The sequence below is a fragment of the bacterium SCSIO 12741 genome (genome assembly GCA_024398055.1).
Taxonomy (GTDB): Bacteria; Bacteroidota; Bacteroidia; order Flavobacteriales_G; family Salibacteraceae; genus SCSIO-12741.
The window spans coordinates 1,960,832-2,018,502 of the sequence record CP073749.1 but is presented as its reverse complement, the minus strand read 5'-3'; the positions used below and the strand labels follow the sequence as shown (position 1 = coordinate 2,018,502).

Sequence of the window (57,671 nt, the reverse complement as noted above, 5' to 3'; positions counted from 1 at the left end):
GTTCCACGGATCAAATCTCGTTTATTTTCAGTGGGCTTACAAACAAAAAACCGTCACCTGTATGAGCAAGGACCAAGGGCAGAAGGCACTTCCTCTCAGGCGACGGTTCGACATCTGAAAGCGTTATGAATCGCTTATTTCAGGATGGAATATTTAATTCGGGTTTGCAGGTATACCATAACCGGTACAATAACCAGCGTTAGGAATGTTGCAAAACTCAATCCGAAGATGATTGTCCAACTCATAGGGCCCCAGAAGATTACGTTGTCACCCCCTACGAAGATCTGAGGATCCCAGTCACGTAGTAAGGAAACAAAGTTGATGTTCAATCCGGTAGCCAGTGGAATCAAACCTCCTACTGTAGTAATCGCAGTAAGGAGTACTGGACGAAGACGGGTTTTACCCCCTTCAGCCAGACACTTCACTACTTCTTCCATAGGAAGGCGCTCCCGCTTCTCAGGATCCAACCCAAGTTCTTCCATACGGCGAGCGATGAGCAAGTTGGTATAATCCACCAGTACGATCGCATTGTTTACCACAATACCCGCCAGTGAGATAATACCAATCATCGTCATGATAACTACGAAGTCCATCCGGAAGATCACCAATCCCAGGAACACTCCAATTAAGGAGAATACAACCGATGCAACGATTACAAAAGGAGTTCCAGTAGAATTAAATTGGGATACGATGATCAAGAAAATCAAGAATACAGCAATCAACAAGGCATTGCTCAAGAAGGCCATTTCTTTGGCTTGTTCTTCCTGCTGGCCAGTAAAGCTTACGGTATTCTGCTCCGGCAAATCATATTCTTCCATAGCCGATTTGATTTCAGCTACCACCTCATTTTCGTTGTAATCAACCAACACGTTAGATGAAATGGTAATCAATCGCTTCATATCCTTCCGCTTTACAGAACTGTAAGTAGAAGACTTGGAAGCTGAAGCCACCGATGAAATAGGAATTTGACGAACCTGTCCGTTGTTTTGATCCTTGAACGTAATCTTTTGATCGAGCAACAATTCAGGGTCGTAACGGTACTCATCATTCAATCGAATAACGATATCGTAGTCATCTTCACCATCCTTGTAAGTAGAAACTTCCTGACCAAACAAAGCGGTACGAAGCGTGCTACCGATCTGATTCGTGGAGACGTTAAAACGACGGGCCTTTTTACGATCAACAGTTACGATCATCTCAGGCTTTCCTAACTCCACATCCAGTTTCAATTCCTCAATACCAGGAATGTTTTTGTGATTGATAAAACTCTTGATTTCTTCCGCTTGCTCAATCAACTGATCGTAGTCATCACCAGTAATCTCAATGTTAATCGGCTTACCCACCGGAGGACCACTTTCATTCTTATCCACGCTGATCTGAATTCCTGGCACTCCTTTTACCACATCACGCACTTCGTTGAGTACGTCTGCAGTATTTACTCCTCGGCGATACATGTATTCCACAAAGGATACCGAGATCCGAGCCTTGTGCGGTGTATTCGCCATGGATGGGCCTTGAGATGGATCACTTGTTCCCTCTCCTACCTGAGCAATCACCGATTTTACGAGGAAGTTCTTGTACTCTGGTCCGTCATCACCAGGAATGGTATCCTGAAATTTGGTGATGTAGTTCAGAATTTTTCCTTCCAAATCTTGGGTAATGCGATCTGTTTCGTCAATATCCGTTCCGATCGGCGCCTCGATAAAGATGTTGAGGTACTGCGGTTCGTTAATTGGGAAGAAGATCACTTTCGGTGGAAACACCCCAAACATAGCCAAAGACATGACCAACATTCCAATGGTTCCAACAAAGAACCAAATAGGACGGGCGCCGCTCAATGCGAAGGTGATGAAGGAATTGTATATCCGCTCCAGGTAAGGAAGAATTTGATTTTGGAAAACTCGTGTAGCAGGTGAAAGGATGTAGTAGTTAACCAATCCCAAAAATCCGCCGATAATCAACAAGCTTCCAATAATTTTTAATCCACCCAATCGAAGAATCAAACCTAAAACGACCATACCCACCACAATTGCGATCAAGGTACGAGCCTTCATTGGCGTCTCTTCCACCTTCATAAAAACAGAGGTAAACACAGGGTTGATAACCAAGGCTACAAACAGAGACGATCCAAGAACGATCATCAAGGTGATGGGCAGGAATTTCATAAATTCACCCATCAATCCAGGCCAAATAGCCAATGGAATAAAGGCTGCAAGGGTAGTTGCAGTAGAAGCAATAATCGGCCAGGCTACCTCGCCTACCCCATACTTCGCTGCTTTACTTGCCGACATACCTTCATCCATGAGTCGATAGATGTTCTCCACTACCACAATTCCGTTATCCACGAGCATACCGAGGGCAAGAATCAAGGAGAAAAGCACCATCATGTTTAGCGTAACTCCCATGGCACCCAGAATAAAGAAGGCCATAAACATAGAAAGTGGAATCGCCACCCCTACGAATAGAGCGTTACGAATACCAAGGAAAAACAATAGCACTCCAATTACCAGGAGCATACCAAAAATGATACTGTTTTCCAGCTCACTTACCATGGTACGTGTCTGGTCACTCTGGTCATTTGTAATAGTGATGGTTACATCCTCCGGTATAACATTCTTACGAGCTTTATCCAAAATGGCGTTGATGGATTCCGACGCGTTGATCAGGTTCTCACCGGCACGCTTCTTCACATCCACCATTACCACGGGCTTTTCATATTCCCGGGCGTAGCTTGTTTTTTCAGCCTCTTCGAACACTACTGTAGCAATGTCGCGGAGGTAAACAATATCAAACTTCTCTTGCTTGATGGTTACATCCTCAACTTCTTCTACATCTTCAAACTCACCAATTACACGTACTGTACGACGCATATCGTCAGCGAGGATATCCCCCCTGAAATGGTTACGTTTTCTGAGCGAATAGCATTGGCAATATCATTGAAGCTGATGCTCATGGCCTCCATTTTGGCCAGATCTACGTTAATTTTTACCTCTTTTTCGTTTACACCGCGAATGTCAACTTCCGTAATTTCAGGAAGAACTTCAATCTCGTCCTCAAGGTATTCAGCGTATTCTTTCAGTTGCTCTACCGAATAATCTCCTGAAAGGTTCAGGTTCATAATCGGCATCATTTCCGACATGTTCATTTCGAAAATGTTCGGCTCTGCAGGTAAGTCCTGTGGAAAATCGGGATCCCCCTTAGCGATATCCACCTTATCCTTCACCTTTCTCAAGGCTTCTTCTGGGGTAACGCTAAAGTCAAATTCAATGAATACGGTAGAGTAACCTTGAACAGAAGTAGAGGTCAATTTATCGATTCCCGAGATGGACTTGATCTCTTTCTCCAACGGACGAGTAATCAACTTCTCAATATCCGCAGCGGAGTTTCCAGGGTATGGCGTTCCCACATAAATCTGAGGGATAACCACCTCAGGGAATGCCTCCCGGGGCATAGCCCGGTAAGAAACGACCCCGGCGATTGCGATAATCGCGGTCAGAACAAAAATCGTTGTTCTGTTTTTCAGAGAGAGTGTTGACAAGCCAAACGACTTCAACACACCCTTGTCTTTGTTATTCTCTGACATGTTTTGTCTGATTTAAGTGTGCCAATTATTATTGTTGCCATTCCACGAACTGACCATCACGAATGGCACGAGCTCCTTTGGATACAATCCACTCGTCACCGGTCAATCCTTTAGAAATTTCGGCCATTCCACGGTAGCTCTTAGCCACTTCAACCTGTCTTTTGACAGCGGTCACACCTTCGCTTCCTTTTTCCAGGGCAAATACATAACGACGACCTCCGGATCCTTCCAAAATCAATCGGGTAGGAAGAACAACTACAGAGTCCTTAGAGTAGTCCATTACATTGATACGAGCTACCATATTGGGCTTGTACAAACCATCGCTGTTATCCAAATTCACCTTAATCTGGAAGGTGCGGTTATTTGGATTGATGTACTCACCGGTACGAGCGATAGTAGATTCGTGCTCCACTCCGTAATTGGTAAACTCAACCATCACATGGTCACCTTGCTTCACTTTTCCGATGTAGCTTTCAGAGATATCAGCTGTAACGTACATGTTGCTCAAATTGATGATTCGCATCAAGGGTGCACCAGGCATTGCTGACTCTCCAACTTTAGGAACAATCTCGTCAATAACTCCTGAAAACGGCGCCTGTACAATGGCTTTTCCTTTTTGGGCTTTCAAGGCCTCCAAATTGGTTGCCAATGCATCGCGGTTGTTTTTGGCTTGCAAAAACTGCATTTCAGATCCGATGTTTTTGTCCCAAAGCTTCTTTTGCTTTTGGTAGGTAGTTTCGGCCAACTCCAAGCGAGTTTCTACCTCTTTGATTTGCTCATCCAAAATTTCGGTATCGATACGCAACAAGGCCTGACCTTTGTTTACGCGGTCACCTTCTTTAACCATAATGGCCAAAATGGTTCCACCGATTTCTGGAAAAATCTGAGTGTTTTGATCCGTTTCTACCTCACCATATACTTTGAAGTAGTGACGGAAATTTTGAATAGCAGGCTTTTCTGCTGTTACCAGGGTAAGCTTCTTTGTACTATCCAATTCTGCAATTTCACCTTCAATTACCGCCAAACGATCGGCAATTTCTCCTTTCACTTTTTTCAGCGAATCCCTTTCATGTTGCAACTGGGAAAGTTCTCCTTCTCCCGCTTGAGGTGCGCAACTGGCGATTAAAACGGCCATTACGGCTGTCCATACTAAATTTTTCATTTTTAATCGTTCTATTGTTTGGGTGTTTTGTGATGCTTATTTATTGTAATTCCCGAGAGCGTAGTCGAGGTCTGCTTTTGCTTCAATTACCTCGTAAACCACTCCCACGTAGTTCATTTGACTTTGTAAAAACTGATTTTCTGTTTGGGTTAGTTCTACACTGGAAGAAATCCCTTCGGAATACTTAACCCGGGTTTGGTCCTGAATTTTGCGAGCCAGGTCCAAATTTTTAGAAGCGTTTTCCAACTTGTTCATGGCTGCCTCATAACTGTTTCGCTTATTGGCCACGTCCAATTTCAAGTTCTCCTCGGTCTGTTCCATTTGCAAGTTAGCTTGCTCCAGCCCTACTTTGGCCTGTTGAATTTTCATGTGACGCTGACCTCCTGAAAAGATCGGTACTTTCAATTGCAAACCAACAATGGAAGATGGATACCATTTACCGCCGGAAAAGAAGTTAAAATCTGATCCAAAGGCTTGATAATCGTAATTCAAGAAACCATAAAGAGTAGGATAGTTGGCCACCTTTTCATTACTCAAGGTTAGCTCAGAGGCCTCCAGATTTACCAATGCTCTGCGAAAATCCACATGCTTCTCCATCATAAACTTGGATTGCAAATTGGCTTCCTTGTCCAAAAAAGGCTCTTTGATATCATCCAGATTATCAGTCAACTCCAGCGGTTCTGCGATGGGCTTACCCATAGCAAATTTGAGCATGTCTAAAGCAACTTTGCGTTGATTGTCCGTCTGGATAAGGATGTTCTCGTTCTGGAGTAAAAGAATTTTGATTTGATCTAAATCCTTCTCCTCCATAAATCCGGCTTCATACATAGCCGTATTTTCTTCTACCAACTGCTCCAGCTTCTTGGCGTTTTCTTGAACCAACTTATAGTTTTCTTCAGCGATCAGTACGAACCCGTAGGCCTTAGTTACATCACGTTGAATTTCTACATCGGTTTTGTCCTTACTGGCATAGGCCAATTCCCTGTAGGTTTTGGAAGCTTTTAAGCCAACTAAGTAAGAACCATCGAAAATAATCTGGTTTACAGAGACACCAGCTGTCATGTTTTGTTTGGTCCCAAATTCCAGCTCTACGAACTGGTCTGCAGGTGCGGTAGGGTCAAATGAATTGGCCGGAACCACACTTGTAGGGATCTCAATAAAATAGTTGTAATCCACTTTACCGTTAACCTGGGGCAAGCCGATTCCGGTAATTTCCTTTACCCGTTGTTCGGATTTTGTCACGTCCATCCGGGCACTTCGTGTGAAGTAAGAGTTTTCCACTGCAAAATCCTGAGCCTCTTTCAGACTAAAAGAAGACTTCGTCTCCTTTTCGGCCTGAGACCATCCGGTAACCGAGAGGGCCAGCCCAAGAGCCAGTGATAAATAGCGTTTCATTGCTTGTTATTAATTAGTGTTATTTTGAATTTTCTTTAGCCACTTTTTCCTTCAGGTATTCTACTCCTTTTTCAGAAGCAATTCCTCTAATGTGATAGCGGAACAACTCCAGGTAGATATCCAAAAAGGACAATTGTGGTGGATATAGATTACTGTGGAAAAAATCGTCCATCCGCTGGATGTAAACCACGGAGATAACATCAATGTTAAGGTCCTCCCGGTAGTATCCTTCTGCCATTCCACGCTTCAGGTTGTCTTTAACCCATCCCATAACTACATCCATTTTGTAGTCGTGAAATTGTTTCATGGCTTCGGGGTAGTACTTCTCAATGTCATACATGATGGATGGGTGAATATCCTTCACCTGATTAATCACCATTTGAGAGATTTCGAAATTCTCATCAATGGCATTTAATCCTCGCTTCACTATCCCCTCCATAGTCTGACACTCAAGATCCTGGTGCAATTCAAAAACCTTAGCAACCAAGTCATTCTTGTCTGTCACATATTTATAGAGAGTCTTCTTCGAAATGGATAGGTGGCGAGCTAAATCATCCATCGTTACACTGCGAATTCCATAACGCATGAAAATATCCATGGCGCCTTTCAGCAGTTGTACCAGTTTCTCGTCCATTTTTTCCATGGCGCAAATATAGACACAATTTCCACGATGGAAACGTTTTTCACAATTTTCGTTTCCTAAACTGTTAAAGTTTCCTATTGGACAGGATTCATTTTTTGCCCAAAATTTCTTCAAAACCCTACCTTTGCCGGCCTTAACAACGATTGACAGACGATGACACAATCCAGCATTGCCGAGTTGATAAAAGCCGAAAAAGTTGGCTTCACGACAACCATTAAAGGATGGGTAAAAACCTTTAGAAGCAATCGATTCATTGCTCTAAACGATGGTTCAACCATTAAAAACCTACAAGCTGTAGTCGATTTTGAAAATTTGGACGAGTCTCAATTGAAGCGTATCACAACGGGTGCCTGTTTATCCTTAACCGGACAAATTGTGGAGTCGCAAGGGCGCGGTCAAAAAATCGAAATGATCGTTGACGGTTTCGAAGTTTTGGGGGATTCTGATGCAGAAGAATTTCCGATTCAGCCCAAAAAGCACAGCCTGGAATTTCTTCGGGAAAAGGCTCACCTTCGTTTTAGAACAAATACTTTCAGTGCTGTATTTCGCATTCGCCATGCAGTGACTTATGCGATTCACACCTACTTTAATAACAACGGGTTTTACAACATCCATACTCCTATTATTACCGGGTCGGATGCGGAAGGAGCCGGTGAAATGTTCCGCGTTTCAGCATTGGATCCTAAAAACCCACCTCTAACAGAAGAAGGTGCAGTAGATTTTAGCCAGGACTTTTTCGGCAAGGAAACTAACCTTACGGTAAGTGGTCAGCTTGAAGCAGAATTGGCCGCCATGGCCCTTTCCAAAGTTTACACGTTTGGCCCTACTTTCCGAGCTGAAAACTCCAACACTTCCAGACACCTGGCCGAGTTTTGGATGATTGAGCCGGAGGTTGCCTTTAATGATCTTAAAGACAACATGGACCTGGCCGAGGACTTCCTCAAGTTTGTGATCCGCTATGTAATGGAACATTGCGATGACGATCTTGAATTTTTGGAAAACCGAATCATTCAGGAAGACAAAGGCAAGAAGGCAGAAGAACGTCAGCCATGGACACTTCGTGAAAAACTGAAGATGGTGGCTGAAAATGATTTTGAACGGGTCTCGTACACAGATGCCGTTCAGATTCTACGCAACTCCAAGCCCAACAAAAAGAAAAAATTCGAATACCTGGTTGACGAATGGGGCATTGACCTACAAAGCGAACACGAACGCTATTTGGTGGAAAAGCATTTCAAGAAGCCGGTTATCCTTTTTGATTACCCTAAGAATATCAAGGCATTCTACATGCGGATGAACGAGGATGACAAAACGGTGGCCGCCATGGATATCCTTTTCCCAGGAATTGGTGAAATCGTTGGAGGTTCTCAACGGGAAGAGCGTCATGATGTCTTGTTGAACAAGATTCATGAAATGAACATTCCTGAAGAAGAACTATGGTGGTACCTGGAAACTCGAAAATACGGAACCTGTGTACATAGTGGCTTTGGTTTAGGCTTCGAGCGAATGGTGTTGTTCATTACCGGAATGACCAATATTCGTGACGTAATACCTTTCCCACGTACTCCGAAAAACGCCGAATTTTAAGCCTGGGTTTTTAGCTTTTTTTTCGCCCGATGGCCCTTAAGGGTTAACCGGGATTATGTATTCTTGTAGTCGATCACAATCTTGGCTATCGCCCGTAATCATTCGGTTTTTTCCGTTTGAGATAAACGTGGCACGGTTTAGGTAAAATAGCTAATTTTAAACATCGATTAAACACCTTTAATGGCACTAAAGCAGCAACTCAAGCAAAAGCTGATGCAAAAGCTTTCCCCTCAGCAAATCCAGCTGATGAAACTTTTGCAGATCCCAACTGTGGCCATTGAGCAGCGCATCAAAGAAGAGCTCGAAAAAAACCCGGCTTTGGAAGAAGGTCGAGATGACCTTAGTGATGAATTTGACAATGGCGAGGACGGCTATTCTGATGTAAGTAACGAAGTATCTGAGGCAGAAAAGGAATTTGACTTTTCAGATTACCTGGACGATGGCCCCTCCTATAAATACAGTATCCGCAACAAGGGAATGGATGACGAGAACAAGGCCATTCCTGTCGCTTCAGGCTCCACTTTCAGAGAGCAGCTGGAGCAGCAACTGGATATGCAAGACTTGGAAGAGCAAGATTACCTGATTGCGGATCACCTGATCGGAAGCTTAGACGATTCCGGTTATTTGCGTAGAGATATTGCTTCGATTGTGGATGACCTGGCCTTTAGCCAAAACATTTTTACAGATGAAAAATCAGTGCTTTCTCTGCTTAAAATGATTCAGGGCTTTGATCCACCTGGAATCGGTGCCCGTGATTTAAAGGAGTGCCTACTTATCCAAATTCGAAGAAAACCAGAGCGTACGGTCGAAGGACTTACGGCAGAAGCTATTCTCGAAGAATACTTTGAAGCCTACACTAAGAAGCACTACACCAAGATTCTCGAAGGGCTCGAAATTGATGAGATTGCCTTAAAAGAAGCGGATGAGGAAATTAAAAAACTGAATCCTAAGCCAGGCAATTCCTCAGCAGATAGTCGAGCAAGCCAGGTTATTATTCCTGATTTTATCCTCGATGTTGAGGATGGTGAGTTGAGACTTTCACTAAACAACCGTAATGTTCCGGAATTAAAAGTGAGCGGTCGTTACTCCGGACTAATTCAGGACTACCAAAACAGCAAATCCAAACCCAATAGAGAACAACGGGAAGCCCTTTTGTTTGTCAAGCAAAAGTTGGATTCAGCAAAATGGTTTATCGATGCCATTCGACAGCGGCAACAGACCTTGCTCATGACCATGAATTCGATTCTTGATTTTCAGCGGGACTATTTTTTATCCGGTGATGAGACCAAATTGCGCCCCATGATTCTGAAGGACATCGCTCAGGAAATCGGGATGGACATATCCACCGTTTCTCGAGTAGCCAACAGCAAGTACATCCAAACTCCTTATGGCACCTTCTTATTGAAGTCCTTTTTCTCTGAATCGTTGACCAATAGCGAAGGTGAAGAAGTATCTACCCGAGAAGTCAAAAAGATTTTGGAAGATGCGGTGCTTGGCGAAAACAAGAAAAAGCCTTTGACCGATCAGAAACTCTCTGATCTGCTCAACAATAAAGGGTATAACATTGCCCGGAGAACCATTGCGAAATACAGGGAACAACTCAATATTCCAGTTGCTCGCCTTCGAAAAGAACTCTAATTTCGAAATGACCTCAACAAACCGATTTGCCTCGCTGGTGTCTCTTGCCCTGCATCCAGCTGTGATACCAACTTTGGGCCTCTACCTCATTCTGGAGCTGGATCTTTACCTGAAATACTCGATCAGTGAAGCCTATAAAACCACACTGTGTACGGTAGTGTTTGTCAATACCCTGGTATTTCCTGTGGTTTTGGTTTGGTTGCTCCGTGTTCGGAATATGATTTCGGATCTCACCCTTAGTAATCGAAATGAGCGGCATACGCCTTATGCTTTTACCGCTTTTCTATACCTATTTACTTGGTACCTCTTTAAGCGATTTGGAGTTTCCCCACTCATCTTATCGCTCATATTTGGATCTATGCTTTCTGCGGCTATTCTGTTTGTGCTCAACTTCAAATGGAAGATTAGCGCACACATGACGGGAATTAGCGGATTGCTGGGTGCCGTAGTAGCAATCAATCTAAAGTTTCAGGTCCCAATGACCTCCTTGATCATCCTGTTTGGACTTATCTGGGGTTTGGTAGGATACTCTCGAATCACCTTAGGCGCACACCGCCCCTATCAAGTATATGGAGGAGCAATACTCGGTTTTTTTACCGTAGGTTTAGCCGTTTGGATGGGCTGGGGATAGGTTAGGAAATTAAGTTCTGGCGCAATAGAAATTCCAGCTGTTTGTTTACCCGTTTCAACTTCTCGGTCAACAACTTGTTTTCTTCTCTCAACTGAAATAATTCGATCGCTGAATTTAAGGTTATTACCAGATGATCTTCATCCCAAGGCTTACTCAAATAGCGGTAAACTTCTCCTTTATTAATAGCGTCGATTACTGCATTGATATCCGCATAACCCGTAAGCAATATGCGTATAGGTTCTGGGAATTCATTTTTTATCTGTTGAAAGAATTCAATACCTGTTGTTTCAGGCATACGTTGATCTGATACGACTACTACAAAAGGGCCTTCGTTTCTCAAAATTTCAAGACCTTCAGCAGCGCTAATGGCTGTGAACACCTTAAATTTTCGACGCAATGCAGCTTTAAAAGCAATCAAGTTATGTTCTTCGTCGTCAACGTAGAGCACATTCGGTTTTTTATCCATATTCCTTAGCTCTTTTAGGCGTATCAAAAGCGAAAGTTAAAAATAAAATTCCACTATAACGATAGGCGGGTAACAGTTGGGGAGAGTAAATATTTAAGAAGTCCCGTTAACATTAAATACTGAGGTAATGACCTTTTTGTTACAATACAATCGAAACTTTTCTCAATTATTATTGATCACTAATTAACTGAAAGCCTTCCCCTTAGATAGTTAACAACCAAGTACTTCGAACAAATTTTGATTGGCTAGCGAAAAAAATGGAGCCCTTGTATATATTTGGAGCTACACGAAAGGATGTTTCAGAAGGCAATGGCCAAGGCTCATCAACCCAGTCTCAACTGACATTCTTTCTAAATCGCCCCAAAGAAGCGGTTACCTGGGGCAATTTTCCGAAAAGAGCGATTCCTTTCCAAGGCTAAGTCTTGGGTTGTACTGGCAATGTAGCCAGCACTGAAAAATTGGATAATTGAACGTTGCGGTTTTGACCTATAGACAGTTGAACGGATCGCGATTCGAAGTCGTATAATGGATACAGAGAACCTAATCAAGCGGACAGTTGCGAAGTCTGTCACAGCTTTTTACTCAATTCCGCAATAACGCTCATATGGAAAATCAAATTAAGGCACCGATAAGGATACGGGCCTTCAGAGCCGTGGACAATCCTGATGCATGTAAAAAATACATCGATGGCCACAGCCGTATCCTAAGCAGCGTTGGCGTGGAGCAAGTTACCTCCTCGACCAATGACTGGATGTTTAATCCTGCCTCCTACGTAATTATTTGCGAATCTGAGGAAGATGGTAAAGTGTTTGGCGGTGCCCGGGTACATGCCTTGGGCGGAAGTCAGGACCTGCCTTTAATCGGAGCTACCGAAGAAATGGAACCCAACATCCGCAAGCATGTGGACCAATATGCGCCTCAAGGCACCGGTGAACTCTGCGGCCTATGGAACTCTATAGAAGTTGCTGGAATGGGCATTGGAGCGATCTACCTAATCCGTTGCAGCATCGCCATTCTTCCTCAACTGGGACTCAAAACCCTGTGGGCCCTATGCTCCCCATACACCACACGAATTGCCAATCGCTACAGCTTTTTGAAATATGATCAGGTAGGCAATAAGGGAACTTTCTACTACCCCAAGATTGACCTACTGGCCACCATTGTACTCCTGGAAGACTCCGACAAACTGGAATTTGCCAACAAGGATGAGAAAGAGGCCATTATGTCTCTTCGGCAAGAGTGGAACCAATTCAGAATGGAGCAGAATAGACAATACAAGATACCTGTCAACTACCAATTGAAAATTGATACCGTGGATCGATCGGTTTTTCGATTCGGGTCAGATTCCTAATCGCCGGAAAAGAAATTCTTCACCACTGCTTGAAATATGAGTCAATTCGGAAATTTTCGGCCCATAATTTACTCGGTCCGAATATATTTGGCCTGTCATGTCTAAACTGTATGAGCGATACACTAATCGATGGCCTCTCCCTTTGAAGGGGGGCGATTATTGGACCTCTGCCCGAGAATACAACAAGATTTGAGGGTAGTCGGAGTCCAAATTTAGATTGGATGTTTTCCTTGTCTCATACCGCATCAACCCTAAAATTTAAAGAAGCCGAATGCGAAGCGGCTAACCCATTTAAAAGAAGAAAGTTCAGATGGACGACAAACATTACAATGCCACCTATCTTGAAGACACAGAAAAACTGCTGATTGGCTTGAAAAAAGCTTCTTACGGTTTTTTGCAGAACCTTGAGGCTGGTCCCATTTTAGAATTGGGCTGTGGTACGGGCTCGGATGCCTTGCAATTGGCTCAGTTTCTAGGAGATCAATACCACATGACCGGAGTCGACCATGACCCGAGTTTGCTCGCCCATGGTCGGGAAGCTGCCATTCAAGCGGGAATTCAGAATTTGGATTTTATGGAAGGCTCTGCGGAAAACCTGCCCTTTGAGGAGAATCATTTTCAGGGTATTCGAGCCGAACGCCTGATTCAACATTTGCCAAATCCGGCTCAGGTATTTAAGGAAATTCACCGAACGCTAAAAGAAGACGGAAAAGTGGTCTTGGTTGAAACCGATTGGAGTGGATTAACCGTATACAACTCCGATTTGAAAACCGAACGAAAATTTGTTGATTTCCTCACCCACAAACAAGTGAATTTTGGATTGGCCTCTCGTGAAATAGGGCTTCTACTTCACAATCAAGGGTTTCGGAATATACAATGGGTTGTTAAACCTTTTGTCATACACCAATTGGAAGCGGCTAATAAATACATTATGTTCGACAAAATGTTAATGAGTGCCACGAATGAGGGTTTCCTAACGGAAGATGAGCGCTCCAGGTACCTTGAGTTGTGTCAACAACTTGATAATAAGGATCTTTTTGCCTGTAGCATGAGTATGGTTACCTATCAGGCCGATAAATAAAAGGATGTTTAAGGAATGAGGTCACTACAACTTTTTTTCACCCTTCTACTGCTATCCTTCCAATCTTCAGCTCAAGTAGTTATTCAGTCTGCGGAAGTTTCTGTTCCCATAGGACTTGGCATGGAATACATGGAGGACGTGCATGGTCTTCCTTTTGAAGATGCCAGCCTGGTGGAAACCTGGACTCCCTGTGACAATGAAGTTCCTAACCTGGGCCTTTCTACCCACGGATTCTGGACTCGATTCACCTTGCGTAACGAAACCGATGAGCGGAATTTAAAGTTGCTATTGGCTTATCCAATGCTGGATGAAGTCGAGTTTTACGCTCCCGATTCTAACGGAAAATACACGGTTAAGAAAGTAGGCGAATCGCTACCCTTTGCACAGCGAGAAGTGGTTAGCCCCAACTTCATCTTTCAGCTCGATCTTCCAAAAAACCAAGAGAAGACCTACTACTTGCGGGTCAAAAGCTTGGAACAAATCATTCTGCCCATAAGGGTCACTTCCCAGGAACTATTGTGGACCGACTTGAATTGGGAAACCGCTATTAATGGACTTTACAGCGGCATCATTCTCATCATGGTGTTCTACAACTTGTTCGTTTACTTCTCGGTAAGAGATAAGAATTACATCTTCTATGTGCTCTATGTTTTATTTGTTGGCCTAACTCAACTCGGAATCAAAGGAGAACTGTATGGCGTGTTCTGGCCCAACTACCCGGAATTTCAATCCCGAAGTTTGATTCTATTCGGAAATTTTGGAGCCTTGTTTGGAGTCATTTTTGCCCGCGACTTTCTTCGAACCCGTCAGTTTTCTCGAATATTAGACAACACCTTTCTTGTACTCATCGCCATCTTCATATTCAGCCTTGGCTTTACCCTGATGGGGAATCTCAATGTAGGCTTTCAGCTCATGCAAAGTGGAACTGGATTTTCGGCGATCACGATTTTCATTGCTACCTTCCTTTCGATCAAAGCGGGAATGCGTTCAGCTCGCTTTTTCTTAGTTGCCTGGTCCATTCTATTGGTGGGATCCATTGTGTTTTTGCTTAAAGATTTTGGAATACTTCCTTATAACTCCCTGACCAACTATGCCATGCAAGCAGCATCGGCAATAGAAATGTCCTTACTGTCCTTTGCTCTGGCCGATAAGATCAACCAATTCCGAATTGAAAAAGAGGAATCGAGAGCCCGTGAGCTGGTTGCGCTCAAGGAAAATGAAAAGCTGATAAGAGAACAAAATATCGTACTTGAGAAAAAAGTAAGCGAGCGAACCCAAGAGCTACAAAGCACCAATGAAAACCTGGAAGTAGCCATGGACAATCTGAAAAGCGCTCAAGCACAATTGGTCAATCAGGAAAAGATGGCTTCTCTGGGTCAGCTTACCGCCGGAATTGCTCACGAAATCAATAATCCGATCAACTTCGTTTCTTCCAATGTAAAACCTTTGAAACGCGACATCGAAGACTTGCTGGAAGTAATCGAGAAGTACGACGAATTGGACGGCGCCGAAAGCGTTGAAGAACTCGTCAAAGAGATTAAGGAGTTTAAAGAGGAAATCGATTACGATTTTGTGGTGGAGGAAATCAATCAGCTTCTTAATGGAATTGGTGAAGGGGCCAGCCGTACGGCGGAAATCGTAAAAAGCTTGCGAAACTTCAGTCGATTAGACGAGGTGGAATCCAAAGTAGCGGATGTTCATGAGGGCTTAGACTCCACACTGGTCATTTTGAGCAGCATCATGGAAAAACACATCGATCTGGTGAAAAACTATGATCTTTCCATCGAACCCATTGAATGCCACCCTGGAAAGTTGAATCAGGTGTTCTCCAATATCCTGGTCAATGCGATTCAAGCCATGAATGAAATGGCCGAAGAAAATTCGCAAATCATCATTTCAACGAAAAACCTGGACGATAAGATAAGAATTAGCATAGCAGATACAGGACCGGGAATCCCTGATGAGGCAAAAGAGCATATCTTTGAACCGTTTTTCACAACCAAAGATGTGGGTGAAGGAACTGGACTTGGACTATCGATTGTTTTTTCCATTATTGAAGCCCACAACGGAACTATTGAACTGGGAACTGAAAGGGACAAGGGAGCAGAATTCGTCATCACCTTACCTAAGACCTTAACAAGTGATTAATGCCTGATATTGACCTGAAATTTAAACGTGTTATTTTCATCGATGACAACCCGAACAACCTTACTGCTTTTCGGGCTCTTCTTCGTGATCGGTATGAAATATATACGTCCACAGATGTGAGCGAAGCCCTCACCCTGGTCAAAGAAAAAAGGCCTTCGGTGGTGGTAGCCGACTACAAGATGCCGGAACTATCGGGAGTTGAATTTCTTCAAATGGTAAAGGAGATTGATCCGCTTGCTATTCGTATGATGCTCACTGGTCATGCCAACTTAAAAGCGGTTGTTCAAGCGATTAACCAAAGTGAAATTTTTCGGTTTATCGTTAAACCCTGGTCGGAAGAAGAACTGACCAAGGCACTGGACAACGCCATAGAACTCTACCACACCCGCTACATGCTGGATCAGAAAAATGAAGAGCTTAAAAAAGCTTTCCATGAAATGGATCGTCTGGTATTTAGCACCGCTCACGATATCACAGGGCCTCTGTCCAATATTTTGGGCTTGGTCAATTTAATTCGCATCGATAAGGATCGAACGGATGAGTACCTGGATTTGATCAATTCTATGGCCAAGAAGATGCAACTTCTGGCTAAGGATGTGTTAAGTTTTCACCGAAACAAAAGGACTGAACTTAATGTATCCAAAACTCCCCTAAGGAGAATGGTCAACTCTACGATCAAGGACTACGCTTTTCTCGAAAATGCGCAACGGCTGAATTATGAGGTAGAAATTGATCAAGATGTAGATTTCTACACCGATCGAACCCGCCTTCGCTTCATCTTAAACAACCTGTTATCTAATGCTATTAAATACCAGGACTTGTCGAAAGAGGAGAACCAGGTGAAGATTGTAGGCGAGGTGAATGAAAATGAACTGACCTTGAAAATATCAGACAACGGTATTGGTATTGAAAAAGAAACCCTGCCAAAGATTTTTGATATTTATTACCGAGCATCGGACAAAAGCACCGGCTCTGGGATTGGGCTTTACATCGTTTCCGAAGCCGTTGATTTTCTCGGTGGAAAAATTGATGTAGAATCACTTCCGGATTCAGGGACTACTTTTACGGTGAAACTTCCAAACCTGGCGAAATTGATCGCTGAGTAATCGGATGGAAAACCCAGCCTGGTTTAACGGCTAAATCCTAATTTTACCCTTCATTTAAAAACTACTTGGCAAAGACTCCTGAATACCTGAAAGAACTCGTTCGGAACTTACCGAATAAACCTGGCGTGTATCAATACTTTGATGACGAGGGTAAAATTCTTTACGTAGGAAAAGCCAAAAGTTTGAAGAACCGCGTGTCTTCCTACTTCACCAAAAATCGTTTTGAGAATAACAAAACCAGAATTTTGGTGAGAAAGATTCGGGATATAAAATACATCATTACCGATTCGGCCTATGATGCACTTTTGCTCGAGAATACCCTCATAAAAAAACACCAACCTCGGTACAATATCCAGCTGCGGGACGATAAAACCTACCCTTGGATCTGTATTAAAAAAGAGCGCTTTCCCCGGGTATTTTCTACCCGAAATGTCATCCGGGACGGGTCTGAATATTTTGGTCCCTACGCTTCGGTAAAGACCATGCACGCGATTTTGGATTTTGTGCGGAAGTTGCACAAGCTTCGTACCTGCAAATTCAACCTAAGCGAAGAAAACATTGAAGCCGGCAAATTTCGAGTTTGCCTGGAATACCACATTCAAAATTGCCTGGGTCCCTGTGTAGGCAAACAGAAAGAAGAAGAGTACAACCAGTCCATCGATCAGATTCGCCGTATTTTGAAAGGAAACATCTCCGAAGTAATCAAGGAGTTGAAGATTAAAATGAAGGAACATGCTGAGTTGCTCGAATTTGAGCAGGCCCAGGTTCACAAAGAACGAATCGACTTGCTGGAAAACTACCAAATGAAATCCACGGTAGTGAGCACCTCGATTAACGATGTGGACGTATTCACCTTAATCAGCGATGATCAATTTGGCTACGTCAACTTCATGAAAATTTCGAATGGCGCCATTATTCAGTCGCACACGTTGGAATTGAAAAAGCGGATGAATGAGGCTGATTCAGACATTCTCCTTACGGGAATTTCTGAACTCAGAGAACGCTTCAATAGCCAATCCAAACTAATTTACACCAGCCTCCCGCTGGAATTCTCCATTCCGGATGCACAAATTCACCAACCGCAACGCGGAGACAAAAAGAAATTGATTGACCTCTCTCTACGCAATGTTCGCTACTTCATGAGAGATCGACACTTGCAACAGGACAAACTGGATCCGGATCGAAGAAAAAACCGCATTTTGGGTCAGCTTCAATCCGACCTGAAAATGGAGAGCTTGCCCGAACACATAGAGTGTTTTGACAACTCCAACATTCAAGGAGCATTTCCAGTAGCCGCCTGTGTGGTTTTTAAAGACGCTAAACCCTCGAAAAAAGACTACCGCCATTTCAACATTAAAACCGTAGTGGGGCCAGACGACTTTGCTTCGATGCGAGAAGTAGTCTATCGCCGTTACAAACGATTGATTGATGAAGAGCAGCCTCTACCGCAACTCATCATTATTGATGGGGGAAAAGGACAACTAAGCGCTGCCGTGGAAAGTTTGCAAAAGCTCGAAATTTTTGGATTGGTCACCATCATCGGCATTGCCAAGCGGTTAGAAGAAATCTATTTCCCGGGAGATCAATACCCTTTATATATAGATAAGCGTTCTGAAAGCTTAAAGCTGATTCAGCAACTAAGAAACGAAGCGCACCGTTTTGGGATTACTCACCACCGCAATAAGCGCTCGAAGGGCAGTATAAAATCTTCCCTTTCCGATATACCAGGAATTGGCCCCAAGACTCAAGAAAAACTTTTACGTAAATTCAAGTCGATCAAACGGATTAAAGAAGCTCCTGAGGAAGAATTAAAAGCGCTCTTGACAGCTCCTGCATACAAGGCCTTACAGGAATTCCTAAAGTCACAATCCAACTAATCCTTTTTAATAAGGTTTAGCACCACACCTCCAACTACTAAAAAGATTCCCACGAAGGTGATCCATCCATGATCTACCTGAAAGAGAAAGATATCGAAGCCCAGGGCATAGACAATCCCCGTATACTTCATCGGAGTTATCACGTTGGCCTTTCCAAAATGAAGCGCCTTGGTCATGTATACCTGCCCAATTTGGGTAAAAATCCCCATCAGTATAATAATGATCCAATCTTGGGGATCGGGCCAGGTCCAGTTGGACAGCGAAAGAATGGTCATTATAGGAATGGCGACTAGGGGAAAATAGAGCACAATGACCACCGGCTTGTCCGTGTGTCGAACCACGCGAATGCAGTTGTAGGCCAATCCTGCAAAAATGGCCGAAGCTACTCCAGCCACGAGATAAATGGTTTTTAAGTTGGGGTCGAAGCCCTTGATCAGCGCAATACCGATAAATGCAATGAGAAAGAAGAGCCAACGCTGAGGGCGCATGGGTTCTTTAAGAATCCAAATCGCAAAAATGGCGGTAAAAACCGGGGACAAGTATTGGATAACCGAAGCCGTTGCAATGGGCAGATTTTGCAGGGTGTAGAAATACAACGTAAGCGCAATCGTGCCAAACAATCCTCGAAGGAAGAGAAACTTTTTATTGACCCCAAAGGGCGAAATCCCTGCCCTCCAAACTACGGTCAAACTAATGGCAATGGAAACAAAGGAGCGAAACAGCACCAGCTCCGTAGTGGGTAGGTGCATTAAGTATTTCACACACAACTGCATCAGGGCGAATCCCGCCACCGAAACCAGCATATATCTTATTCCCTTGTCCAATTTGGGGGCAAAAGTAGCCCGATTTTAACTTTCCAAAAGCCAGGCCCAATCCATTATATAAAGCCTCGCCCATAAAAATTCAAAATTCATCCGACAATAATCGGATTCAGAATTCATGGTCGACCGCCCATTATGCCTATTTTTGCCGCCACTTTTACGACAACTATGCTGGAAAAGGTTGAACATTATTTGGAAGAGCTCAAAGAGCTAAGGGCAAACACTGCTGAAGAAGCGGAAAACCTACGTATCAAATTCTTGGGTCAAAAGGGATTGATTAAAGGGTTGTTTGCTGAGTTTAAAAATGTGCCTGCAGAACAGCGTAAGGAGTTTGGGCAAAAACTGAACGAACTTAAGAATCAGGCTCAGGAAAAAATCCAGCAACTCAAAGATCGGGTAGCTGGCGATGAAGCCTCCTCGGCCGCTGCGGATATGGACTTGACTCTGCCTGGCAATGAGTTTGCTTTAGGAGCTCGTCATCCTATCTCTTTGGTTCGAAATGAAATTGTAGACATCTTCAGTCGCATTGGGTTTAACCTTTCTGAGGGGCCTGAGGTGGAAGATGACTGGCATAATTTCTCCGCACTAAACTTTCCTGAAGAGCACCCTGCCCGTGATATGCAGGACACCTTTTTTGTATCCTCACTGGATGGAGAAGAGTTGGCCTTGCGTACACATACCAGCTCGGTGCAAGTGCGGGTAATGGAAAATGAGAAACCACCTATTCGTACCATATCGCCAGGACGTGTTTTTAGAAACGAAGCCATTTCAGCTCGTGCCCATTGTGTTTTTCATCAAATTGAAGGCCTATATATAGATAAAGGAGTAAGCTTCGCAGACCTAAAACAAACCTTGCTGTATTTCGCTCGGGAGTTTTTCGGCGAAGATGCTCGCATTCGTTTACGCCCTTCCTATTTCCCTTTTACCGAACCATCTGCAGAAATGGATGTTTGGTGGGGATTGGAAACCGAGGCTGACAAACGCATCACCAAAGGCACCGGATGGTTGGAAATTTTGGGCTGCGGAATGGTCGATCCACAGGTATTGGAAAATTGCGGCATCGACAGCAGTGTATATTCCGGATTTGCCTTCGGAATGGGAATTGAACGGATTGCGATGAACCGGTATGGAATTAATGACCTTCGGATGTACTTTGAAAATGACATCCGTTTCCTTCGCCAATTTAAGGGAGCCCTTTAGCCCGTTGGGCCAGCCGCCTGAGGCCGTTCAAAAAAACATTGACATATTTTAAATAAATCTATTTCTTTGCACATAATTTAAAATCAAAACTGAATTAAAATGTCAGATATCAAGAACAACGTAATCTCCATCATTGTAGACAAGCTTGGAGTTGAGGAATCTGAAGTGACTATGGAAGCTAGCTTTACCAATGACCTTGGTGCAGACTCGCTTGACACTGTGGAGCTGATCATGGAGTTTGAAAAAGAATTCAACATTGCTATTCCTGACGATCACGCTGAAAATATTGCAACTGTAGGTGACGCAGTAAACTATATCACTGATAACGCGAAGTAATTCGCTTACAAAATCATTTTACTTTACCCACAACTTATTTATAAACCTCTCATCGTATGGAGTTAAAACGTGTCGTTGTTACCGGGCTCGGCGCCCTCACCCCCATCGGGAATACCGCAGACGAATTCTGGAATGGTCTTGTGAATGGTACAAGCGGAGCAGACTATGTGACACGATTTGACGCCTCTGAGTTCAAGACGACATTCGCCTGTGAAATAAAGGATTACGATCCGAGTAACTATTTTGATCGCAAACAAGCGAGAAAAATGGACGCATTTACCCAGTACGCTATGGTTGTCGCCAATGAAGCCATTGCAGATGCTGGAGTAAACAGCAACGATCAAAATCCTGACCGGATTGGAGTAATCTGGGGTTCTGGCATCGGGGGAATCCGAACTTTTGAATTGGAGATGAAAGGTTATCATGATGGCCCAGCACAGCATAAATTTAATCCGTTCTTCATCCCTAAGATGATTGCGGATATTGCCAGTGGCCAGATTTCAATACAACACGGCTTTCGCGGTCCGAATTTTTCGACTGTTTCCGCCTGTGCTTCTTCGACCCATGCGCTAATCGATTCCTTCAACTACATCCGGTTGGGTAAAGCGGATGTGATCGTAGCCGGGGGTTCTGAAGCGGCCGTTACTGGAGCGGGCATCGGAGGATTCAACGCGATGAAAGCCCTTTCTACCCGAAATGACTCTCCACAAACTGCCTCTCGTCCATTTGACAAAGACCGCGAAGGTTTTGTACTGGGCGAAGGAGCCGGAGCTGTTATTTTGGAAGAATACGAGCACGCCAAAGCTCGTGGAGCCAAAATTTATGCCGAGGTTATTGGTGGAGGTCTGTCCGCAGATGCTCACCACATCACAGCCCCTCATCCTGAAGGATTGGGAGCACTAAACGTGATGCGCAATACCATGGAGGATGCTCACTTGAATCCTGAGGACGTCAATTACATTAACGTTCACGGAACTTCTACTCCATTGGGTGATATTGCTGAATCCAAGGCTATTCAAAAGATTTTTGGTGAGAACGCCTATGATCTGAACATTAGCTCGACTAAGTCTATGACGGGTCACCTTTTGGGTGCTGCAGGTGCTATTGAAGCCATTGCATGTATTCAGAGTATTGTTCACGATGCAGTTCCCCCAACGATCAATCACTTTACTGATGATCCTGAACTTGATCCTAAATTGAACTTTACGTTTAATCAGGCTCAGGAGCGTAAAGTAAACGTGGCGCTCAGCAATACCTTCGGATTTGGCGGACACAACGCATCCGTCGTTTTCAAGAAATTTTCATAACAAAACGTGTTTTCCTTTTTCTCCTTTGGGAAAAAGAAGCAGTTTTCGGAAGAAGAAATCCGGGTAATGCGGTATGTAAAATCGCTAACCGGAAAAGCCCCTAACAAGCCCTTTTATTACCTCAAAGCACTGACCCATCGTTCCTGGTCGGAAATGCATCAGGTGCCTTATAACAATGAGCGATTGGAGTTTTTGGGTGATGCCGTTTTGGACAGTATCGTATCGGACTACCTCTTCCAGAAATTTCCGGATAAAAAAGAAGCCCCCTTACTGAAGTACGGTCGAGAATTGTAAATCGCAAAACGCTGAACAAACTGGGAACAGCTATCGGCTTGGAAAATGAGCTGAGGGCGGCTGTACACCGAATCAACGAAGGAACGGTTCTGGGAAATGCCCTAGAAGCCTTAATCGGGGCTATCTACCTGGACATGGGCTACACCACGGCCAAACAAGTAGTAATGGGCCTGCTGCAAAAGCACCTCAACTTTGAGGAACTCCTTCACCAGGAAGGCAACCACAAAAGCCGCTTGATCGAATGGTCGCAACGGGAGCAAAAGAAAATTTCTTTCGTGGTAAACGATCGCAAAAATCTGCCCGAAGAAGAACGCTTTGAAGCCCAGGTAATGATCGACGAAATAGCCTTCGGAAAAGGAATGGGCCGATCCAAAAAAATAGCTGAGCAAAAAGCCAGTCAAGCGACTTTCGAAATGCTAAATCTGGAAGCCTAACTCCAATTTTCAGTCTTCGCCCGATAATTATCGGAATCAACTTTCAGAATTCAAAAATCAAGCTCAAGTTTGACTTAGTTTTGCATACAGCTATGTCTACATCCAAGCTCGAGTTTGAATACGACTACGATTTCTTCTTAATTGGAATCTACTGCCATCACCGCGATTATCGCTTGGCCTGGTCGCTTAACAGACACTTGGGATTGGATTTAAAAAAAGATAATGACTATAAGTTGAAAAGCGGGGAAGAATTCCAGTACTTTCCGCTTTACACTTTTTTTGTGGAAAGTCAGGATCTGTATTACTACCTGGTCGGAAACCGAGGTGAAAACGGATGGCTTATTCCAGAAAAAAAAGATGTTGATTATTTTTTGATTGTTGAGGGCCTCTTTGAACGGTCCAAAAAGGAAATTTTGACCCAAGGCATTGCCAAATTAAAAGAAGTGCTGACCGCGGTTGAAATTGACCCGGAGAGTTTGAACTCCCGACAAAACCTATTGATGGAATGAAGTATTTAAAGAATAAAACCAAGATTGTAGCCACTATGGGGCCTTCCACGGCCAATCGAGCTACTATGAAACAAATGGTAGAAGCTGGACTGAATGTTTTCAGAATCAACTTCTCTCACGGTACTCATGAAGACCACCTTAAATCCATTAAACTGATTCGTGAAATTGACGATGAGCTCGGCCTCCATGCCGGTATCTTAGCCGACCTTCAAGGCCCTAAAATTCGAATTGGCGAAATTGAAGGCGGCAGTATGTCACTTGAACCAGGAGAAACACTCCAGTTCACGACCGAAAAATGCATCGGAACCAAAGAACAAATTTGGATTAACTACGGGGCTTTTCCGAAAGACGTAACACCAGGCGAGACTATCCTTTTGGATGATGGAAAAATCAAACTGGAAATCATCGAGACCGATGGTGAAAAAAGAGTCAAAGCCAAAGTGATCTTTGGAGATGTTCTTTCTTCTCGTAAAGGGGTGAATCTGCCAAACACAGCTTTGTCTCTCCCCTGCCTAACCGAAAAAGATAAGGTGGATCTGGAATTTGCCTTGAAGCACGAGGTGCCCTGGATTGGGTTGTCTTTCGTTAGAAGAGCTGAGGACATTATTGAATTAAGGGAGATTATTGAAAAAAGTGGCAAGTCATCCCGCATCATCGCCAAGATCGAGAAGCCCGAAGCGGTTGAGAACCTTGACGCCATTATCGCCGAAACAGACGGAGTAATGGTTGCCCGTGGAGATCTCGGCGTGGAGATTCCTCTCCAAGATGTACCCCTAGTACAAAAAGAAATTGTTAGAAAGGCTCGTAATGCGGGTAAACCGGCCATCATTGCCACGCAGATGATGGAGTCGATGATAGATAACTATGCTCCTACCCGGGCAGAGGTTAACGATGTGGCCAATGCCGTGCTCGACGGTGCCGACGCAGTAATGCTGAGTGGAGAAACATCGGTTGGAAAATATCCGGTAGAGGTGATTCGAACCATGTACAAAATCATTCTCCGGATGGAGAAATTTGATGGGATCTATTACCCAACGATTGAGTCAGAGCCCATGCCAGATCGTTTTGTATCTGATGTTATTTGTAAGAATGCGGCTGAATTGACCAAAGCCACTCAGGCCAAAGGAATTGTAACCATGACCTTTTCAGGTTATACGGCTTTTAAAGCCTCTTCCTTCCGCCCAAATGGTTACATATTCGTCTTTACGGCTAACCCAAAAATCCTGGAAATGCTTAGCTTGATCTGGGGTGTAAAAGGATTTTACTACAACAAGTTCGTGAGTACAGATCACACGATCGATGACGTAAAGGCCATTCTAAAGGAAAGAGAATACACCCAGCCTGGAGATTACATTATTCACATTGCCAGTATGCCCATTGCACGCAAGGGAATGTCGAATATGCTTCGGATATCACATATCAAGTAGAGAAGCAGGTTCCATAAACTTTTCAGGGAGAGTGTGAGATTAGGTTTTGCCTATTAACCTGAGGGCGAATAGGTGTGAAGGGATCTTAATTCTGCATGAGGTTCCGGATGTATCGGGTGCCTTTCTCGTTCTGAATACGTAATTTTGCATTCAAATAAATTGAGACGTCTATGTATCCACCAGAATTAGTTGCTCCAATGAAAGAAGACCTTACCTCAGTAGGGTTTGAAGAATTGACCACTCGTGAGAGTGTTGATGAGCTTTTGAATAAGGAATCGGGAACCGTATTGGTGATGGTGAATTCGGTATGCGGATGTGCTGCTGCAAATGCCCGCCCAGCTGTGAAAATGGCTGTGCAAAATGCGAAGAAGCCTGGTGTATTATCAACGGTTTTTGCCGGTGTTGATACCGAAGCTACTGATCAGGCACGTAAGCACATGTTGCCTTACCCTCCGTCGTCCCCTTCTATCGCTTTGTTTAAAGATGGTCGTTTGGTTCATTTTATCGAGCGTCACCATATCGAAGGAAGGCCGGCTGAAATGATCGCCGAAAACCTGGTTGCAGCTTTCAACGAATACTGCTAAGCAGTACTCAGAAAAAATAGAATGGATCCCCTCCTTTTTCCGTCCAACGGAATGAGTGAGGGGATTTTTTATTGGGCCATATACTCTTCGGCCATGATCAAAGCCTGATAGGCATCCACTAAACCACCTGTGCGAGACAATTCAGCAAATCGAACTTTCGATTTCTTATCGCTCTCTTCTGTGGGGCAAATCACCTTTCTTTTGGACTCTGAGCGCACAGAGCGTAACAGAATCTCTTTTAACTGAACAGCCGTCAGATCCGGATAATACGACCAAACCAAAGCCGCTACTCCAGCAACCACAGGACTGGCCAAACTGGTTCCATCGCTCACATCATACCGATTGTTGGGTGCTAGGGATACAATGTTGACCCCAGGAGCAAATAGATCCACTTGCTCAGTTCCATAATTGGAGAATGATCCAGGCAAATTTTTCTTGGCCTTGGAAGAGGAAGCTCCTACCGTAATCAGCGTTTTCGCGGGACTACCATCCAGGTAATGATTGACTGGATAGTGATTATTCTTATCAATGTTTTCTCCGTTATTGCCAGCCGCATGAACCAGCAATACGTTGTTTTCTTCGGCATACCGAATAGCCTCATCCACAAAGGATCGATTAGGGGAATAGTCCTTGCCAAAACTCATGTTGATCACCTGGGCTCCATTGTCTACTGCGTAGCGAATAGCTAAAGCCACATCCTTGTCGTACTCGTCACCTTTAGGAACGGTTCTCAACACCATTATCTCCACCGACTCGGCAATTCCATCTATTCCTACACCGTTGTTTCTAACCGCAGCAACTACCCCAGCTACTGAGGTGCCATGATCGGATCGGGGACCAGTTACGTCATTGTTCCCGTACTTGCGATCTTCCAAATCGTTAGGATCATCTCCAACCACTTTACGGGCATTCCAGTCCACATTCAGGTAATAATCCAGGTAAACGCTGTAATGATCGAGTACATCGTCCAATTCAGTTAGCGTTAAATTCTTCTCGAAGCAGTAGAGGCGAAAGGCTTTGGCCCTGGCCATATTGGACGTTCCAGGTGAAATCGATTCCACATCCCTTTTGGTGTAGCGATCGTTGCCAAAGTAGTTTCGCATGATCTCATCGGTATTCTCAAAGTTGGTTTTAAACGAAGTAATGTTTTTGTGCATTTCCTCATACTCTTTGAGCTCCTTTTCGAGGCGATCCTTACATTCTTGATACACCTTCATCTCCTGAGCTTCCAAATCGTCGAATCGCGCTCCGAGCTCACGTACCAGGCGGGTGTATTCTAAGTTCTCCTCATTGATGTTTTCTCCATTCGTATTTCCCAGGTAATTCCATCCATGAATATCGTCGATGTAACCGTTGTTATCATCGTCTTTCCCATTGCCCGGAATCTCGTCTTGATTGGTCCAGAATTTTCCCTGCAAATCTTGATGGGCGGTGTCCACACCACTGTCAATGATCGCTACTACAATTTTCTTTTTCGGCTTTTTGTCGGTTAGTAATTCGCTGTAGGCTCGATAGACGCTGGCTCCTTGAATTTTTCCATCCAGGGGGTCTCGGTTAAACCAATTCAGCCATTCGGTATTCAACGAATCAACCGTGGTGACTGGCCCGTTATCGGAATGAGCAAAACTTGGGCAAACAAAAAATAATGAAAGGGTCAGTAAAGGCAGATTTATACGCCGCATAGCACTAGCATTTTCACCACCGAAGTGGTTGGGGTTAAGAAAAGACTAAAATAGGATTTCTCCTGCAGCTGTGTAGGGGGATATTAATCCTCGCCCCAGTTCTCCAACTCTTCGGCCGACAAAAGGCCTGGGAAGAAAATTCGTCGCTGAAACTTAGGATGCAGGTACTTTTTCCAATCAGAGCCACCAGTGGCTTCCTTCACTTCCTCTTGGTTGTGCTCCAAGTATTTTTCGGCAGTGCGTAGGTGAACTTTTGGCCAATACACATTGAAAGTACGGTCAAACTTCTTCAATAGATCTTGTAACTCAGCTGTTTTCTCAGCCTCTGGCAAGGCCAGGTAGCGCTGCCAAACATTACGCGTTTGGTAATACTCGGCGGCCTGATTAAACTCATCCAGGTACTTTTCTTCAAACAAGCGCAGTGTCAACGATTTTTCACCCGTAGCTCGGTCAATTCCGGCTTCTTGCCAATAGATGTACTTGAAGAGTTTTTCGATATCCTTTTCCCCAACCAAATCCTTTTTTCTCGGATTGATTACCAAGTTCCAAAGATCGGTGCAGAAGATCTCACAAAGGCGGAACTGAGCAGACTGGAACCCACTCGCTGGAGTTAGAGTCATTCGATACTTGTTGTACTGTTCCGGATCCATTCCTTCACGCATCACGTCAAAGGATTGAACGGCTATCTGCACGTAGCGATTGGCACGCTTCATCTTTTCAAACATGAAAGCTCCGGTAAGGTCCTCAGAATGGGTAACCTGCTTGATTTCGTGATTGACTAATTTGAGCAGCAACTCCGTCACCTGATGATAAAGGATGAAAATCATTTCATCGGGCATATCTGTACGAGGCTTTTGCAGGCTCAACAGGGTATCTACTTCGATATAATCCCAATACGTTATCGGCTTGGCATGATAAAGGCCTTCGAGGTAAGTATCAAGGCTTTGGCCTTGAGATTCATATTTTTCTTCGAGTTTTTGAATCCAGTCGCTTGGGGTCATCGTTCAATAATTTTTCCAAAATTGCGGAAAGCATGCGGAATGATCTATGATAATTATCATAATTGAATCATTGAATTATTTTTGAAAAGATGAGATATTTTCTGGCCCTTGCCCTGATAATGAGCCTTTTGGCTTGTGAAAATGAACCCGTGTCCTTCAACTATAGAATAGAAGGTCCTATGCGTGCTACGCTTTTAGTCGATTCTAAGTCGGGTGAGCGACTCCCCTTTCTTCTCAAACCTGGCTCACAGATGGACTCCATTGCCGTGGTCAATGGGAAGGAACAGCTTTGGGTTCCACTGAAGCAAAAAGGAGATAGTCTTTTTATCACATTAACTCCCTATCCCTCTGAAATTAAGGCTCGGTGGAAGGGGAATTCTTTGGAAGGATATTGGTACAATTACAACAAGGGCCCAGATTACCGCATCCCTTTTGAAGCCACGCCGGTAGACCCTGAGTTGACCAAATCGAAAGACTACGGTTTTGATCTCGCTGAGCGTTATGAAGTATGGTTTGAAGATGAGGAAGATAAATGGCCTGCTATTGCTGAATTGGGCCAGGAGCAAAATCAAGTGTTTGGTACCTTTCGCACGGAAACGGGCGATTATCGTTACCTGGATGGACAACTGCATAAGGATGGGCAATTGACTTTGGCCTGTTTTGATGGGGCCCACGCCTTCCTGTTTAAAGCGGAGCTGAACAATTCGGGGCAATTGGCCAATGGCGTGTTCTATTCAGGCAACCACTATCAAGCCCAGTGGCAAGGGACTCCCAATGCATCCTTCCAACTCACCGATCCTGATAGCTTATCCGCCCTTCTTCCCGATTTCAGCGCTGCTGACTTTGAAATTCGCCTGCCCAATGGCAGAACCCTTTCCTATGGTGATTCACTTTTGCAAAATCAAGCTACACTCATTCAAATCTTAGGAACCTGGTGCCCTAATTGCAGAGATGAAACGGAGTATCTCAAAACAGTAAATGAACGGTATGCCAATCGCGGTTTGCGCATCCTGGCATTTTCATTTGAAGCGACCCGTGACACCGACCTGGCCGAAAAAAGAATTTCCGATTATCGGGAGCAAATGGAGGTCCCCTATCCGATGTTCCATGCTGGATTCGCCAATAAAAAGAAAGCTACAGAAGTATTTCCCATGCTCGATCGTTTCCTCTCCTACCCAACCCTTATTTACCTAGACCGTGAAATGAATGTCAGAAAAATCCACACGGGATTCAATGGACCTGCCACTTCAGAATACACCTCTTTTGTGAACCAATCTGACCAATTAATAGAACAACTGCTAATCGAATGATCATGAAACTTCTACTCCCAATTATCGGCGCACTTGCACTTAGCCTTAGTACGACATCCCTGTTTGCTCAATTTTATCAACCCGAACCCAATAAGGCCAGAGCAGCCATGGAAGACCGGGTATTGCTGGTGGAGGCTGAAGACTTCGAATGCATCGCTAATCTGGAAGAAGTATTCCCCAAATATTGGAAACTGCACGAAAAAATCTGGTTTAAAAGCGCCTCTGAGATTTCAGAGATCTTAAGGGTGAACGAACCCAATAAATTTATGGTTCTCACCGCTGACGATCGAGAAGAAGTCAAAGTCAGTCAGAAGAAATACCAATATGCCCAGGTTTTTGCCTTTGTGTTGTATCCTGGAGAACGGGCCAACCGCAGAAATGACAATGTGGTTGAGCGCGATTTTGTGGCCAAAATTTCCTTTCCTTCCTGCATTACAGGAGAACCCGAATTGAAATTTTTGAGCGAAAGCTTTCAAAAAGTCATTGAGGAAAGAGCCAAGGTGGAAGACACCGGAAAAAAGATGAAACGGGTGAAAGTAGACTACACCAGAACCCTCAAAGTAAAAGAACAAAAGCTACTCATTCCTAAAGAAGGTTTGTCGGTGCCCGAAGATCAAATCGCGACCTACTATCCCTATCCTTACGAAGTAGTTCCGGCGGCAGAGCTTTACGATCGCATTTTAAAGGGTGAGGCGGGCTCTCTTTACCCAGACATACTTTGGTCTGACTCACGATTTCGCTGGTCCATCATGCTCATCGATTTGGGTGACTATCAGGTTTCGATGGATGCCCGGATTCAGGGTTATAAGGAAAACATGCTCAAGAAAAACTACGACCCCAAAACAGAATACCTGGCTCTGCTACGAGGCAAAATCAAGATTGACATCACTACGCTGAAGTACTTGGCCAAGGAAGTGGTAAAAGCCGAGCAAAAGGCAGCTTCTGCACGTTAGGCCAAGTGGAATAATTATCTTCGAAAAAAACCGGAACATGGTCATCAGAATTTTCGCTCTTGTTGCCTTTATTTCCCTGGCTGGATCCACTTGGACTTTTGCCCAGGACACCATCACCACGCCAAGTGGTCTTAAGTATTACCGCATACAAGAAGGGAAGGGACCTGAAATAAAACCGGGTAATCAAGTCAAGGTTTTCTACCGGGGCATGCTAGCCGATGGGTCGGTGTTTGAAGACCCGGGAGTCCCCATCAAGTTTGTGGTGGGTGAAGCCAACATTATTCCTGGGTGGAACGAGGGGATTCAATTGATGCGCGAAGGAGAAACGGCGCTACTCATTTTACCTGCCGAATTGGGCTACGGATCCAGGGGATCCAAAGACGAGAATGACCCCAACAAATACGTTGTGCCACCCAATGCCAAAACATGGTTTGAAATACAGGTGGTTAAGGTGAAATAGACCCTCCTATTTTTCAAGCCTTTGGGGCTTTCATCTTTTTTTCATTCCACTATCTTTGCCGACCTGCTTTCCCCGCTGGGGAACCCGCTTAAAATCAAGAATAAATGAGCCTGCAATTATCTGAACAGGAAATAGTTAGAAGGGAGTCATTGCAGAAAATGCGTGACCTGGGAGTTGAACCCTACCCTGCCGAAAAGTATGATGTGAATGTTAGCGCCGGAGATATTCTGGCCAATTACGAAAAGCGAAAACTTGATTATCAAGAGATTTCGATTGCCGGTCGTATCATGTCGAAACGGATCATGGGTAAAGCTTCCTTTGCAGAATTGAAGGACTCAACCGGTCGTATCCAGGTTTATGTTGCTCGTGATGAAATCTGTCCGGGTGAGGATAAAACCATGTACAATGAGGTTTTCAAAAGACTTCTGGACATCGGCGATTTTATCGGAATTAAAGGCCATGTTTTTACAACCCAAGTAGGCGAGACGTCCATTTTCGTTAAAGAACTTAAGGTATTGAGCAAATCGTTGCGTCCTTTGCCTGTGGTAAAAACAGATGCTGACGGAAACGTCCATGATGCCTTTTCAGATCCTGAAATGCGCTACCGCCAGCGGTATGTGGATTTGGTGGTTAATGATGAAGTGAAAGAAACTTTCGTTAAGCGCACCAAGATCATGAACTCCATGCGTCGCTTCTTCAACGATAAAGGATACCTTGAAGTGGAAACTCCCATCTTACAACCTATCCCGGGAGGAGCTGCTGCACGTCCGTTTATCACCCATCACAATGCTCTTGACATACCTCTGTATTTGAGAATCGCTAATGAGCTTTACCTGAAAAGGTTAATCGTAGGTGGATTTGATGGCGTATATGAATTTGCCAAAGACTTCAGAAATGAGGGAATGGATCGCACGCACAATCCTGAGTTTACGGTTATGGAAATCTATGTGGCTTACAAAGATTACCATTGGATGATGGACTTCACCGAGACTATGCTCGAAACGGTTAGTCAGGAAGTGAATGGCTCAACCCTAACCCAAATTGGCGACAATCAGGTTGATTTTAAAGCTCCCTATCCACGAGTACCAATCTTGAGTGCTATTAAGGAACATACGGGCCACGATCTAAACGGAAAATCGGAAGACGAGATTCGCGAAGTGGCCAAATCCCTGGATATCGAGGTAGACGATTCTATGGGTAAAGGAAAGTTGATTGACGAGATTTTTGGTGAAAGATGTGAGCATCATTACATCCAACCGACATTCATCACCGACTACCCGGTAGAAATGTCTCCACTTTGTAAAAAACACCGCGACGACGATTCCTTAACTGAACGCTTTGAATTGATGGTCAATGGAAAAGAGCTGGCCAATGCTTATACCGAGCTGAACGATCCTATCGATCAACGGGAGCGCTTCGAGGATCAGTTGAAGCTTTCGGAAAAAGGAGATGACGAAGCTATGTTCATCGACCAGGACTTCTTGCGAGCCCTTGAATACGGTATGCCTCCAACTTCTGGAATGGGAATCGGTATTGATCGTTTGTGCATGTTCTTAACCAATAGCGACAGCATTCAGGATGTACTTTTCTTCCCGCAAATGCGTCCGGAAAAATTTGAAGCTCCGAAGAAAGAATTGGATCTCACACCCAATGAAAAGGCCATATACGATCTGCTTGTAGACGCCGGTCGCGTTGAGATTGGATCCTTGAAAGAGCAAGCCGGCTTAAGTAACAAAGGCTGGGACAAAGGCATGAAAGGACTTTCCAAACAAGGCTTGACCAAGGTTGACAAAACCGATGATGGCTTGTTTGTGGAGTTCATCGGCTAAAAAACTTCAAGAACTTATTTGAAAAAGAAGAACTCAGGTGTCGATATGGGCATTCTGGGTTCTTTATACTCCCGTTTTGTAGCCTAACTGGATTCCCCCTAACTCATTTTCCAATATGCAGTGAAATTGTGTGCACAACAAAGCCGTCCCACCTGAGATAGGAGCGCCACGGGGATGTGGTCTAAAATGACTAACTATTCGCCAGCAGGTGTTAGGTCGGATCTCCAGGATGGATGCACACCTTAATGCTTCCTACTTTCTCGGTCACATAAATAGTAGCTTCACTTCCGGATTCGAGAACCACCATTTCGGCCATCTCGTTGTCCAAAATCTCTTCAATTTTTACAAGCCCTCCACGCAGGGCCGTTCTCAACATGCCAATGTCGGTTTCAACCTTTAGTTTGTTCATGATCCTTCTCTTGGTACTGCTCACCGTATTGAGGTGAATTCCCAATTTCTCTCCAATGTCTCGGGTAGAATACCCAGCAATGATTAAACGCAGAACGGTGGTTTCCTTCTCGGTTAATTGAGTGTGCATGTGGTGGTATTAGATTAGTTAAACTCATACTAAGTACCATCGGTATCCAACGCAACCTATTACCAAATTCGCTGGTTTAAATCGAATTCAGCAGATCCAAATTTCAATTGCTTCGCTACAATATAAAATGTAAAGGTTTGATCGGCCCTATTGATGGTTATTAATTGGTTTACAACAGATTTATTAAATCCTGATCCTGTTGATTAGCGTAAGTAAAAATAACCTTTTTTATCAATAATGGAAGAAAAAAAATCAAATCCAGCTCCTGACTTCGATGAGCCGAAAAGGAGCTGGATGAAATCAAACTGGGGAAAGCTTAATGTATTTTAAAATGAATCGGAATCACGTAACGAACAGCTACAGTATGTCCGTTTTGATAGGCTGGACGAATGCAAGGTAAATTGGAAACCACTCGCTTGGCTTCTGCCTTAAATCCTTCGGAATGACTTCCTACTCGGATTTGTTCTACCTGACCTTTACGACTTACAACGTATTGAACAAACGCAGTACCTTCCACTCCTAAATCCAATTCCTGATGTGGGTAACGGAGGTTTGAACCGAGGTAAGTCTGCAACAATTCATCATTGCATTTTTTCCGGGCATCGTCGGATTGGATTCCCTCACACTCGCAAAAGGTGGGCATGGTTTCTTTGGCTTCAATGGGAATATCCAGTACTCCCGGATCTACCGAAATGTACCCTTCCTCTTCCAAAGGTTCTTCTTCCAACCCCTCAAAAACATCCACATCACCACTTTCATCAAATGCTTTTTTCTGTGAACTATTCTGAAACGTGGGACGCTCGAAATCATCGATCATCACAAAACCCTGATCAGGAGTCATGTTAGGATTCTTAGGAGTAGGTTCAGGCAAGGCAACCGCTTTTTTCCGGTAGGGAGTTATGGGCGGTAGCTCTTCTCCCCAATCTGTTATTTCCAGTGGCTCGGCAATGTATTCTGCCTGGTAATCGGTTTTCCATTCAAAGGCGATGAGGGTTAGGGACAGGGCGCAAACCATTCCCATCAGAAAAAAGGAGTTTCTCCGACCTTCCAATCTCAGGTGTTTTGATTTTTTCTCTTCCATGGCATTTTATTTTGTGGTTCACCGGAATAAAGACAAAGACAGTGCCAATTTCAAAGAGATTAGGATACTGCTGTTAGCTTATTTAAACATTTTAGTTGCCTATAGGTATTCAATTTATGCAGAATTTTGCGCGTCATGAATGCCCGTCTTCTCATCCCTCTGCTCATCATTTTGTTATACGTTTTATCAGACGTTTGGCTCTACAAACGACTCAAAAAATGGTACGGTGAGCGTCCTTCCTGGAGGTGGATCGGCAAGACCTATTGGGCATCGGTAATCATCATTGTTTTGGGCTTAGGTCTGATTTTTTACCGCATGGTAGCCCCTCCGATTTTCCCTTCCATTTGGACCAATTGGTTTATCGGATTTTCATTCTCGGTATTGGTCTGTAAAATGTTGCTGGGAATTTGGATGATGTTAGACGGATTCATCCATCTACCTTTTTGGGTTCGTCAAAAAGTGACAGGAAAAGCACCTTCTGAACGCTATTCCAATTCGCGTCGGAAGTTTGTTCAAACTTCAGGAATCGTTATGGCCGGGCTTCCCTTTCTTTCTATGGTCAAGGGGATCACCTTTGGGAAATACGACTACCGTGTACACCGTGTTCCCCTTACATTTCCAAATCTCCCCAAAGCCTTTGATGGGTTCACCATCGCTCAATTATCGGATATCCATACCGGAAGTTTCGATAGCAAGTCGAGCGTGTTGAAGGGGATAGAAATGGTGAATGATCTCAAAGCGGATCTGGTGGTATTCACAGGCGACTTAGTCAATTCGAGATCAGATGAGGTGCTTCCCTTTATGGATATATTTTCGAAACTATCCAGTCCCAATGGGGTAATGTCAACTAAAGGGAATCACGACTACGGAATTTACTACCAATGGGAAAACCAGGAAGCCCATACCCAAGATCAACTCAACTTGGCCAAATACCACAAAGAACTTGGCTTCGACCTGCTAAACAATGAAAATCGTATCCTCGAAAAGGACGGTGAAAAGATGGCCATTGTCGGCGTTGAAAACTGGGGATTACCGCCCTTCCCACAAGTAGGAGATTTGGACAAAGCCCTGCAAGGAACCGAAGAAGTGCCCTTTACCGTGCTTCTTTCCCATGATCCTTCGCACTGGGACGAAAAGGTTTTGTCGCACTCCAGAAACATCGATCTTACCTTGAGTGGACATACCCATGGAATGCAATTTGGCGTGGATCTCACCTGGCTCAAATGGAGTCCGGTGAAGTATAAGTATCCTCGCTGGGCCGGCCTCTATCGGGAAGCGGATCAATATCTATACGTTAATCGCGGATTTGGATTTATCGGATTCCCTGGCCGGGTAGGTATCTTACCCGAAATCACTTTGTTTGAGTTAAAGCGAGGATAGTCTACCCTTTTTCCGCTAATATTGTTGATACTGCAACAATAAAATGACTCCCTTCTCCTATCTTTCGGCTTACGGTAACTGGATTGTTGGGGTGGTTCTTTTTGCCGCCGCTCTCACCAGTGTTTATGCGGTTGTGCGGGAAAATGGGAATCCGACCAAAACCCTCACCTGGGTCCTCCTCATTGTGATGTTTCCCGTGGTAGGAATTTTACTCTACATCAACTTCGGACTCAACTACCGCAGAAGAAAACTCTACCACATTAAAAAAACCAAGGACATTGATTACTACAACCAGCTGATCGAAGAAGAATACTACAACTTTGATGCTCAAAAATGGATGGACATTCCGGAGGTAAGGGGCAAAAAAGACGTTGCCAAACTACTTCTGAAATCTTCCAAATCCTTATTCTCGATTACCAATGATGTAAAGGTGCTTCAGGACGGACCTGATACTTTTGAAGCCTTATTTGAAGCCCTGGAAAAGGCCGAGAAGTTCATCCACATTCAATACTACATTTTCGAAGAGGGCCAGCTGGCGGATCGGTTCCTGGAAATTCTGACGCGCAAAATTCAAGAAGGGGTTGATGTTCGTCTGCTTTATGATAGCGTTGGAAGTTTTAGTCTTTCTCGCCAGTTTCGTGAAAAAATGACGGCGGCTGGAATTCAACATTCCCGCTTTCTCCCGGTTCGCTTTGTCCAATTGGCCAATAAAATCAATTATCGGAATCACCGAAAAATTGTGATTATCGATTGCAAGGTCGGATTCACAGGGGGAATAAATGTATCGGACAAGTACCTCACCGGCGACCACTTAGGACCCTGGAGGGATACCTTTATCCGAATTGAGGGAAATGCGGTCAATGGTCTGCAGTTCTTGTTTCTTACGGACTGGTATTTCGCCTCCAACCAGCAATTGCTTTACCGCAAATTTTTCTACCAACATGAGAATAAAGGGCAAACTACCCCGGTTCAAATTGTGGGCAGCGGGCCGGATTCAGATTATGCCGGGGTGATGCATCAGTATTCCCGAATTATCAATGTTGCCCGGGACTATGTCTTCATCCAGAACCCCTATTTAATTCCAGGAGAAATAATTCAAAACGATCTGATCACGACCGCTCTTAGTGGTGTGGACGTCCGTATCATGATACCCGGTGTCTCCGACTTTAAGATTGTAAAGTGGAGCAGCAACTCCTACCTCGAAGATCTCTTGAAAGCTGGGGTTCGCATCTTTCGTTACCAGGACGGATTCCTACACAGTAAAGTCATCTTGTCTGATGACGAGATTTGCTCAGTAGGAACGGGCAACATGGACATTAGAAGCTTCGAACTCAACTTCGAGGTGAATGCGCTGGTGTTTGATCAAGGAACCACCCAGGAACTCAAGGACCGGTTTATGAAGGATTGTGAAAAGTGCGTTGAAGTCACCCTGGAAGAATTCCAAAATCGGCCGTATTCTCAAAAAATACTCGAATCCTTCTCCCGACTTATTAGCCCGGTTCTATAGAATTTTGACTTGTCCTAACTGTAGCCTTGAGATTGCTAACGATCTCGGAATTCAAAACACCCAGGCATCCAGCCCTTTAATCAAAAGATAGATCGCTCCTAAAATGGCTATGGCCCACAGAACGGTTTTGTCTACCGGCCCTTTTTTTCCTTCTTCTGGATTATCGTTTTTCACGATTGAAGAATACTTTGTAGTAATACATTCCACGTTCAGGATCATAACCTCTTTCTACAAACTTGTCCCCTGAATTCAAGTCGCGGAAGTTCAATTTGATTTGCACGTTGGTATCCAGTTCGATGGTATTTCGAATCTTTCTCTTCTCTTGTTTCAGCGTTTCGTCAGCGATCTCAAAATCGGTCTCAACCTGCACTTCGTTGGCCTTTTGGTAGTCCTGCTTAAACTCCTGAAATTTTTCCTTCATCTCGGGCTGAGCTTCGGGAAAAACAGCTTCTTCAAACGATTCTGTGGTAAACTGCTCGTTGTCCTGCATGTATTCCACCGTGCGGGCCATAAACAGCGCTTGCTCTTTGGCATTCTCATCCACGGCAATCACCTGACGAGAAAAATCCTTGCATAGGTTGATCACATTCTTGGTGTGATACGCTTCGTTTTGATCCGGAACCAAGCCCAAAAAATGATCCTTCCAGTATTGGGCATCATAGTGATTTTGGTCAACAATCATGGCCCGGTATCCTGCTTCTTCTTCGGTTTCAAAAATGAGGCACCCTTTGTCCAACTTCTTGATATCGATACCTCGCTTTACATCCAGTTCAACAAAGTTTCCGTGATCATTGGTTTGAATGAAAACGTCCTTTTGCTCCGATTTGAATATTCCAATTCCTCGGGTCAACTCACCATCTAAAACCAAATCATCGAACAAGGCAATGTAGACCTCTCCCGGCTTAATGTGTGGATGCTCAGACTGATTGTACAAGTGCTTAAGCAGGTGAATAGAATTGATGTGAAATTGCTCAGGATCATGAAAGATATTTCGGCAGTAGGCATACACCTCGTTTAGGTTCACATCCGTTTCGTGCGACAGACGATACGTCTCATTGGACTTGAACGATTTGAGGAAATAGGGCGTTAAAACCGCTTCCAAATCATCATCGGGTTCATAAGGATATTGGGCTGCAGTGATTCCATCTCCCTTGGATTTGTTGCCAACAGCGTGAACACTTAATTGTAAAAATCGAGCTTCTGAAGATTCAAACATGATCTGATTATTTAATACTTTGAGCAATGGCTTCGGCACATCGTTCGCCATCCATTGCAGCTGAAACAATTCCGCCAGCATAGCCAGCTCCTTCTCCACAAGGGTATAAACCGCCAATTTCGGGGTGTACCAATTTCTCCTTGTCTCGTGGTATTCGAATGGGCGATGAAGTTCTGGATTCCACGCCTAATATTTGGGCTTCGTTGGTATAGTAGCCCTTCATCTTTCGACCGAAGGCCTGAAATCCTTTTTGAAGTCGAAAGCGAATGTCTTTGGGTAACCACTCATGCATCGGTGAGGATTGAATACCTGGGATATACGAGCAATTGTTGAGTTCGCCTGAAAGGTTGCCATTTACAAAATCAACCATCCGCTGTGCCGGGGCCGTTTGGGTTTCACCACCGGCTTGCCAGGCCTGTTTTTCCAAAGCCATTTGGTAGCGTAATCCGGCAAGAACACCGTATTGATGAAAACCTTTTAGTTCTTCAGGCTCCACGGTAACCACCATTCCTGAATTGGCGTAGCGAGAATCCCGAGTTGAAGTACTCATCCCATTTACCACTACCTCTCCAGGGGCTGTAGCTGCCGGTACAATGAATCCTCCGGGACACATACAAAAGGAATAAACACCTTTTCCAACTACTTGATGAACCAAGCTATAAGAGGCTGCCGGGAGGTACTTTCCGCGATCGGTATCACAGTGGTATTGAATTTTGTCGATAAGAGGTTGAGGATGTTCGATTCTAACGCCCATGGCAAAAGCCTTCGCCTCCATCGCAATCCCTTTGCGATGCAATAACTCATAAACATCCCGAGCCGAATGACCGGTTGCCAAAATGAGGTGCTTCGCTTCAAAGCGATTTCCGTTTTGATCCACAATTCCCCGAACTTCATTCCCCTCCAAAACCAGGTCTTCCATACGAGTATCGAAATGAACCTCGCCACCTGATTCTATGATCTGCTTTCTCATGTTGGCAATGATCTTGGGTAGCTTGTTGGTCCCGATATGGGGATGGGCGTCAATACGGATATCTTCCACTGCTCCAAAAGCGATAAACAGATCAAGTATCCGATTGAGGCTGCCTCGCTTTTTCGACCGGGTATAAAGTTTTCCATCCGAATAAGTACCCGCTCCCCCTTCTCCAAAACAGTAGTTGGAATCCGGATCGATAAGGTGCTCCCGATGGATTTTGCTCAAATCCTTTCTACGGTTAGAAACATCTTTACCCCGCTCAATGACCAGGGGTTTGAGCCCTAATTCGATTAGGCGCAGCGCAGCAAACAAACCAGCGGGACCTGAGCCAATGACCAATACGCGTTCCGCATCGGACACATTTCCATATTGGGCCTTTTCGGTTAAATTTTCAGGAGCCTCTTCCTGAATATAAACCCGTAAACGAAGTCTGATTTTGACCTGCTTTTTACGCGCATCAATAGATCGACGCAGCACCTGAATGGACGAAATTTCATCAGGACTAATGGAAAGCCAACGCGCAGCGCTAAGCTTCCTACGATCAAGGGAGCCGGCTTCTTCCGGTTTGAGGGTAAGTTCAATCTCCCTAACCACGGTATATTTTCTTCAGTGAGGGCTTAGAAATCGTAATTGAATCCGAGATTCACTCCAAGGTAATCCACGGTATTCAAGTTGTTCTCGTTGTAGAAAATGGCATTGTACCTTCCTGCTACTTTAAAGGCCCAGCCACTTTGGCCTAAGCCCATGTGGAGTCCCAGCTCAGGAGCCAATCCAAATTTCCATTTTTCCGTTGCAAATCCGATAAAACCCATGTAGGTTTCATGTTCAGTATATACTGTACCAACTCCCAAACCAGCGTAAGGCAAAATCTGTCCGGCATCCACAAAGAAGTACTGAGCCTTCAACATGATGGGAAGTGCATAGAAGTAGTTGTAACGAGTTCCGCTGATGGCTCCCCCGTCAAACATATAGGTCTGGTTGTTTTTACGCTCGTAAAAACCATTCCAACCGATGATTCCTCCTACAGAGAACTTTTCATTCAGGAAGTAATCCACTTCCAAGTTACCTCCACGGAAACTTCCAGGGCTAATAAAGTCACCAAAATCTCCCAAAGGAATTCCAATGTTGTAGTTCACGGAAAGTTGCCATTCACTCATGCCCTGTGCTCTGGCGATTCCGGCCATGGACAAGCACATAACTACGATAAGCCAAATTCTTTTCATCATCTTCGGTTTATTTGGTGAGGTAAGGTGAATGTTCAAACATCTTGTTAACTGCGTTCCTAACCCGTTCGTGGTTGTAGGACTGGGTATTGCTCAAAATCCCCATTGCGGCGCTGTTCCAGATAACCCGGAGTTTCTCGCTATCGTGATCCACATTTTTCAGGTCAATCATGTCTACGTGGATGGTTCCCACATCGTAAGTGTAGTAAACCGTTCCGCCATACCAAGGGTACCAGTAGCCGTATCCGCCCCAGCCCCAGTAGTAAGGGTAGTAGTTCCAGTAGTTGTAGGAACCTACATTTTCGCCACTTACCAAAATGATATCAATTCCCACATCCGGATTTTGTGAAGTATCTACTTCCGTCCATCCACGGGTATTCATATTAGACCTGATCAAGGATTTTAGCTGATCGCTTTGCTCAAAAACGATAGTATCTGGAACATTGCTTCCTGCTTCTGACTTGAAGTAGAAAATACTGTCCACGATTGAATAGGTTTTAAGTTGGGTAAAGTCTGTGCTCTGGTCGTAGAGCGTCCCCACAACATCTTCGTCCTCCAGCCTAACCGAATCTGAAGGATATTTCTGGCAACCCGCTAAAAGGAGAATCAGCGAGGCCCAAATCAGGTTTTTCATCATGTTAAAAGACGTTTAGCTTTTAGCAGGTCAAAGGTAACCAAATCCATCGATCGGGAGTAACATAGAGATGTTTACAACTATTCATTTAAAAGAGGCTGATCCTGAACAGCATCTTCTATTTTAGAGCAAAGTTTCGTAATTTTAAACTCGTAAGTATCAGAAAATCATGGCGTCAAAGCTCGACAATTCGACGAAAACGAAGCTCTGGGTAATCTTTACCATTTTCATGGTATTAATCGTTGGGCTGCTGGTCGTTGAGGTCAATTCTTACCTCGACATCATGGAGGCTCGCCAGAATTTGGAACAACTGCGAAAATTTGAGATGCGAGAAATGCAGAAAGAATACCTGCAGGAAGGCCCTGCTGCTTCTACCGATTCTAAAGGGACGGACACTACATCGCAGCCAGACGACTCGGTTACAGCCGACTCAGCATCTGAATAAACAAGACTACTATTCCAGGCAGTTTTCCATTTCGCAATCCTCATCGAGTCCTTCTACTTCAATGGTGACATGCTGAATGCCTGCATCGGCAAATAATTGACGAACTTCCTTCTTCACTCCCTCCGCCCGATTGATCGGCATATCCATGGGTACCACAAGGTGAAGACTTCCCACATGAAACTCACCATCCAAGGTCCAAACATGCATATCATGAACTTCTTCTACTTCATCAAGCTGAAGGATGTGCTTTTTTACTTCCTCGAGATTGAGTTTGGAGGGAACTGCCTGAAGGAATATGTTGAGAATACCTCTTAAATGTTTGAGTGCGTTGTACAAAATATAGAGCGCTATACCCATGGATAAAATCGGATCGATAATTATCCAACCGGTGAAGTAGATGACAATGGAACCAAGCAGTACAGCAGCCCAGCCTAAACTGTCTTCCATAAGGTGAAGCATCACCGTTCTTTGGTTTACCGAATCCTTATCCCGGCTCAAACGCCAAACAGCCAAGCCATTCATCAACACGCCCAATATGGCCAATCCAATCATTCCTCCTGCGTGAACCGGCTGAGGGTTCATTAAACGGGGAATCGTTTCCACAGCAATGATGATGGAACCAGCCGTTAGGATAATCACATTGAGCAAGGCCGCCAAGGTGGACAACCTTCGGTAACCGTAGCTAAACTTGTTATCTCTTTTCTTCCCGGACTTCTGCTCAAAAAATAAGGCCGATCCAATGGCCAGGGTATCACCCAAATCATGAATGGCATCGGAAAGAATGGCCATGGAATTGGTTAATAGTCCCCCCACCAATTCAATGATGGTAAAAGTGAGGTTGAGCAAAAAGGCAATCTTCAGATTCTTTACCGCCCCATGTACATGAAAATGGCTATCGTGATGATCGTGATCATGATGATGGTGGTGTGAATGATGATGATGTCCAGAGGCCATAGAACAAAATTACTTTAACAATTCGTTTCAGCGATTAACAGCCATTAACAAGGAAGCGAAAAATGATTTTGAACTTTTGAAAACATGAGCTGTACGACCATTAAGAAATCACTGAGTATGCAAACCTATCAGGAACACCCGGACGAAGAATTGATGGCCCGCCTCGGACAGGGAAACAAAGGTGCTTTCGACGAGCTTTACCGCCGTTACAAAGACAAATTGTTTTACTACTTCTACCGAATGCTGGCCCAAGACCGGGAAAAAGCAGAAGACTTTCTGCAAGACCTGTTCATGCGAATCATTGAAAAACCAGGATACTTCGATACCAATCGATCATTTAGACCCTGGGTATACAGTGTAGCGCACAACATGGTCAAAAACGAATACAAGAAAATGGCCGTACGGCAAGTCATTGATCGCAATGCAGACGCCTCCCAGGTTAAAATGAATGGACATGATCCGCTGGAGGCCACGAACACGAGTCGATTTAAGGAAAGGCTTTACAGCTGCCTGAACGAAATGGACGAGGATCGAAAAACAGCCTTCCTGCTCAAGTATCATGAAGGATTTAGCCTCGAAGAAATTGCAGCCATCCTGGACATAAAAGTTGGGACCGTGAAATCGAGACTGTATTACGTAAAAGCCGAACTGGCAGAAAAATTAAAAGACTACGACCCGAGAAATGGGAAGAACATAAATAACCACAGCAATTAATTAGGTATGGAAAAGAGATTTGACAAATTAGAAGAGCTGATGAAAGCATCTACCGAAGACGAGAAAAAAGTATTTCTTGAAAGCGAAGGCCTGCCTGAAAATTTCTTTGAAATTGATGAACAGGTGAATCAGGTAATGAACGAGCCTCTGGAGTTTAAACCTTCAGAAGGAGTAAAAAGCCGCCTGGATAATTATTTCGAAATTAAACACGCCAATAGCCCAAGAAAACAAAGCGCTATCCCTATCCCGGAGTTTCTGAATCCTATGAGGTTGCAGAGCTGGAAATGGTTTTTAACCGGAGTAACGGCCTGCCTCTTTATGGTCGCTATTATCCGAGTAGACTTTGGCCCTCAGGGTGAATGGGAAAACGCACCGCAACTTATTGCCGATACTGCTGTGGAAAATGTGGTGGACAGTAACCAAATATTTGTAAGCGACTCCCTCGGTTTCTAACCTGGGAGCTTACCATACCTAACTCAGTGTTGTACGACAAAGCGGGTTATCATTCGATAGAATGGTGCCCGCTTTTTTGGTTTAAAAAGCTTGGTTGGCCCATTCTGCAATCACATCCTCATCGAGCAACCGCATGCAATAAAAGTGCTTTTTAGGGCACTTCTTGTGGCCCAACTTAGAACAAGGCCGGCAACTCAAATCTTCGATCTGCATAATTTTCGACAAGCCTTCTTTTCCAGGCATATAAGGATACATCCCCAGGTCGGGCGTGGTATTTCCCCAAACGGATAAAACCGGCCGGTTGAATGCTGCCGCTACGTGCATCAAACCGGTGTCGTTGGTGATAACTGCACTGGCCTGTTCTACCAATGAAGCAGATGCATTGATCGAAAATTCACCGCATGCATTGTACACCTGATCTCCCATGCGCATCCGAATCTCTTTTCCATTTTCACGGTCCTCAGGACCACCCAGCAAAACGATGGGCTGCTTGATTTTTCGAGCGATGGAAAGAACCTTGTCCACGGGCATCATCTTGGTGTAATAAGAACCACCAATTACCCAAGCCAGGTAACCCTTTTGGAAGGAATCGGGCAATGCCTTTTTTAGATCTACCTTCTCCTCATCGGGAATAAAATAATCCAACCCCTCTCCATCGGCAGTTACTCCAAAACGGGCTAATGTGTAGATGTATCGCTCCACAATATGGAGATCGGGCATGCGGTTTTTCTTGAAGTTGACGAGCAACCATTTTTCCCAGTTGAGTTTGGGGAATGAGGCCGATTCAACGCGTAACCCCCGCTTTACTCGTGAGGAGCGAAGGTTGTTGTGAAGATCGGCAACGAAATCAAAGTTCTCCTTTTTCAAGTCGGGCATTACCTCCGACACCTTGGAGTTGATAACGTGAATCTTATCCAAATAGGGATTAGCCTCAACCACAGGCAGAAAGGCCTTTTTGGTCAACAAGTGTACCTCGGCATTTTCAATCTGCTTTTTAGCGGCACGGATAACCGGTGTAGTCAACACGATGTCTCCGATGGAACTAAAACGTATGATCAGAATTTTTGGCACGGATCAAAAGTAAGGAAGATCGCTGGGCAAGCACATTTTTTTTGATCACTGGTGGAATAGCGAGTAATCCGGTTGTTGAATTTGTCAATCATCAGGTGGCCGACAATTCCGACGGATATGATTCGCGTTATTCGTTGTTATGAAATCCATTTTTATCCTGCTTGCAACTGGATTATGTCTTTGGGGTAATGCCCAGCAATCCGTCGATCAATCCTTTACCTTTCAAGGAACGTCTAAAAAATACTCCCTCTACATTCCATCGGGCTACCAAAGTTCTACTCCAGCAAAAATGATGTTGGGCATGCATCCGTTCAACACCAACAGGTGGGACGCCGAAGCATGGCGGGATACCTTAACCGATTTTGCGGAGGCCAATCAATTGCTATTGGTTTGTCCGGACGGAGGACCTGATGGCAACATCCTGGATCCCATCGATACGGCCTTTACCTCTGCCTTGTTAGATTCTGTTCACCAGTGGTATTCCATTGATTCGCAGAATCAATACATCATGGGGTTTTCTCGGGGCGGACAAGCGACCTACGTTTATGGGCTGGACAATGCACCTCGATTTGGTGGCTACATCGTAATCGGTGCCGCCGCCTCTGCCTCCGACTTAACCAATCCCAGAAGGGCAAATGCCGATGGTGAACCTTTTGCCATTCTCCATGGCTCGGGCGATGCTCCTGGTTTCCGGTTTACCCCACTAAGAGATGCGCTTCAATCCAATAACGCTGTTGTATGGGATACTTTGATGCCCAATGTTGGTCATACCATTGATTTTACGAACCGCAATGCGCTTTTGACCCAGGCTTTCCAATTTGTAGATTCGGTAAACAATTATGTTGCCCCTCAACCTACCTCCGTGCAAGACGCAGAGCAACAGGGAACTATCCGCTTTTGGCCAAATCCAGTATTTGATCAATTGAATGTAGAAGACTTGACCAACTCGCCGAAACAAGTGGTTATTCGTGATTTACAAGGTCGGATCGTTTATGACAACACCCCTACTGGAAGTATTCAGATCGACACGTCAGATTGGACTCCCGGCACTTACCGATTGCAGGTGGGAGATCAGGTATTTTCGCTGCTTAAAATGGATTAAAGCTCTTTTCGAACCTGAGTAGAACTGGCTTGATCTGTACAAAGAACAAGCATGTCAGCAATGTTCACATGACTTGGGCGAGACAATACAAATTCGATCGTTTCAGCAATATCCTCGGGCTTAAGAGGAGAGTAACCCTCATACACTTTCTGAGCCTTTTCCATATCCCCGTGAAAACGAACTTCTGAAAACTCCGTTTCTACCAATCCCGGATCAATGGAAGTGACCTTTATGCCATAAGGATTCAGGTCTTTTCGCATTCCTTCGGTCAAAGCTACAACCGCATGTTTGCTGGCGCAATAAACATTGCCGTTAGGATAGGTTTCCCGACCGGCCAACGATGCGATATTGATCACATGCCCCCTTTTTTCCTCCACCATTTTAGGAACAACCTGGCGAGTAACATTCAAGAGACCTTTTACATTGATATCAATCATGTTGTCCCAATCCTCATGATCACCCTCGTGAATTGGAGCCAATCCGTAGGCATTTCCTGCATTGTTGATCAACACGTCGATGGGTAGAAACGATTCAGGAATAGATCGCAATTCATCAGGAATAGCGTAACGGTCACGAACATCAAAATTTAAAGTCCAGACATCCGTCAATCGTCCTAAAACTTCTTTTAAGTGATGGAGTCTGTCCGCCCTTCTACCTGTGAGTATGAGGCGATATCCTTTTTGAGCTAGCAGTTCGGCGGTGGCTTTTCCGATACCGGCAGTGGCTCCGGTAATGAACACGGTTTTGGGTTCCATAAATCCTGATTTGCTGCGCTAAAATAGATTTGGGTTAGCAGATTGCCAAGGATTTTTTGGAAAAAAGAAAGCTTCACCCTGCAGGATGAAGGCTCATAAATTATTAGTTATCAATAAAATAAAAAATGCCGCTCCAGAAAATGGGCCTCTGACCCCCACTCCCCAAAAGCGGCATTTGCGCGATTGACCCAACAGTCGAACCGGCCTTTCTCAAGACCTTTTCCCCAATGCCAGGTCTACTTTAAAATTCGTTGGTGGTGAATAACTTCATGGTCCATTTGCACCTCCAACAAGTACATTCCAGGCTTCAACTCACTGGTGGATGCGGTCCATTGACCTTGTCCTGAAGAAACAAAAGTTGAAGTGACAGACTGCCCTTGAAGGTTATACAAATTCATCGATACCTTCTCTCCCACTTGACTGATGTTTACCCGCAGTTCGTTAACTACCGGATTAGGATAGACAGATACCTCAACCGAAGGTTTGGTCTCGTCTATTCCCAAGGCAGCCGTTGCCTCATCCATACGCACCAATTGCTTGGACGCTTTGTCGACAAACCAAATGCGACCTTCCGGTCCAATGGTAATTCCCATAATGTCGTTGTAAGGAACCTTAATTCTTCGTAGCAGTGGAAAAGAAGGGTCAGATACATCGTAGAATAAGAGCTCACCACTTCCATTATCCGAAATGATCAAAACATCACCATCCATGGCCAATCCACTTGGTCGGATGAAATCCTTATCGTTGATGACTTCGAATGTCACGTTTTCCATATCTACATACTCGGCCAATTGCTCCATTTGAGGAAAGGTTGAATTTCCTTTAACGGTTCCGGTAGTAATGTCCATGCGCAAAACTCTTGACCGACCCACATCATTCATATAAAGCCATTTGCGGTCTTTATCAAAATCCATGTGTGAAGGAATGAGTCCCAAACGGTTGAGACTAACCTCCGGATAGCGGCGAACCTTTCCGTCTCCATGAAAATGCTGTCCGGGTCCGTGATCAGCGGCAAAATCGTACATCACAGGATGGCCGAATTCGCCATCAAAAACCCAGTAAATATTGTCTTTTTCCCAGGCCATACCCATACATCGTGGGCTTTCATGAAGCATGTCCAAATGGCTTCCGTTCGTACCTGGTCCATGGTTTTGAGCATAAATGGTCAAGTCAGCCGACCACAATGAGGGTCCGGTGAAGGGAGGCCGAGCTCCACCCTGATGATTGGCGTCATAAACACCCGGTGCGCTCCCCCAGGCACCATTATCACCAAAGGCCAATGCCGTAGGTAATGACATGAAATGCCAGGCATTTCCGTCAACCAAATGGATCGCCTGTTGAGCTGACCGCCCTGCAGCCCGGATCGTCACCGTGCTCCCCCCTTGATTTTCCGTACGCATATTTATAACCCATAACTCCCAAGGTACTTGTGGATTAAAGTCCAAATCCACTGGACTATCCAATCCGTCTCCTTCCGTTGCAATGGATGTGTAAACTATCGATGATGGGTTGTCTATGTACCCCTGTACTTTGTCATTTTGAGCCCCCAGCGTAGCCCAAGTTGCCCCACAGAGGAGCAGCGATAAGTATTTTTTCATGTTTCCCGTGTATAACTTTTGACGGGTCGAAAATAATGGGCGATTCGGCTGAATTATCTGATAATGAGTAAGTGGCAGTAAAAACAGTTCGCTATGTCTGCTGGATTACATGTTTGTACATTAAAAACGGGATTGCCCAACCCACGATTCTTTTTCGGCAACTACAGACCAGCCGTAGAAGAACTGGCATTTTGAATTCTGAGGGACGCACAAACGCCGAAATGGTCGGATGACCAAACTGGAATGATTTCATGCTTTACGGAAGCGATCTCGGGTGAATGCATCACGTGGTCCAAGGGAATCATCATTGGGAATAGAGGAACGGGAAAGGTGGGTGTAAATCCGCCGGAACGAACCAAAGTCAGATCCTTTTTCCACCGAAGTAGGACAGGATCCCAGGGAACCGCATTCAAATCTCCCACCACAATGAGTGGATGTGGCAAAGACTTGAGCTCTTCTGCCAATTTTGCCAGGTGACTATTTCTTTGATCAAACTCTGATGGAGTGCCTGGTGAAGTAGCATGAACCAAAGCTAAGTTCGTTCTGTACCCATCCCAGTTTATTTCCGCCACAACACATTTTTTACCCTCTACGTCGATCATCTTGTGACTTTCAAATGGAATTTTGGAGTAGACCGAAATCCCGTAGCAATCGTCGCTCGGTGAGGTCAAATAGTAAGGGTAAGCCTTCAGCATTTTCTGCTTTAGGCGTTGGTCCCAAAAGCGATCATTTTCCTGAATGGACACAACCTGAGCATCGGAACTTAGGGCCTTCTCGATAATTTCTTCGGTGTCTTTGTTTACCCGAAGAACATTGAAGTGAGCAATGCGCAAATCAGACGAGGTCGGGCTACCCAATTGGGCTGGATTTTGATTCCATTCCAAAATAACTGGATTAATCATGACCGCAGCAGTGGCCCAGGAAACGAAAAGCAAAACAAAATTTCTCCTCTTCAGAAAATACAATCCAGCCAGTGCAAGTAACGCACTCCCTTGAATGGCAAAGGAAAGCAACAACAAGTGCATGAAACTCTCCGGAAATATCCAACTGCTGATCAAAAAGAGCAGACACGATAATCCGACAGCCCAGGAAAGGGTCCGATAAAAGTAGATGGATATCCAGGTTTTCATTTTCGGTTATAAAGGAAGCAAGGATTGTACCTAAGTTCACCTTATCGCCCGAAAAGTTCTGTTAAGAGTTTCTAACTCATGCTTATCCTACCAATCGCTCCTGCCTGGGATCCCACTGATGAAATTTGCGCATTCGTAACCGCAGTCGCCGCTTAAACGGAGCTCCGAGCTCGCCCATAAGGCATACTTGTATCCAATTCATTTTTTTGAGGTATTCACTTTGGTAGGAAACGGCAATCCCCTTTTGGTAAAGATGATCTCCAATTTCAGAAGATGAATACTCGTCGGCTACGGGAATGGTAAGGACGCTGGGATTGTTGCTTTCGGGACGTACCAAGGTATCCAGGTCCATTTCATCCAACCACCGACTCACCTTTCCGGACACTGCTCTAAGGTTGGAAAAATGACCATCCTGAATGCGAGACAGCGCCTCTTTCAATCCGTAAACCAAATTGGATGGAACGGTAAAGGCCGTACCTCCCTGCACGAAGTAATGCCCCAAATCAAGGTAAACCGGCAACTGCCCAGGCTTGGGTAAAAAGATTTTGTTGTGAAAAATGAGACTCAAGCCTGCTGCAGAACCCAAACCCTTTCCAGAGGTTCCGGATACGAGAAAAGCATCGGAATAATTGACTGGAACATTTCCCAAGGTACTCATGGCATCCACACAAACTAACAGGTCATTCTCCTGGGCCCATCGACTAATCTTTTCGTAAGGATTGAGCATACCGGTAGACGTTTCACAATGGCAAAACCAGACCCAGGAAATCTCAGGGTTATGAGCCAAGGCCTCTTCCAATTGGTCCATATCAAAGGATTCGCCCCAGTTGCTATTTACCGCAACCACGTGCAATCCAGCAGACCAAGCCATTTCATACAAACGGTTTCCAAATTCGCCATTAATTAAGATCATGCCCATTCCTGGAAGCAAGGTCAACTGCTGAGCAATGATGTCATTGGCCAAGGTGCCAGAACCTGTCGTGATTTGGCAATATCGGGTTCCTGCCAATTTGGATAAATCCCGCTTAAGCGAAATAAAATCCCGGCTAAACTCTACCTGTCGGTGAGAGTATAATTGCCCGCCCAAAGCGCGTTGAACGCGTCCTGATACATTTACCGGTCCGGGCAGTAAATTGAGCATTTTAGAAGCTTTCATAATTCGCGTTTTCAAAAAAGGTTTGCATTTGTTTTTGGGTAACCATCATAGGTTGAAACTGAGCCTGGCCGGATCCGCATATTGGGCCAAAGGCCTGAAAGCCCATTTTTTCGTACAAGGGTAAATTTTTCAATATTCCAGAAATCAATCCGATTTGATAATCCTTTTCCTGGGCGTATTCGTACAAAGCCTTCAACAAGGCCAGCATCACTCCCCGGCTTCGGTATTGTTGATGAACCGCCAATAAGCGAACCTCACAACTTTTGTCCAGATCCTGAACCCAATCGCCCAAATTCTCCAGCTTGTGGTCCAAAGAATACGGCCGTTGATCGTTGATGGCTATCATTCCAATAAGCACCCCTTCCTCCATGGCAATGAAGTAAGTATTCCTTTGGTGTTGAAAGTCCACCAGCAGTTGATCATGATTGACCTCGTGTTGTGGAATTTCCTCAACAAAGGTCTCGTAGTTTAGGCGAAAAATCTGCCTGAATTCATCAGGAGTATCCGCTCTTTTAACCTCCCATTTTTTCATGATGCTTTTTTTAAGGCCATTACGGCATTTTGAACTTCTTCTACAACTTCGGGCACTTCTGTACTTTGAACCAATTGGGCTTCACCCAGGCGTATGCTAAATTGATGCGGGACCGGCAATTTGGACCCATCCGGCAATACCATGCTGGCATTTTCGATGAATATCGGTATGAATGGTATGTCGGGACGTAAAGTTAAGAGTCTTCCGATTCCGGGTTTAAAGGGTTCCATTTTTTCTGGTTTGCCGTGGGTTCCTTCCGGAAAAAGCAACAGGGAATCGCCTTGATCAAGTGCATCGGTCATCATCGTTATCGGATTCTCTCCGGTTTTGCGATCCGTTTTCTTTCTTGGAATATTGATCGCTTTGAGCAACCATCGGGACCACTTCTCTTGCCACGGCACCCGATCAAAATAATCGCGGCCAATTACCGGGCGAATCTTTCGTGCGATATGAAAAGGCAATCCGGATAGAAGCCCAGCTGTATCCAGATGGCTGTTGTGGTTGGCAATGAATACAGCTTGTCCTTGTTTTAAAATGGATTTAGGATAATGGATCTGCATACCCAGCAACCCTTTAAGGATGGGCCAGGTTAGGTATTTAAATACAATCTTTCGAATCATAGGATCGGTTTTTCAGATAAATGTTGAAATGGGTTTTCCCAGGTTACAGGTTCCGGTTTTAGTTCGATAATAGCTTGGTACAATTTCTCCGTAAGTTGATCTGTGGACTCCGGCTTAAGGAATCTTGGCGATCCGAAACGGATGCGAAATTGAAAAGGCAACGGCAGGGTACTTCCACCAGGCAATACCATACCTGAATTATCAATAAAAACAGGAATGACAGGAACATCGGGCCGGGCTTGAATGACTTTGGACACCCCATGTTTGAAGCTTTCCATTACATTGGGCTTGCCCCTCGTTCCTTCCGGAAAAATCAACAAGGATTGTCCTTGGTCTAAGACTTCGACCATGCTCTTGATCGGATTTTCACCCGGAAGTCGATTTTCCCTTTTACGGGTCACCAACAAGAGGTTAAACAAGGTTTCGTAATACCATTTTTTAATCTTGTTAGCCGCAAAGTAATCTCGTGCTGCAACCGGTCGCAGATTGCTAAGCCATTGATCATTTAACAGGGTAAGCAATCCCATGGTATCGAGGTGGCTGTTGTGGTTGGCAACCAGGATGGCCTGAGAAAAGCCTTCCAATACCTCAGCATTTTCTACCTGCATCCCCATTCCCCATTTGAGAAAGGAGCGCATTACTTTTTGAAATAAGAAAGAGCGAATCATTTTAAAATCTCCTTTTAGCTTAATGTGAACATAAGAAAGTAGAACAGCGGTGCGGTAAAAATCAACGAATCGATTCGGTCGAGCATTCCACCGTGACCCGGGATAAGATCACCGCTGTCTTTAATTCCCGCAGTACGTTTCCATACCGATATGGTGGCATCTCCAAAGAATCCAAATAGAGCCAGCATAGCTGGAATGGCCCAAACCCAAATCCCGGAAACAGGAATTAAAAAATGAAGGAATGCCCCTACCAAAATGGTAGACCCCAGGCCACCGAGCATTCCTTCCCAAGATTTTCCAGGGCTGATTCGGGGTAAAATGCGACGCTTACCGAAGATTTTCCCCCAAGTATATTGGAGAACATCATTGGCCTCAGTAATCAGAATAACGTACAGCAACATCGATTTTCCAGTAGCATTACCTATTGCCGGTAACTCAAGTAGCATAACCAAATGACTCACGGTGTACACGCAAAGAATAAGGCCCCAATAAAGCTTTTGTACATTTTCCAGAGAGGATTTGGCTCCAGGTTGAAGAACCAAACCCACAGGAAACAAAAGGAAACCAGCCAGGGGCAAAAAGAGATAGCCAGCCATTTCAAATCCAAAATAGATCAACCCGTAGTGCACTGGAATGAGTAGGTAACAGACGGCCATCAATCCACGGTCGGCTATTTTCATTCCGGAGTGAGAAATGTATTCCCGTAAACTCACAAAAGAAAGAAAGGCCACGGAAGTGAAAGTGAGGGCTGGGTGAATCCAAAGTGCAATGGAAAACACCGCAGCCATCACCCACCACGAGCGGGTTCTTCGCACCAACTCGTGCTGCAGAGATCGGTTCATTTTTTCTTTAAGCAGGTTGAAGCTCAAAGAACAGGTAGTTAACAGGGCAAAAACTCCGCCCATAACTCCCCAGATGGGTTGGGACAATGCGTATTGTAAAAGGCTATTACCAAACATGATTTAATCGATTTAAGAATCCAATGTGAATGAGTAGGTTAAGACCTACCAGAACTTCAAAAGCGTAGGTTCCAACTGGAACTCCAAGAGCCACGAGTATTCCGAGAACTCCTAACATAAAGGCCCGATCGCTTTTACCTAAAGGGCCTTTGTAGCTGCGACCAACCTGACTGAGGTAGCCCAGCATTCCTGCTCCTTCCATCAAAACGGCCTGAACAATAAATATCCAGATGAGCACCGATAAGGACGGGAACAACACAAGCAGCGGAAGGGTGACTACGATGTCGGATAGGATGTCCATGGACTCGTTTAAAACTCCACCCAATTTGGTTTGGCGGTTGAATCTTCGAGCCATCAACCCATCAATGGCATTGAGCGCCATTCTGAGCAAAAGTCCGGCTGGCCAAATCAAGGCCCACATCGGATTTTGAATGGCCTGCATGGCTCCCACCCCGATCATGATGGACACACCAAAACCGAGAATGGTCACCAAATTGGGCGTAAATCCCCAGCGGTACATCGCATTGACCGCTGGAGATAGCAAGCGCTGAAACTGTGGTTTGAGTTCGTAGATAGTCATGGCCTTAGGTTTAGTCGCGGTTAGCAAATTCGGGAAGTGGTTGGGTTAAGGGACCTAATACGTTTTCCCGAACAGAAAATTGATTGTCTTTTTGGCAAGGCAAAACGCCATTGAGCATGTACATTACTAAAAGGAAAAGGGCTGGAACAACGGCAAAAAACAGAGCTTTTAAAAGCATTTGTGTGATTCGAGTAGTTTTCATCGTTTTTGGTTTTTAAAAGAACAAGGCAAACCTACCGGGTCTTGGCAGGGTGGGCAAACGAGCATTCAAATTTTCCGTACTTTTAGATTTTAAATAAAACCAACATTATTACCTAATAAATGGCAATTCGTAAGTCAAAAACGTACTTTTAAATGGATGCGCTCTCAGGAATTATTCAAGCTTTTGAGGAAGAAGATTGCCGGGCATTCCGCACTTTTATCCAACGAAAGAAGACTCGAAGCAACCGGAAGGACCTGCAGTTGTTTGAACTTTTACTCCTTCATCCCGATAAAGATTCTGGGGAATTGATCCAGACTCTGGGGACTCCGAATCGAAATGCCTACCACACCATTCGAAAGCGATTGTTTCGCCACCTGGGAGATTTCATCCTAACCCGACAAACACTTACGGACACTACAGCCGCTGCTGAAGTACAATCCTTGTTTACCCTCGCTCAGTTTTTCTTTACCCAGCGATCGGAGGAATTGGGTTGGCGTTATTTGATGCGGGCCGAAAACCTGGCTGAAAAAAATGAGCTCTTTTCTCTGCTGAACACCATCTATCTCTTTCAGCTCGAAAAAGTGGAAAGTCCTCACGCACCCGATCTGGATCAAATTCTGGAACGACGCAAACAGAACCTCATCAAGCAACGAGAAGAGGAAAACATCACCGAAGCCCAGGCTATCATCAAAGCCAAGCTTCGTGAATTCCGCTTATTCGGAAAGGATTTTGATTTTGAGAAGCTGGTAAACGAAGTACTAGAGAACTCAAATTTGGGAAACCTGACCTCCGCCTCTGCTCGAATTCAATACCGGCTATTTACCATAATGCGATCTGCAGTTTTGGCCCGAAAGGACTACTATTCCTTTGAACCGTTTTTGCTAAGTCGCTACGAGATTCTAAAAGAAAAGCGAGGCTTTGAGCGCAAGGATCACGAATACCAGCTGCACATTCTTTACATCATCATTCATACCCTCTACCGCAACAAACGATTTGAAGAAGCTTTGGAATACCTGGAAGAAATGAAGGAGTGCATGCAAGAATATGGCGGGGTACATCACCGGCTCTTCTTTGCGCGGTATAGCTTGCTTTTAGCTGCGGTGAACAATTTCCTCGGTCGGGTCGATGAATCCATATCAACTTTGGACGCTGCCCTTGAAAACACGCAGCTATCTCGGGAAATGCGGATGGACATGACCCTAAATCTGGCGGTATATTGGTTTGAAAAAAAGGAGTTTAGCCAGGCCAATAAAATGCTACTCAACATTTACCATACGAATGGGTGGATCGACAAGAACATGGGTAAGGAATGGCTACTCAAAAAAGAACTAATCGAGATGTTTGTCCACTACGAGCTGGAGCATTACGAAATTGCCTTAAACCGTATTCGAAGTATGGAGCGTTACTTTGGTGAATTCTTTAAGCTTGGGTTGTATAAGCGAGTCCGAGTTTTTATTCAAATCATCAAACGCATTATTGTGGATCCCGAATTGCCTCGAAATCCGGTCTTTTTTAAAGAGCTGGAAGCCAGTTTTGATTGGGTAGGCACGGAACGAGAAGACATTCAGGCCATGGCGTTTTATGCCTGGTTAAAGTCCAAAATCATTCAGCGGGATTACTATGAAACCTTAATCGGTTGGATCAATGGAGATGAAGAATTTCTTTTTCAGGATGACTGAACATTTGCAGCCTCACTTTGATTTCGTTGCTTTTTAAGCCGTCGACTCAGGATTAATTCGAGTGGGAACAAAGCGATGGCCAACAGCAAATGGGCCAAAACCTTAAAGATGGGAACCGCAGCTACATAATCTCGCTCGATATAGGGCTCAAGCAAAATGTGGATGTACTCAAAAACCATAAAGATGGCAATGTAGGCCAGTAGGCGAACAAACCTCTTACTCTTAATAACCTTGGGTGAAAGAAGGGCCAAAATGACCAGAGAAGCCAGGATGGAAACCTCGAGTAAGTAGTACCACCACTCCTCCCAAAAAGGAAGTTCGATGGTAAATGGAAAAGCCACTACAGGAGACAAAATTTCGCCTGAGGAAGCTTGAACCTGAAACTCATACTTACCGGGTGCCAGGTTAGAATAGCTCGCCGAAGTTGCTCGCCCCTTTTCCGACCAGGTCTCACTCAAACCCTTTAGCCGGTATTGATACGACACTCCCGATTCCGGATGAAAATCAGGTGATTCGAAACTGAATTGAAGGTTTTTGGCGTAATGTTCCAGCGGCCAAGACTGCTCGGGCATCGGTTTTAAGAGCCCAATTTTGTAGCCCTTTTCACCAAGTACCTTGGTGTAGTTGAGGTGCAATTTGAAACGGGGACGCTGGTAGTTTTTCCAAATATGCGGACTAAACAACAGGGCCAATCCGGATTCTGTTCCCAACCAGATTCGATTTTGATGCGCTATTCCCTTAGAGGCAACTGCAAACTGAGTCCCCGGTTTTTTATCTGTTTTTACCCAGGTTAGATCGCCATTTTCTTCCACCCGAATTTGGCAAATACCCTCATTCTGGCTCAAGGTAATCAGGTTCCCTTCGGTACAGATAATGGATAAACAAACATTGGAATAAAGTCCAGTGTCTTTGGTAAACTGCGTAGGATTTAATCCTTTGTCCAATCTGAACAGACCCTCACCGGCCGTAGCCAACCAAATGGAGCCAAATCGATCTTCCGTAAGATCGGTGATCACTGGTGTCGTAATCAGCCCTTCCTGATTTAAGTTTCTAAAGCTCCCGTCTTTGGCCATTACCGCCACTCCGCTTTCACGACTCACCACCCACAACCGGGATTGACTATCGCGGAATAGCTGATGAATATCGTTGTGAAGTAAGCCATGAGCCGTGTGGTAATGTTCAGCCTTTTGAGTAGACGGCTGATAGATCACAATCCCCTTGCGCTGGATGGCAAATACAAATTGATCGGAACCACTGCGAATGAAGGTATGCAACTGATTCATTCCTACGCCCAGGTCAACCGGTAAATCATCCAGAAAAAAGGTTTGAATCCACCGACGAGAAATGGGATCGGTAAGTACGACTCCTTCGAGCGTGGCCACAGCTAATTGATTGTTTTGGAAATCAAGGGTGAGAATTTCCTGAAACAGGAAGGCGCTGTCTTGCTCAATGCGATAGGTTCGGGTGGGTGGATTGTAGAGGACTTTATACAAGCCATTATTGGTTCCAGCATAGGCCAGTGTGTCGTTGATTTGAGCAATGGCATTAACTTGAACTTCATCACTACCAGCTTCTATTGACATGACCAATTGCCTACCCGGAATAATCTGCACCAACCCCTTGCCTTTGGTTCCTGACCAGAGATTTCCATGATGATCGGTCCAGAGACAGCTGGCTCCAAATTGA

Annotated in this window: 54 protein-coding genes and 1 pseudogene (2 of these 55 running past the window's edge); 27 read left to right on the top strand and 28 right to left on the bottom strand. The window is 44.6% G+C overall.

Annotated features, from left to right (window positions below; all coding sequences use genetic code 11):
* The 5 genes and pseudogenes from KFE98_08555 to KFE98_08535 all read right to left on the bottom strand — a co-directional run.
* Positions 1-7, bottom strand: the 5' end (the start) of a protein-coding gene (locus KFE98_08555) for a hypothetical protein (GenBank protein UTW64173.1). 1,439 nt of this gene lie to the left of the window's left edge; only the first 7 of its 1,446 coding nucleotides appear in the window; the start codon lies at positions 5-7; the stop codon falls past the left edge of the window.
* A 127-nt stretch (positions 8-134) separates the two neighbouring features.
* Positions 135-3,583, bottom strand: a pseudogene (locus KFE98_08550) (efflux RND transporter permease subunit).
* A gap of 28 nt (positions 3,584-3,611) precedes the next feature.
* Positions 3,612-4,745 carry an efflux RND transporter periplasmic adaptor subunit gene (locus KFE98_08545; protein UTW64172.1) on the bottom strand — a complete coding sequence of 378 codons (1,134 nt, stop codon included), beginning with the start codon at positions 4,743-4,745 and terminating at the stop codon, positions 3,612-3,614.
* Between the two features lie 36 nt (positions 4,746-4,781).
* Complete coding sequence (locus KFE98_08540; GenBank protein ID UTW64171.1) at positions 4,782-6,140, bottom strand: TolC family protein; 1,359 nt, start codon at positions 6,138-6,140, stop codon at positions 4,782-4,784.
* A gap of 19 nt (positions 6,141-6,159) precedes the next feature.
* Positions 6,160-6,783: a TetR/AcrR family transcriptional regulator gene (locus KFE98_08535; GenBank protein ID UTW64170.1), complete on the bottom strand. Its 624-nt coding sequence runs from the start codon at positions 6,781-6,783 to the stop codon at positions 6,160-6,162.
* 153 nt (positions 6,784-6,936) lie between these two features.
* On the opposite strand from KFE98_08535, the gene asnS reads away from it, so the two are divergent.
* The 3 genes from asnS (at position 6,937) to KFE98_08520 (ending at position 10,639) form a co-directional block, all read left to right on the top strand.
* Entirely contained in the window at positions 6,937-8,370 is a 1,434-nt protein-coding gene (gene asnS / locus KFE98_08530; GenBank protein ID UTW64169.1) for an asparagine--tRNA ligase, read from the top strand.
* Positions 8,371-8,550: 180 nt separating this feature from the next.
* Positions 8,551-10,008: an RNA polymerase factor sigma-54 gene (rpoN, locus tag KFE98_08525; GenBank protein UTW64168.1), complete on the top strand. Its 1,458-nt coding sequence runs from the start codon at positions 8,551-8,553 to the stop codon at positions 10,006-10,008.
* Positions 10,009-10,015: 7 nt separating this feature from the next.
* Positions 10,016-10,639: a phosphatase PAP2 family protein gene (locus KFE98_08520; protein ID UTW64167.1), complete on the top strand. Its 624-nt coding sequence runs from the start codon at positions 10,016-10,018 to the stop codon at positions 10,637-10,639.
* Between the two features lies 1 nt (position 10,640).
* Here the strand turns inward: KFE98_08520 and KFE98_08515 are convergent, their stop codons facing one another.
* Complete coding sequence (locus KFE98_08515) at positions 10,641-11,105, bottom strand: response regulator (protein ID UTW64671.1); 465 nt, start codon at positions 11,103-11,105, stop codon at positions 10,641-10,643.
* A 604-nt stretch (positions 11,106-11,709) separates the two neighbouring features.
* Between KFE98_08515 and KFE98_08510 the strand changes: the two genes are divergently transcribed.
* From KFE98_08510 to uvrC, 5 genes are all read left to right on the top strand, one after another.
* Positions 11,710-12,456: a hypothetical protein gene (locus tag KFE98_08510; protein UTW64166.1), complete on the top strand. Its 747-nt coding sequence runs from the start codon at positions 11,710-11,712 to the stop codon at positions 12,454-12,456.
* A gap of 310 nt (positions 12,457-12,766) precedes the next feature.
* Entirely contained in the window at positions 12,767-13,537 is a 771-nt protein-coding gene (locus KFE98_08505) for a methyltransferase domain-containing protein (GenBank protein ID UTW64165.1), read from the top strand.
* A gap of 15 nt (positions 13,538-13,552) precedes the next feature.
* A complete protein-coding gene (locus KFE98_08500) occupies positions 13,553-15,685 on the top strand; it encodes a GHKL domain-containing protein (GenBank protein ID UTW64164.1) in 2,133 nt (710 codons plus the stop codon).
* A complete protein-coding gene (locus KFE98_08495) occupies positions 15,685-16,791 on the top strand; it encodes a hybrid sensor histidine kinase/response regulator (GenBank protein ID UTW64163.1) in 1,107 nt (368 codons plus the stop codon). The genes KFE98_08500 and KFE98_08495 overlap by 1 nt, the downstream gene beginning before the upstream one ends.
* A 65-nt stretch (positions 16,792-16,856) precedes the next feature.
* A complete protein-coding gene (gene uvrC / locus KFE98_08490) occupies positions 16,857-18,668 on the top strand; it encodes an excinuclease ABC subunit UvrC (GenBank protein UTW64162.1) in 1,812 nt (603 codons plus the stop codon).
* Here uvrC and KFE98_08485 read toward each other — a convergent pair.
* Positions 18,665-19,471, bottom strand: a complete 807-nt coding sequence (locus tag KFE98_08485) for a DMT family transporter (GenBank protein ID UTW64161.1) — start codon at positions 19,469-19,471, stop codon at positions 18,665-18,667. The two genes, uvrC and KFE98_08485, sit on opposite strands and share 4 nt — an antisense overlap.
* Positions 19,472-19,657: 186 nt before the next feature.
* On the opposite strand from KFE98_08485, the gene pheS reads away from it, so the two are divergent.
* From pheS to KFE98_08445, 8 genes are all read left to right on the top strand, one after another.
* Complete coding sequence (pheS, locus tag KFE98_08480) at positions 19,658-20,689, top strand: phenylalanine--tRNA ligase subunit alpha (GenBank protein ID UTW64670.1); 1,032 nt, start codon at positions 19,658-19,660, stop codon at positions 20,687-20,689.
* A 99-nt stretch (positions 20,690-20,788) separates the two neighbouring features.
* Positions 20,789-21,025, top strand: a complete 237-nt coding sequence (locus KFE98_08475) for an acyl carrier protein (GenBank protein UTW64160.1) — start codon at positions 20,789-20,791, stop codon at positions 21,023-21,025.
* Between the two features lie 56 nt (positions 21,026-21,081).
* Entirely contained in the window at positions 21,082-22,332 is a 1,251-nt protein-coding gene (gene fabF / locus KFE98_08470) for a beta-ketoacyl-ACP synthase II (protein ID UTW64159.1), read from the top strand.
* 6 nt (positions 22,333-22,338) lie between these two features.
* Positions 22,339-22,626 (top strand): hypothetical protein, encoded by a 288-nt coding sequence (locus tag KFE98_08465; protein ID UTW64158.1) that lies wholly within the window; start codon positions 22,339-22,341, stop codon positions 22,624-22,626.
* Positions 22,627-22,664: 38 nt separating this feature from the next.
* Positions 22,665-23,060 (top strand): hypothetical protein, encoded by a 396-nt coding sequence (locus KFE98_08460; GenBank protein ID UTW64157.1) that lies wholly within the window; start codon positions 22,665-22,667, stop codon positions 23,058-23,060.
* 92 nt (positions 23,061-23,152) lie between these two features.
* Entirely contained in the window at positions 23,153-23,569 is a 417-nt protein-coding gene (locus KFE98_08455; GenBank protein UTW64156.1) for an IPExxxVDY family protein, read from the top strand.
* Entirely contained in the window at positions 23,566-24,996 is a 1,431-nt protein-coding gene (gene pyk / locus KFE98_08450; protein UTW64155.1) for a pyruvate kinase, read from the top strand. The genes KFE98_08455 and pyk overlap by 4 nt, the downstream gene beginning before the upstream one ends.
* Before the next feature lie 170 nt (positions 24,997-25,166).
* A complete protein-coding gene (locus KFE98_08445) occupies positions 25,167-25,580 on the top strand; it encodes a BrxA/BrxB family bacilliredoxin (protein ID UTW64154.1) in 414 nt (137 codons plus the stop codon).
* Between the two features lie 68 nt (positions 25,581-25,648).
* On the opposite strand, the gene KFE98_08440 is transcribed toward KFE98_08445, so the two are convergent.
* Complete coding sequence (locus KFE98_08440) at positions 25,649-27,262, bottom strand: S8 family peptidase (GenBank protein UTW64153.1); 1,614 nt, start codon at positions 27,260-27,262, stop codon at positions 25,649-25,651.
* 83 nt (positions 27,263-27,345) lie between these two features.
* Positions 27,346-28,263: a tryptophan 2,3-dioxygenase gene (locus tag KFE98_08435; protein UTW64152.1), complete on the bottom strand. Its 918-nt coding sequence runs from the start codon at positions 28,261-28,263 to the stop codon at positions 27,346-27,348.
* An 89-nt stretch (positions 28,264-28,352) separates the two neighbouring features.
* Here KFE98_08435 and KFE98_08430 point away from each other — a divergent pair, with 89 nt between their 5' ends.
* The 4 genes from KFE98_08430 to lysS all read left to right on the top strand — a co-directional run bounded on the left by KFE98_08430 (position 28,353) and on the right by lysS (position 32,815).
* On the top strand, positions 28,353-29,573 hold the full coding sequence (locus tag KFE98_08430; protein UTW64151.1) for a TlpA family protein disulfide reductase: 1,221 nt from the start codon (positions 28,353-28,355) through the stop codon (positions 29,571-29,573).
* A 2-nt stretch (positions 29,574-29,575) separates the two neighbouring features.
* Positions 29,576-30,526, top strand: a complete 951-nt coding sequence (locus KFE98_08425; GenBank protein UTW64150.1) for a hypothetical protein — start codon at positions 29,576-29,578, stop codon at positions 30,524-30,526.
* 37 nt (positions 30,527-30,563) lie between these two features.
* A complete protein-coding gene (locus KFE98_08420; GenBank protein ID UTW64149.1) occupies positions 30,564-30,986 on the top strand; it encodes an FKBP-type peptidyl-prolyl cis-trans isomerase in 423 nt (140 codons plus the stop codon).
* 110 nt (positions 30,987-31,096) lie between these two features.
* Entirely contained in the window at positions 31,097-32,815 is a 1,719-nt protein-coding gene (gene lysS / locus KFE98_08415) for a lysine--tRNA ligase (protein UTW64669.1), read from the top strand.
* A 211-nt stretch (positions 32,816-33,026) separates the two neighbouring features.
* Here lysS and KFE98_08410 read toward each other — a convergent pair whose 3' ends face one another.
* Both KFE98_08410 and KFE98_08405 read right to left on the bottom strand, forming a co-directional pair.
* Entirely contained in the window at positions 33,027-33,353 is a 327-nt protein-coding gene (locus tag KFE98_08410) for a helix-turn-helix transcriptional regulator (protein UTW64148.1), read from the bottom strand.
* Positions 33,354-33,669: 316 nt separating this feature from the next.
* Complete coding sequence (locus KFE98_08405) at positions 33,670-34,434, bottom strand: energy transducer TonB (protein ID UTW64147.1); 765 nt, start codon at positions 34,432-34,434, stop codon at positions 33,670-33,672.
* Between the two features lie 135 nt (positions 34,435-34,569).
* Here KFE98_08405 and KFE98_08400 point away from each other — a divergent pair, with 135 nt between their 5' ends.
* Together KFE98_08400 and cls are read left to right on the top strand one after the other, a co-directional pair.
* Positions 34,570-35,814, top strand: a complete 1,245-nt coding sequence (locus KFE98_08400; GenBank protein UTW64146.1) for a metallophosphoesterase — start codon at positions 34,570-34,572, stop codon at positions 35,812-35,814.
* A gap of 43 nt (positions 35,815-35,857) precedes the next feature.
* Positions 35,858-37,321 carry a cardiolipin synthase gene (gene cls, locus KFE98_08395; protein ID UTW64145.1) on the top strand — a complete coding sequence of 488 codons (1,464 nt, stop codon included), beginning with the start codon at positions 35,858-35,860 and terminating at the stop codon, positions 37,319-37,321.
* Between the two features lie 160 nt (positions 37,322-37,481).
* On the opposite strand, the gene KFE98_08390 is transcribed toward cls, so the two are convergent.
* The 4 genes from KFE98_08390 to KFE98_08375 are packed head-to-tail and all read right to left on the bottom strand — an operon-like array spanning position 37,482 to position 41,370.
* On the bottom strand, positions 37,482-38,537 hold the full coding sequence (locus tag KFE98_08390) for a nucleoid-associated protein (GenBank protein UTW64144.1): 1,056 nt from the start codon (positions 38,535-38,537) through the stop codon (positions 37,482-37,484).
* A 7-nt stretch (positions 38,538-38,544) separates the two neighbouring features.
* Positions 38,545-40,104, bottom strand: coding sequence for an FAD-dependent oxidoreductase (locus KFE98_08385; GenBank protein ID UTW64143.1), 1,560 nt, complete (start codon positions 40,102-40,104; stop codon positions 38,545-38,547).
* A 23-nt stretch (positions 40,105-40,127) separates the two neighbouring features.
* On the bottom strand, positions 40,128-40,736 hold the full coding sequence (locus tag KFE98_08380; GenBank protein ID UTW64142.1) for an outer membrane beta-barrel protein: 609 nt from the start codon (positions 40,734-40,736) through the stop codon (positions 40,128-40,130).
* A 7-nt stretch (positions 40,737-40,743) separates the two neighbouring features.
* A complete protein-coding gene (locus KFE98_08375) occupies positions 40,744-41,370 on the bottom strand; it encodes a DUF4136 domain-containing protein (protein UTW64141.1) in 627 nt (208 codons plus the stop codon).
* Between the two features lie 166 nt (positions 41,371-41,536).
* Here KFE98_08375 and KFE98_08370 point away from each other — a divergent pair, with 166 nt between their 5' ends.
* Positions 41,537-41,812 (top strand): hypothetical protein, encoded by a 276-nt coding sequence (locus KFE98_08370; protein UTW64140.1) that lies wholly within the window; start codon positions 41,537-41,539, stop codon positions 41,810-41,812.
* Between the two features lie 9 nt (positions 41,813-41,821).
* Here KFE98_08370 and KFE98_08365 read toward each other — a convergent pair whose 3' ends face one another.
* Entirely contained in the window at positions 41,822-42,766 is a 945-nt protein-coding gene (locus tag KFE98_08365; GenBank protein UTW64139.1) for a cation transporter, read from the bottom strand.
* 84 nt (positions 42,767-42,850) lie between these two features.
* On the opposite strand from KFE98_08365, the gene KFE98_08360 reads away from it, so the two are divergent.
* Positions 42,851-43,480 (top strand): RNA polymerase sigma factor, encoded by a 630-nt coding sequence (locus tag KFE98_08360; GenBank protein UTW64138.1) that lies wholly within the window; start codon positions 42,851-42,853, stop codon positions 43,478-43,480.
* Positions 43,481-43,486: 6 nt separating this feature from the next.
* Positions 43,487-43,933, top strand: coding sequence for a hypothetical protein (locus tag KFE98_08355; protein UTW64137.1), 447 nt, complete (start codon positions 43,487-43,489; stop codon positions 43,931-43,933).
* A gap of 81 nt (positions 43,934-44,014) precedes the next feature.
* On the opposite strand, the gene KFE98_08350 is transcribed toward KFE98_08355, so the two are convergent.
* The gene (locus KFE98_08350; protein ID UTW64136.1) at positions 44,015-45,004 is read right to left on the bottom strand and encodes a glycosyltransferase family 9 protein; all 990 of its coding nucleotides are present in this window, start codon (positions 45,002-45,004) and stop codon (positions 44,015-44,017) included.
* Between the two features lie 139 nt (positions 45,005-45,143).
* Here KFE98_08350 and KFE98_08345 point away from each other — a divergent pair, with 139 nt between their 5' ends.
* A complete protein-coding gene (locus KFE98_08345) occupies positions 45,144-46,106 on the top strand; it encodes a T9SS type A sorting domain-containing protein (GenBank protein UTW64135.1) in 963 nt (320 codons plus the stop codon).
* Here the strand turns inward: KFE98_08345 and KFE98_08340 are convergent.
* The 10 genes from KFE98_08340 to KFE98_08295 form a co-directional block, all read right to left on the bottom strand.
* Positions 46,103-46,861 (bottom strand): SDR family NAD(P)-dependent oxidoreductase, encoded by a 759-nt coding sequence (locus KFE98_08340; GenBank protein UTW64134.1) that lies wholly within the window; start codon positions 46,859-46,861, stop codon positions 46,103-46,105. The genes KFE98_08345 and KFE98_08340 overlap by 4 nt on opposite strands.
* Positions 46,862-47,097: 236 nt before the next feature.
* Entirely contained in the window at positions 47,098-48,459 is a 1,362-nt protein-coding gene (locus KFE98_08335; GenBank protein ID UTW64133.1) for a T9SS type A sorting domain-containing protein, read from the bottom strand.
* A gap of 161 nt (positions 48,460-48,620) precedes the next feature.
* Positions 48,621-49,589, bottom strand: coding sequence for an endonuclease/exonuclease/phosphatase family protein (locus tag KFE98_08330; protein ID UTW64132.1), 969 nt, complete (start codon positions 49,587-49,589; stop codon positions 48,621-48,623).
* A gap of 82 nt (positions 49,590-49,671) precedes the next feature.
* Positions 49,672-50,745, bottom strand: coding sequence for an alanine--glyoxylate aminotransferase family protein (locus KFE98_08325; GenBank protein UTW64131.1), 1,074 nt, complete (start codon positions 50,743-50,745; stop codon positions 49,672-49,674).
* Entirely contained in the window at positions 50,732-51,277 is a 546-nt protein-coding gene (locus KFE98_08320) for a GNAT family N-acetyltransferase (GenBank protein ID UTW64130.1), read from the bottom strand. Before KFE98_08320 ends, KFE98_08325 begins: the two co-directional genes overlap by 14 nt.
* The gene (locus KFE98_08315) at positions 51,274-51,897 is read right to left on the bottom strand and encodes a 1-acyl-sn-glycerol-3-phosphate acyltransferase (GenBank protein ID UTW64129.1); all 624 of its coding nucleotides are present in this window, start codon (positions 51,895-51,897) and stop codon (positions 51,274-51,276) included. The genes KFE98_08320 and KFE98_08315 overlap by 4 nt, the downstream gene beginning before the upstream one ends.
* The gene (locus tag KFE98_08310; GenBank protein ID UTW64128.1) at positions 51,894-52,535 is read right to left on the bottom strand and encodes a 1-acyl-sn-glycerol-3-phosphate acyltransferase; all 642 of its coding nucleotides are present in this window, start codon (positions 52,533-52,535) and stop codon (positions 51,894-51,896) included. Before KFE98_08310 ends, KFE98_08315 begins: the two co-directional genes overlap by 4 nt.
* Positions 52,536-52,579: 44 nt before the next feature.
* Positions 52,580-53,524, bottom strand: coding sequence for a phosphatidate cytidylyltransferase (locus KFE98_08305; protein ID UTW64127.1), 945 nt, complete (start codon positions 53,522-53,524; stop codon positions 52,580-52,582).
* Entirely contained in the window at positions 53,514-54,104 is a 591-nt protein-coding gene (locus KFE98_08300) for a CDP-alcohol phosphatidyltransferase family protein (protein ID UTW64126.1), read from the bottom strand. The genes KFE98_08305 and KFE98_08300 overlap by 11 nt, the downstream gene beginning before the upstream one ends.
* A 10-nt stretch (positions 54,105-54,114) precedes the next feature.
* A complete protein-coding gene (locus tag KFE98_08295; protein UTW64125.1) occupies positions 54,115-54,306 on the bottom strand; it encodes a hypothetical protein in 192 nt (63 codons plus the stop codon).
* Between the two features lie 152 nt (positions 54,307-54,458).
* Here KFE98_08295 and KFE98_08290 point away from each other — a divergent pair, with 152 nt between their 5' ends.
* Positions 54,459-55,985 (top strand): tetratricopeptide repeat protein, encoded by a 1,527-nt coding sequence (locus KFE98_08290; protein ID UTW64124.1) that lies wholly within the window; start codon positions 54,459-54,461, stop codon positions 55,983-55,985.
* Here KFE98_08290 and KFE98_08285 read toward each other — a convergent pair.
* Positions 55,973-57,671 carry the 3' portion of a hypothetical protein gene (locus tag KFE98_08285; protein UTW64123.1) on the bottom strand. It continues 866 nt past the right edge of the window, so 1,699 of the gene's 2,565 nt are visible here — the last part of the coding sequence; the start codon falls outside the window, past its right edge; its stop codon occupies positions 55,973-55,975. The two genes, KFE98_08290 and KFE98_08285, sit on opposite strands and share 13 nt — an antisense overlap.

Bases quoted from the DNA above. Each gene is read 5' to 3' on its own strand.
- KFE98_08545 (UTW64172.1), bottom strand. From the start codon at position 4,745: ATGAAAAATTTAGTATGGACAGCCGTAATGGCCGTTTTAATCGCCAGT.
- KFE98_08540 (UTW64171.1), bottom strand. From the start codon at position 6,140: ATGAAACGCTATTTATCACTGGCTCTTGGGCTGGCCCTCTCGGTTACC.
- KFE98_08535 (UTW64170.1), bottom strand. From the start codon at position 6,783: ATGGAAAAAATGGACGAGAAACTGGTACAACTGCTGAAAGGCGCCATG.
- asnS (UTW64169.1), top strand. From the start codon at position 6,937: ATGACACAATCCAGCATTGCCGAGTTGATAAAAGCCGAAAAAGTTGGC.
- rpoN (UTW64168.1), top strand. From the start codon at position 8,551: ATGGCACTAAAGCAGCAACTCAAGCAAAAGCTGATGCAAAAGCTTTCC.
- KFE98_08520 (UTW64167.1), top strand. From the start codon at position 10,016: ATGACCTCAACAAACCGATTTGCCTCGCTGGTGTCTCTTGCCCTGCAT.
- KFE98_08515 (UTW64671.1), bottom strand. From the start codon at position 11,105: ATGGATAAAAAACCGAATGTGCTCTACGTTGACGACGAAGAACATAAC.
- KFE98_08510 (UTW64166.1), top strand. From the start codon at position 11,710: ATGGAAAATCAAATTAAGGCACCGATAAGGATACGGGCCTTCAGAGCC.
- KFE98_08505 (UTW64165.1), top strand. From the start codon at position 12,767: ATGGACGACAAACATTACAATGCCACCTATCTTGAAGACACAGAAAAA.
- KFE98_08500 (UTW64164.1), top strand. From the start codon at position 13,553: ATGAGGTCACTACAACTTTTTTTCACCCTTCTACTGCTATCCTTCCAA.
- KFE98_08495 (UTW64163.1), top strand. From the start codon at position 15,685: ATGCCTGATATTGACCTGAAATTTAAACGTGTTATTTTCATCGATGAC.
- KFE98_08485 (UTW64161.1), bottom strand. From the start codon at position 19,471: ATGCTGGTTTCGGTGGCGGGATTCGCCCTGATGCAGTTGTGTGTGAAA.
- pheS (UTW64670.1), top strand. From the start codon at position 19,658: ATGCTGGAAAAGGTTGAACATTATTTGGAAGAGCTCAAAGAGCTAAGG.
- KFE98_08475 (UTW64160.1), top strand. From the start codon at position 20,789: ATGTCAGATATCAAGAACAACGTAATCTCCATCATTGTAGACAAGCTT.
- fabF (UTW64159.1), top strand. From the start codon at position 21,082: ATGGAGTTAAAACGTGTCGTTGTTACCGGGCTCGGCGCCCTCACCCCC.
- KFE98_08455 (UTW64156.1), top strand. From the start codon at position 23,153: ATGTCTACATCCAAGCTCGAGTTTGAATACGACTACGATTTCTTCTTA.
- pyk (UTW64155.1), top strand. From the start codon at position 23,566: ATGAAGTATTTAAAGAATAAAACCAAGATTGTAGCCACTATGGGGCCT.
- KFE98_08445 (UTW64154.1), top strand. From the start codon at position 25,167: ATGTATCCACCAGAATTAGTTGCTCCAATGAAAGAAGACCTTACCTCA.
- KFE98_08440 (UTW64153.1), bottom strand. From the start codon at position 27,262: ATGCGGCGTATAAATCTGCCTTTACTGACCCTTTCATTATTTTTTGTT.
- KFE98_08435 (UTW64152.1), bottom strand. From the start codon at position 28,263: ATGACCCCAAGCGACTGGATTCAAAAACTCGAAGAAAAATATGAATCT.
- KFE98_08430 (UTW64151.1), top strand. From the start codon at position 28,353: ATGAGATATTTTCTGGCCCTTGCCCTGATAATGAGCCTTTTGGCTTGT.
- KFE98_08425 (UTW64150.1), top strand. From the start codon at position 29,576: ATGAAACTTCTACTCCCAATTATCGGCGCACTTGCACTTAGCCTTAGT.
- KFE98_08420 (UTW64149.1), top strand. From the start codon at position 30,564: ATGGTCATCAGAATTTTCGCTCTTGTTGCCTTTATTTCCCTGGCTGGA.
- KFE98_08410 (UTW64148.1), bottom strand. From the start codon at position 33,353: ATGCACACTCAATTAACCGAGAAGGAAACCACCGTTCTGCGTTTAATC.
- KFE98_08405 (UTW64147.1), bottom strand. From the start codon at position 34,434: ATGGAAGAGAAAAAATCAAAACACCTGAGATTGGAAGGTCGGAGAAAC.
- KFE98_08400 (UTW64146.1), top strand. From the start codon at position 34,570: ATGAATGCCCGTCTTCTCATCCCTCTGCTCATCATTTTGTTATACGTT.
- cls (UTW64145.1), top strand. From the start codon at position 35,858: ATGACTCCCTTCTCCTATCTTTCGGCTTACGGTAACTGGATTGTTGGG.
- KFE98_08390 (UTW64144.1), bottom strand. From the start codon at position 38,537: ATGTTTGAATCTTCAGAAGCTCGATTTTTACAATTAAGTGTTCACGCT.
- KFE98_08380 (UTW64142.1), bottom strand. From the start codon at position 40,736: ATGATGAAAAGAATTTGGCTTATCGTAGTTATGTGCTTGTCCATGGCC.
- KFE98_08375 (UTW64141.1), bottom strand. From the start codon at position 41,370: ATGATGAAAAACCTGATTTGGGCCTCGCTGATTCTCCTTTTAGCGGGT.
- KFE98_08370 (UTW64140.1), top strand. From the start codon at position 41,537: ATGGCGTCAAAGCTCGACAATTCGACGAAAACGAAGCTCTGGGTAATC.
- KFE98_08365 (UTW64139.1), bottom strand. From the start codon at position 42,766: ATGGCCTCTGGACATCATCATCATTCACACCACCATCATCATGATCAC.
- KFE98_08360 (UTW64138.1), top strand. From the start codon at position 42,851: ATGAGCTGTACGACCATTAAGAAATCACTGAGTATGCAAACCTATCAG.
- KFE98_08355 (UTW64137.1), top strand. From the start codon at position 43,487: ATGGAAAAGAGATTTGACAAATTAGAAGAGCTGATGAAAGCATCTACC.
- KFE98_08345 (UTW64135.1), top strand. From the start codon at position 45,144: ATGAAATCCATTTTTATCCTGCTTGCAACTGGATTATGTCTTTGGGGT.
- KFE98_08340 (UTW64134.1), bottom strand. From the start codon at position 46,861: ATGGAACCCAAAACCGTGTTCATTACCGGAGCCACTGCCGGTATCGGA.
- KFE98_08335 (UTW64133.1), bottom strand. From the start codon at position 48,459: ATGAAAAAATACTTATCGCTGCTCCTCTGTGGGGCAACTTGGGCTACG.
- KFE98_08330 (UTW64132.1), bottom strand. From the start codon at position 49,589: ATGAAAACCTGGATATCCATCTACTTTTATCGGACCCTTTCCTGGGCT.
- KFE98_08325 (UTW64131.1), bottom strand. From the start codon at position 50,745: ATGAAAGCTTCTAAAATGCTCAATTTACTGCCCGGACCGGTAAATGTA.
- KFE98_08320 (UTW64130.1), bottom strand. From the start codon at position 51,277: ATGAAAAAATGGGAGGTTAAAAGAGCGGATACTCCTGATGAATTCAGG.
- KFE98_08315 (UTW64129.1), bottom strand. From the start codon at position 51,897: ATGATTCGAAAGATTGTATTTAAATACCTAACCTGGCCCATCCTTAAA.
- KFE98_08310 (UTW64128.1), bottom strand. From the start codon at position 52,535: ATGCGCTCCTTTCTCAAATGGGGAATGGGGATGCAGGTAGAAAATGCT.
- KFE98_08305 (UTW64127.1), bottom strand. From the start codon at position 53,524: ATGTTTGGTAATAGCCTTTTACAATACGCATTGTCCCAACCCATCTGG.
- KFE98_08300 (UTW64126.1), bottom strand. From the start codon at position 54,104: ATGACTATCTACGAACTCAAACCACAGTTTCAGCGCTTGCTATCTCCA.
- KFE98_08295 (UTW64125.1), bottom strand. From the start codon at position 54,306: ATGAAAACTACTCGAATCACACAAATGCTTTTAAAAGCTCTGTTTTTT.
- KFE98_08290 (UTW64124.1), top strand. From the start codon at position 54,459: ATGGATGCGCTCTCAGGAATTATTCAAGCTTTTGAGGAAGAAGATTGC.